Origin of the sequence: Prevotella multiformis DSM 16608 (genome assembly GCF_000191065.1) — a bacterium.
In the GTDB taxonomy this organism is placed as follows: Bacteria; Bacteroidota; Bacteroidia; order Bacteroidales; family Bacteroidaceae; genus Prevotella; species Prevotella multiformis.
This window is the reverse complement of the sequence record NZ_GL872283.1, coordinates 987055-1044725: the sequence shown is the minus strand read 5'-3', so window position 1 is coordinate 1044725 and position 57671 is coordinate 987055. Positions and strand designations below refer to the sequence as shown.

The following is a 57671-nucleotide window of genomic DNA, read 5'->3' as shown; positions in this document are numbered from 1 at the left end:
GGAGGTATGATAAATAAAACAAAAAAATAAGTTTAACATAGATTTAACATATATGTAAAATAGTGTTTATAAAAAATTTTCTGTCAGTTTTTGTGGTATAGGTCAAGTAGGGGACATCGCTGCCACCGTTAAAGCAGCGACACATCCGTGAAAACTGTTAGAATTCACATCAAAGAGCAGCACATTAGAAAGATTCCAAAGAGCAGCACATTAGAAAAATTCCAAAGAGCAGCATACAAAAAGTATTTAGCGGACGGCTCCCGGGGGTCGCCTTGCGCCTAACGGACTGAAGGGGTTGTTTCTGCCTCTCCTCACGTCGGGCAGCGGGGCAGTCGTGGGATAAGATGAAACAAAAAAGCCACTCCGAAGAGTGGCTAAATTAAATCAAAAGATAAGATTATAAACCAAAACACAAAATCCGATCAGCGCTGCCAAAAACCACATTATAAAAACATAAATTAAAAGACAACGCAAAATACGATATATAAACTTTAAACTAAACATACAATCAACATACAATCAGCGAATACCCTTAACAGGAGTAGAACGTCCAAAAGTTGAAATCGAAGAAGAACCAAGACCGGAAGCGAAAGGAACGAAACTTGAAATCCAACGAATCCAATTGTTAGCATTATAATGCTTATCGTCCTTACCAGCTTTAAGAGCATCAAAAAACGAAATACGAGCCTGATTAGCATCAATCTTTGCATTTGAATGATACGAATCTACAACGAAATTCGAAATCTTACGAGAAGTATCATTATCCAAACGAATACCAAAACGCTTCTCAACCTCAGTCTTAGCCTGCTCAAACATCAAATTACATTGTGCAGTAGTCAACTTTTCAGAATTATGAGCCGAAACATAATTAAGATACTGACGAGAGACGCTCTCCGAAATTTCCTGCAAAACCTGCTTTTCACCATACTTAGCTTTAATATGACTTTCAACCATAGCCAAGTCGGATTCAAAAAGAGCTTTACGTGTCTGTGCATCAACCAAATTGTTAGTCAAAGCAGCTTGCTGAACTGAAAGATCAGACAGAAGCTTGTAATTACCAAGAGTATCGGATTTAATTTGATAATCAAGACCAAGAAGCGAATTCTGATTATGAATGTTCAAAGTCTCTGCACCGAGCTTACCCATCTGAGCAGAGTTAAGACGATCAATCCAACTCGCTTCAGCATCAGTCTTCTTAGCCTGCGCCAAAGCCAGCTGATTCTGTGCAAACTGCGAAATGACATTACCGATCTGGGCAAAAGAATTCTGAACGGCATCACCCATGCCTGTTGCAGGCATGACCTGTGCAACATGCTGCTGCGGAGCAGGGGCAGACTGCAAAGCAGACTGCGCATTGCCTGTCTGAACATTACCAGCAGCGATATAAGGGTTAATACCAGCATCAGTGTAACGCTGCATCTGGGCTGCAGGCGAATTATACTGATTCATCTGATTCCACATGCGTTCATTAAATGCGTTCTGCTCCTGAAACATCTGATACTGATTCTGATTAGCCTCACGGGCTATCTGAAGGTTAGTCTCATTAGCACGATCTTGGGCGGTCTTGTTGGAATGACCGCCAAAGAGACCACCGAGCAGCGAAACACCGCCACTGATGGCAGAACCGATTATAGAAGGATCAATAGGCATATTAAAAATTTTTAAAGATAACGGAAATGTCCCTGCAATATTGCAGGGACAGAACAAAAAATCACTCCGAAGAAGGAGAAACAGAAGAAGGATCACCAGGACCAGGACCGAGACCTGAAGGCTCTGACGGCTCAACAGGATCTGAAGGCTCATTAGAAGCATCTCGAAGCTTGCGAAGTTCATCAACCAAGGCTTTGTAACGCTCCATCTCAACAGGATCAGACATATAACGTGAAGGAATCAACGACAAAATGTCATCATCAGAAAGACCTGCAGGAGAAGAAACACCTTTGACAACAGCCAGCTGCGAAAGGATCAACTGCTTTTCAGAATCTGAAACATCACCCGAAAAAAGACGAGATAACATAGAATCACGATGACCTGTAACAGGGTTCACAGGACAAACCGTATCAAAGATAGAACCGTCAACAACAGACAAACCGTTGTTGATACCGTTGACCTCGAGAGGGACGGAAGGAACAACGAAGCAGTCAGACGGCATACGGTTAAAATGAAAACCAGACATAAAAGAAATAATTTTAAAAAATCAAAGATCAAAGACCAGCAAGGCCACTAACCGACATAGGACGAACAGCCTTTACATCAAAGAAAGAATTCACAAGGAAGTGGTCTGCCTTGACAGCAGATACAAGAAAGATCGTATTGAGGATAGACGGATTGACGTAAAAATGCGCAGGAGACCAAGGAGAATTAACCAGCTTCTTATCACCGGCTTTACCATCAAAACCGAAATCATAACGAGGTGAACACCAATACGAAAGAGACAAACCGGACTCGAATTCACCGAAAACAAGATCACGAGAAGTCTTGTACTCATTGTAACGAACCTGCCAGCCAAGAAGTCGGTTGTTAGCTTCAATTGAAGACAACGGGTAACCGGCAGCCAAACGCTTCTGTTTCTCAGGACCATCTGGAACAGGATTATCCAAGTAAGTCGAAATCAAATCAGAAGTAACAACAGGCTGATAACCCAAATCTGCGAACTCGGGCTGAAAGAAATCCTCACGCCGTAACTTACGATTAAAAGGATCAAAGTAAGTACCATTGTACTCAGTCTGAGGAACAACGCTGTAAATACACATGATGATACCATGCTCCTTGACATCAAAATCAATTGAAGAGCTATTCAATGAACCAACGCCTTTACCACCAAGATCACCGAGACAAGGAGATTCGTCAGCACCACGGTCAAACTCAGACTGATTGACAACCTCTGAAATGACAACAGGATTATCAAAACCACCGATGAAACGTGCATCACCAGCACGGGATTCAGGAACACGGAAACCGAAATGTGCCTCGATCTGCGATGAATAGTCAAGACCATTCGCACGCCGAGTAGCTTCCAGCATCTTATCAAGAGCGAAAGCAGCACGCAAATCATTGACACTGAGGACAGAAACACCATTGATGAAAGTAGAGGCACCAGAAACACCGTTGGAAGAACGAGAAACAGCACCATTACCATGACCGACATAGTCAGGGAGATTGAAAATACCCTTATCATAAGACGGGGTAGGCTTCATAGACGTAATCCAATCCTTTGAGTACGGACGATAACGCATCTGACAGAACTTGGCAGCGACATCACCTTCAATCTTCAAATTGGAATCGCTGGCGTAGTCATCGATATTGAACGAACGAACATCAGCGGTTGACCAATCCTGCACACGATAGAAATCATTGAAGATCTTCTGATAGGCAAGGAGCCGGAAAGGAGAAGCTGAAGAGACCAAAGGAGAAGCCTTGGGCTTTACAGGCTTGAAAGGAGCTATCAAATCAATACCAATAGAAGTTTTCTTGGAATAACCACCCGAAAGAGAGGAATAAGGATAACGTCCACCGTTGGATGAAACGCCATAACCAAGAAGATTAAGCAGCTTCATTGCACCATCAAAATAGGAAAAACCCTGCGAATCATCGGAAAACTTAGATGCAGCATTAATAACACTGTCAACATCAAACGAAGGAACAGACTTCGGTACGAAAGAGTAATCAGGTTTGGAATTGTTCAAAACACCGATACCGTTAAGAGCACTGACAGGATTAGGAGTGCCGACGATAAACTGATCAAACCATTGCCACAAAGACCTGTAAGAAACGAAAAAAAAGTGATAATACTCCTTCATACGAGCAAAGGCTGCAGTATTGACGGTAGTTGTACGGACTAAGTCCTGAACCTGAAAACGAAAATGTTCACTGGGATTGACTTCCCAGCAGCCGACAGGCAGGAGCTGACCAGCCTTGGCACTGAAAACACGCCGAGAACTCAAATCAAAACCATTGCGAGCAAGCCTCGGCTTTGGAGACGGAACTTTAAATAATGACATAAAAAAAAATTAAGTGAATAAACTTGAATTTAACAGCTCATTAAGCTGCTTATTCTTCAAAGAATCATTGTGAATCTTAGTATAACGTGCAACATTATCTTTATAAAACTGAGAATGCTTCTGACCGATCATATTAATAAGTTCAGAATTCATGAATCCATCGACATCATAAAGCATGAAATCGTGAAGACCATACGTCAACATGACATCCTTCCAAGGCGACTGATTAAACAGCTTACGAGTACGGGGAAGATAGGAAAAAAGCTGCAAATCAAAGTCTACAAGATGATGCAAAGGCATATCAAACTGATTGATATAAGCTTCCTGATACTCATACTGAGTGCGAAGAAGATACATGTCCTTACGATAATAGTAATCCTCTAAAAGAGAAACGAAAATCTCGGGGGTCATCGAATATCGTTTACACCAATCAAGACAGACCAAAGTAGCATGAATGTCAACAGAAGGATAGCATGCGGACTTGAACTCAAAAGGAAGAAGACCACGGAAATCTATGCCACTCTGCTCAAAGTCATACGCAGCTGCATATACTCGAATTCTTTCAGAATGAGATAACGAGCGGTATCCTCGACACTTAGGCAGGAGCCGATTTTCAAGACTACGGGGAGTTGGAACAAATTCAAACTGCCCATTATCTCTGTTGAGGACACTCTGTCCGTAAGTTCCATCAAGGACATTCGAGCGCAGCGCTTCTTCATCAGCCTTGCAATACCCGATATAAGGGTGTTTACTTGCCAAGTGAAACGTAGAGGTAAATTCAGTGCGAAGAAACGGTGGTAAACGAGTATCGCCGTTAACATATTTCGCAACGTACTGGGAAGCGGAGTTATTGACGAGCGAGAAGACCGAATTACCGTTCTTCCAAGTTTCACGTATAAGCCGACCAATGTTCCGCTGCAGTTCTTCGCTGTCATACCACAATATGGCATGATAATGCGGACGGAACGTCCTAGGTCCATACTCTGAACAGATAAAGTATCTAATTCTGAACTCATTTGATTTATTTTTATTCAATTGATAATCAACGGCAGAACGAAGACGCTTGAACCAATCCTGCACATCTTTTTTACACGGATAAGCAAAGCAGACTTCATCCTCCATCTTCTGTGGAGGAAGAGAACGGCAGACAGAATCGGAAAGAAACTTGCCTGATTCTGAAAGCCTGTTAGAAAACCAGACAGGATGAGAACCATCATCCATGACCAAAGGCTGAAACAGAGGAATATGCTCGTTGTCATAGGTCAAAGTAACGAAAAGCGAAAAACGATGCTCCCTGCACTCGTTTTCAATACGACGAGACCAATCTGAAGCATAGGAATCACGGCAGCGGAAACACTTACGACACGGTACATACAAGGTTTCATCAATATATTTGTTATAAATGCGCTTAGGAGATAAGCAGCTATTGATATTACCAAGAACAGACATCAGCGAACCGAATCCTTTACAACAGAATTAGAACTACACTTGCCAGCAACACCGTGGAAGTGGAACTTATCGGCATCAAACGAAGTGACACAGCTCTGAAAGTAGAGAGTGACAGAAACAAGGATGAAACCACCAACGCTGAACTTAAAAAGGACAGGAGGAAGTTTCTTGAGGAAAAGGATAATCTTTTTCATAAGCAATACATTTTTTTTTATTTTCAGAATTCAAAAAAATTTGGTAAGTCTCACGAGGATCTGGGCAGTCAACACACATGAAATCAATGCATCCGATCAGATCACGGTAAGCGCAATGCGAAAAACGGAAAGCAGCACGCTCATACTTATCCATCAACCGTCAAAATTGGTACAGATGAAATCGACAGCGGAAGCGAAGGAACGGAACGCCACATAATAATCACCGAGAGTGTCGGGCTGGTTCTCCTCACGCCAGCGGACGATGTAGGTATGAACTCCGTTACGAGGATTGACATAGTGCTGAACGGTGACAGACATCATAAGAGTGTGCCTCGTTGTCTGAAACAGCATGGGTTTACGTTGATTGAACATGACATTAAGAATTTTTAAATTAACAATGCAAAGATATAACTTTTCAGATAATGGGAGTTATGATAAATAGACGTTTTGTCATGCAGCACTGCTGCCAGGATTCCTTCCAATGAATCAATCTGCTGTCTGTCTGCGATTTTCATGGTCCGCCCATGTAGTGTGTATGAGAAGTTATCGGGAAAGAAAAAAGGGATCCGTGGCATCACTGCTAAGATCCCTTCAAACAAATTAGAGAGTTATAAAAAATCAGGTTTTTCCTTTATTCTTAGAGCAACATGGAAAGGTCGCCCCTATCCGTTACTGCTGCTCAATGATCTTCATACCTTCTTCCACTGCCTGCATATTCAGCGGAATAAGATTATGATGCCGTTCAGGCAGACTCTTGAACAGAGCCTTCTTCAGCCCATCGGTACTGACTACCGGACATACTTTCAGCAGCCCGCCCAGCACTATCATGTTGAAGACCTTGGCATTCTTCATCTCTGCGGCCTTGTCCATCGCATCGACCCGATAGACGGAAATGTCCTTGCGGGTCGGAGGATTGAAGACACCATAGCCGTCGTAAATGAGAATCCCGCCCGGTTTCACTTTGGGCTCAAACTTATCCAGCGAAGGCTGGTTCAGAACGATCGCCACATCATACTTGCTGAGGATCGGGGAAGAGATGCGCTCGTCGCTTACGATGACCGTCACGTTGGCTGTACCGCCACGCTGCTCGGGACCGTAAGCCGGCATCCAGGTTATCTCCTTGTCTTCCATCAGACCGGAGTAAGCCAGAATCTTGCCCATTGAGAGCACACCCTGACCGCCAAAGCCGCTAATAATTATCTCTTTTTTCATTTTACACCTTATTTAATATGTAGGAGATTGCTGATGTTCACGAGGAAAACAACCTGACAGGATGCCCGTTCTCATGAATCAGCGGACAGGCAGCCGGCTGCCCTCCCGACGGATTTCTCCTGTTACTTGTCAGCGATACATTGCCATGGGCTCATCAAAGCCCTGTTGTATCTTTCAGGTCTCCTTTTTCGTATTCCGGGAACATATTCTCACGCATCCACTCATTCGCCTTTACCGGCGTGAGCTTCCAGCCGCTGTTACACGTTGACACGATCTCTACCAGGGAGCTTCCTTTTCCTTGCATGCTTGCTTCGAATGCCTTGCGGATAGCCCGTTTCGCCTTGTTGATGGAAGCCACGGAGTCGACGCTCTGACGAGTTACAAAACAAGTACCCTTCAGATGGCTTGCCAGTTCGGTAATGTTCAGGTTGTAGCCATGCAGCTCCGGATCACGCCCATAAGGACAGGTTGCGGTCTTCTGACCGATAAGAGTGGTCGGAGCCATCTGTCCGCCCGTCATGCCGTAGATGGCATTGTTGATGAAGATGATCGGAATATTCTCGCCGCGGTTCAGTGCATGGATGGTTTCGGCCGTACCGATGCAGGCAAGGTCACCGTCGCCCTGATAAGTGAAGACGAGGCGGTCCGGCCACAGCCGCTTGATGCCTGTCGCCACAGCCGGAGCACGCCCATGGGGAGCTTCCTGCCAGTCAATGTCAAGATAACGATAGGCAAAGACGGCACAGCCGACAGGGCAGACCCCGACGGCCTTGTCGCTCATTCCCATCTCTTCGATCACTTCTGCAACCAACTTATGAACCACACCATGCGAACAGCCGGGACAATAGTGCATTGTCGTATCGTTCATCAAGGCGGGTTTCTTATACACCAGATTCTCCGGTGAAATAATATTATTTGCCATAATACAGTCCTCCCCTCCTTACTTTACTAACGTTTCCTTGAGTGCTGCGACGATCTCTTCCGGGTCGGGAACAATACCGCCCAGACGGCCGAAATGCTCCACCGGCAAGGCTCCGTTGACAGCAAGACGGACATCCTGTACCATCTGCCCGGCATTGATTTCACTTACCAGCACACCCTTTTTCCCCTTGCAGAGTTCCGCAAGCTGTCTGCTCGGGAAAGGCCAGAGCGTGACAGGACGGAACAGGCCGGCCTTCAAACCGTCCTCCCGGGCCAGTTCGACAGCCTTCTCGCCGATGCGTGCGGCACTGCCGAAACTGACGATGATGTAATCGGCATCATCACACTGCTGTGTCTCGAAACGTACTTCATTCTCACGTATCTGACGATACTTTTCCTGTAAGTGGAGGTTTCTCTGCTCCATCACCTCCGGTTTCAGTTCCAGGGATGTGATGATGTTCGGCTTGCGGTCCGGTGTGCGCCCGATCGAAGCCCATGGACACTCTTTACGGATTTCCTCCTCCGTACGGCGAGGTTTTATCGGCGGAAGGACAACCTTCTCCATCATCTGTCCGATGACTCCATCAGACAGAATCATAGCAGGATTGCGGTATTTGAAAGCCAGCTCGAACGCCAGATCGACAAAATCGGCCATCTCCTGAACGGAACTCGGAGCCAATACAATCACATTGTAATCGCCATTGCCGCCGCCTCGCGTCGCCTGAAAATAATCACTCTGGCTCGGCTGGATGGTACCCAGACCGGGGCCGCCGCGCTGCACATTGACAAACACGCCCGGAAGTTCCGCGCCAGCCATATAACTGATACCTTCCTGCATCAAGGCAACGCCCGGCGACGACGAACTCGTCAGCACACGCTTGCCGGCTCCCGCACCGCCATAAATCATGTTGATAGAGGCCACCTCGCTTTCGGCCTGGAGAACGACCATGCCGGTCGTCTCCCATGGTTTCAGCGCGGCCAGTGTCTCGATTATCTCACTCTGAGGGGTAATAGGATAACCGAAGTAACCGTCCGTGCCACAGCGGATAGCGGCATGGGCGATCGCCTCGTTCCCCTTCATCAATTTTACTTCTTGTTCTGCCATAAATCATTCCTCCACTTTCTTGCGATAGACCGTAATACAGCCGTCGGGGCAGACCATTGCACAGGCTGCACAGCCAATGCAGGACTCCGGTACGGCAGACTCGACATACGGGTATCCGTGGACGTTCACCTTTTTCTGAGCCAAGGCAATCACATCTTTCGGGCACGCAACGATGCACAATTCGCATCCCTTGCAGCGGTCAGTGTTTACTACGATGGCACCTTTCATCTTGCTCATAGTTTTTGTATTTTAAGGATTATATGCATCCTTGTTATAGAAGTTGAGAATACTCTCCAGCATCTCTTTCGCAACGACAGCCGGAGACTCAGAGTCCAGCTCGATAGCCTCCATATAGTTTGCCAAGGCATTCTGCCAGTCTCCTTTCTTCCGGCATTCGTTCCCCAGCTGGAAATATTCTTCTGCTGTCATCTATTGATAATATTCTTTCTTGCCCGCAGCAAGCGTATTCTTCATCAGCGAGCAGATCGTCATCGGTCCCACTCCACCCGGTACCGGAGTAATGAAAGAACAGCGAGGAGCGACCTCGTCGAACTTCACATCTCCGTTCAGCCGGAATCCGCTCTTGCGCGAAGAGTCCGGCACACGGGTCGTACCGACATCTATGACGACGGCCCCCGGCTTTACCATGTCGGCCGTTACAAAGTCCGGTCTGCCGATTGCCGCGATGATGATGTCGGCCTCACGGCATTCCTTCTTCAGATCCCTCGAATGGGAATGGCAGACCGTCACGGTGGCATCGCCGTACTGTTTCTGCATCATCAGCTGTGCCATAGGCTTGCCGACGATGTTGCTTCTTCCCAGCACGACGCACTTCTTCCCGGACGTTTCAATCTTATAATGCTGCAGCAAGGTCAGGATACCCAGCGGTGTAGCGGATATGAAACATGGGAGCCCGATGGACATCCGTCCGACATTGATGGGATGGAATCCATCCACATCCTTGCGATAGTCGACCGCCATGATGATCTTCTGCTCATCGATATGTTTCGGCAGCGGCAGCTGGACGATAAAGCCGTCTACATCCGCATCTCTGTTCAGCTTCTCCACACAGGCCAGAAGCTCCTCTTCGGTAACATCAGCCTCGAAACGGATCAGCGTGGATTTGAAGCCACATTGTTCACAGGCAATCACCTTATTCTTCACATAGGTTTCACTTCCCCCGTCGTGCCCCACCAATATGGCGGCCAGATGAGGCTGCTTTCCACCTGCGGCTACAATAGCCTTCACTTCCTCGGCAATCTCCTGCTTGATGGCAGTGGCGGTTGCCTTTCCGTCGATTAACTGATATTCCATAGTAAAGTATTAATTGATAAATAAAAGTCTGTTACAGCTTGGGCATCTTCGGCATGCCGGGCATTCCTTTCATGCCCTTCATACGTCCCATCATGCCGGCCATCTTCGATCCGGTGACCATCTTCATCATCTTGCGGGTCTGGTCGAACTGTTTGATCAGGCGGTTAACCTCCTGCAGATTCGTACCCGACCCCTTGGCGATACGCTGCCGGCGGGAATTGTTCAGCACCTCCGGGTGCGATCGTTCCTTCGGCGTCATGCTCTGGATGATGGCCTCAATGCCCTTGAAGGCATTGTCATCGATGTCTACGTCGCGGATGGCCTTGCCCACTCCGGGAATCATCGAGGCCAGGTCCTTGAGATTGCCCATCTTCTTGATCTGCTGGATCTGGTTGTAGAAATCATTGAAGTCAAACTGGTTCTTCTGGATCTTCTTCTGCAGGCGTTTCGCCTCTTCTTCATCAAACTGTTCCTGCGCACGCTCGACAAGGGAAACGACATCACCCATGCCCAAAATGCGGTCGGCCATACGCCCCGGATGGAACACGTCGACCGCCTCCATCTTTTCGCCTGTACCGATGAATTTGATAGGCTTCGTCACGACGGTGCGGATCGACAGGGCTGCTCCGCCACGTGTGTCACCGTCGAGCTTTGTAAGGACTACACCGTTGAAGTCCAGCCGGTCATTAAACTCCTTGGCTGTATTTACCGCATCCTGCCCCGTCATGGAGTCGACGACGAACAGTGTCTCGTCAGGATTCACATGGTTCTTGAGACTTTCTATCTCGTCCATCATCTCCTCGTCCACCGCCAGGCGCCCGGCGGTATCGATGATCACCACGTCATTTCCCCGTGCCTTTGCCTCGGCGATGGCATGATCGGCTATCTCGTTCACATTCTTGTTCCCGGGTTCGCTGTACACAGGTGCACCGACCTGTCCGCCGACAACCTTCAACTGCTCGACAGCGGCAGGACGGTAAACGTCACAGGCGACCAGCAGAGGATTCTTATGCTCCTTCGTCTTCAGCATGTTCGCCAGCTTCCCGGAGAATGTAGTCTTACCGGAACCCTGCAGACCACTCATCAGAATGACCGCCGGACGTCCGGAAAGGTTCAACCCTACGGCCTCGCCGCCCATCAGCTCCGCCAGTTCGTCATGTACGATCTTCACCATGAGCTGACCGGGCTTGACGGCTGTCAACACGTTCATGCCCAATGCCTTCTGCTTGACGGTGTCAGTAAAGGATTTGGCGACTTTATAGTTGACATCGGCATCGAGCAGGGCTCTGCGCACGTCCTTCAGGGTTTCCGCTACATTTATTTCTGTTATCTTTCCTTCTCCTTTAAGAATCTTAAAAGAGCGTTCAAGACGGTCGCTTAAATTTTCAAACATTGCTTTTAAAAAGAGTACTTATTTTTGTTCTATCATACAAAGATAGTAAAAAGGGAAATAAAATGACAAGTATGCCGCTCCTATTTTAAAGTATTTTAAAACACTTACCTTATAATCATGCGCACATAAATAGGCTTTGTGCAAGAATAGAAGAAAAAACAACGGTGAAGGCAGCTGGTTGTGTCCGTCAGCAACCGTCTGTAATGATTGCCGACAGCCATAGCCAGCTGCCTCCATCTTATGCTGCTTCAGGGAATCCCCGCCGGCGCACTGCTTAGGGAGGCTCCGGCTTTCCCCGGCCCGTCCATGCGGGAGTCCTGTGCAGATTTTCCCGATGCCCTTTCTTCCTGCTGATGCCTCAGAAGGAGAACGGCAGGCCTATACCTGTGCGTTGTCCGGGTCTATCTCATCGGCGTCCACCTCATCTTTTCCGCGCTTGACATGACCTTCGAACGTGACAAAATAAAAACCCTTCCGGGGCGTCCATTCCATGCAGAACAGTTCCGAAGCCCCCTTGAACCCGTTCCGCTTGATGGCGCACAGTACCCATGCCTGCGACTTCCCGGCCTTGGCGAGGCTGCTCTCTACAATCTGACCGTTGTTCACCAACAGGACAGAATAGGAGGTGTCTCCCGGGGAAAGTACCGTGACGGCACCGTTTGCTTCAAAAAGAACATCCTCGACATCAAACATCGAGAAGATCCCCTTCTGCCTCAGCATCAGTCTGAACTGCTCCATTTCAAGGCTGTTCCGCTTGAAATTCTTGAAATTGATGATACCGTCTTTCACCAGGAAGACGCTTTCTCCTTTTATAAGATGGCGCAACATGGATGAGCGCATGGCAAAGCGGACGAGCATATTGAAGCCTGTCCAGACGGCAAGGGCAAAGATAAGATGCCATATCGTCATGTCCGGATTATAAAGCACACCGCCGACCAATGCGCCGATGACGAATGCACTTACCGTATCAAGCGGTGTCAGCTGTCCCATCTGGGTCTTGCCCGTGATTCTCAGAAAGGTCAGAATACCAATCATACCCGTGATGAGTTTCACGGCAATCGCCACGTATGGCTGTATCAGTTCGATCATTTTCCTTTGTTTTTTAGATACCTAATTGAGTTGTCTGAATATATGGCCGCAAAATTATGCTTTTCTCCTAAAACGTGCAAACAATACAACAAAAAAACGCTCCGCTTCCACCTTCGGGAAATCAAAACTGCAACGCAGAGGTAACAAAAGACCATCGCCCCCCACCCTGCCTTCAGCGCTCATGCGTTGCATTGACCCAAGAGACGGATGTACATGTCTGCCGGTGTGCCGGGCGGGTATTTCCTGCTTGCCGGCGGAAGTTTTACCACAACCGGGCATACCAGCAGCACCCTGCCATGCGGCATGCCTTCGAGGAGGCTGATGTGCAAGGGAGGAGGCTGTCTTTCCCGAATGTCCACCCATTCGGTCTTGTCCGGTTGACGGAGATATTGCAGCCGATGAATGTGAAACAATTTTACAAAACATCCTTCCGGGGCACTGATTTTACAGCCGAAAAACGCATACTTGAATCCTGCCGACATCTCCCTGTTTTGCAACCAAGCACCGTCTGACTTCCAAGTAACGCCCGATTGGACTTCAAGTAACGCCCGATTGGAGCCCGGGTAACGCCTGTTTGCAACGCAAGAAAGCACCTCTTCAGATCCGCATGACAATCCGCTGTCAATAAGGGATTTACAGAGCCGGCCGATTTATCCCTTCCTTTGCTTTCCATCCTGCGTTGTCAGACAGCCCGGGGAGAAGGAAGCGAGAGAGACAACAGCGGATGAGGCGAAGAAAATACCTTACAGAATAACCATTGCCTTCTATGTCTGTCTCCATACCAATATTGCCCTCAAGGACGGACGGGACAGGCGGGGCGACTTTTTCCCGTTTGGATAAGCGGCAAGGTCAGGAGGACATGAGTATCCGACGGATCGGACTGTTCTCATGTCAGAATATAGAAAAAGGGGAGAGTTTTTTGCCAGTTCAGGAAATAATGTTTATCTTCGCACCCTCAAAAACCGACTGGGGGGAAGTAAAGAGATACGGATGCTTTTCTTTTTCGCTCCCCGACTTTCAAAATCAAAGAAAATGGAGTATTATATCAGTGCTGACAATGAAAAAAGAGGTCCTTACAGCCTCCGGGAATTGGCCGGGCGAAAGCTGCAGGCAACGACCTTGGTGATGCCGGCTGACGGAACACAGTGGATTCCGGCCTGGCAGATAAAGGAGCTCCGCACGCTTTTAGAGGAAAGCGAACACTCTGACAGAAAACCAGATGTGGAAGGAGTCCCCTTTGTAGAAGCCTCCCCCGTCACCCCCTCCGCCGGGACGGCACCTGCCGGGCGGCCTTCAAAGAAGAGCCATGCGGGCTGTCTGGCGGGAGGCCTCGTCGTGCTTGCCGCTGTTTTATTCGTGCTGGTTCTTACCTGTCCCAAGCCGGAGCAGCACCGGGAAGTGCTCGCAGATGTGATAACGGCAACGGTGACGGATGCAGCCAACGACACCGCCAATACCACCGGCAATGAAGTCATCGACAATGCCTTCCGCACCATCAGCAATGTGTTTGCCGGCAAAGTGATCAGGTCGGCCATTGACGACCTCGTGACCGTCGACAATTACGTCGTCTGCTCTCTGGGGAAAGTCCACTATAACGGCAAGGACTACATCGTTTCTTTAGGTCTTTTGGGCCATATCTTCACGGTCGACGAAGACGATCTCCGGAAAGCCGCAGAGCAGTATTACAAGAAATCGGAGATAAACGTGAAAGAACAGCTCAAGCAGAAAGCTCAGAAAATGATACAGGAAAACGTGGTCGATCCTGCCGCGACAGCCATTAAAGGAATACTGGGAGGAGCGCTGGACGGACTGCTGGATGACATCGGTTTAGGCATGAGGCATCCGAAAGACGACAGAGGCAGACAGCCGTCGACAGACAGTATCTGATGCCCTGCCCTGTCCGTCAGCATGGGCAGGAGGGCTGAACCTGTTCCAGCAGAAAGCTCTCGTCTCCCGTATCCGCAGAGGGATTTCGACTATACAACCGAAAAAATTGTGGATAAATCTTTGTTGATCCACGATAAATACGTATATTTGCAACATAATTTTAAACAGACTTTAAATATGAAAAGATTATTATTGATGGGGATAATGATATTGTCAGTCCTTACCGGCTTTTCCCAGAACACCGCAATAGTCAACAACCTGAAAGAGCAGCAGAAAGTGCTCGATCTGACGGCAAAGCTGAACAAACTCCAGCTCGATTACGAGAAGGAAAAGGCCAATTACAATGCCATCAGCGAAAAGGCCGCCAGTGTCAATGCCGATGCCAACAGCGCCACAACCAATTTCACGGCATCAGACCCTTCAAGCACTGTAAAGCAGGCCAAAGACACCGTCAAGAAACTGGAGGAGACAAAGGCCGTCAACAAGAAGCTGGCGAAGAGTCAGAAGGACATGACCAAGATGGAGCAGAAAATGGCCAAGCTCCAGTCTAAGATTGACAAACTGAACAAGAAAGTCCAGATCATCGACAAGTAAGACTTTCAGGGAACGGTTCTGAAAACACCTTTAAGGGCAGACGCTGAAAGCTGCCTTTGAAGGTCGTCTGCCTTTTAGACTGGCAGCTTCTGCTTTCTTCTCCAAAAGCACGGCAGACCCATGCGAGCGAAAGAGAAAGCAGAAGATTGCTGTATAAAAGGGAAAAGACCCGAAGGTCTGGACGGTTTCATCGTATCCGGTCTGCCGACATGGGGTCAGGGGCTTCCTGCAAGGGAACCCCGTCTGCATATATGATAAGGTGCATCAAATTTGACCGTATCTGACCGGCGGCGGCCCCCCGCCGGTCCGCTATATAGGGGTGGTTCTGGAAAAATCCGGTGATGGATTCAGGACTATTAGGCGGACAGATTCTGTCTTCCTTCCTGAAGAGCATGACAGGCTGTACACCTTGAAAGAGAAAGCCGGAGGTGGCGCATGAAGGTAAAAGAGCCACAAGAATCCGGCAGATGTTCAACTGTATCAATACGCCGACGGGGATTTTCAGAACAGGCTTATCTTGAATTATCAGACAGGCGGACGTTTCCTTCACCATCAGGACCGACGGGTCTGACTGCTTTTTCCACAGCACAGTTTCAGGACAGACGGGTGTGTCTGTCCTTATATTTCAATGAACTTCATATTCTCTAAGAAAACAAAGAACAATGACAAAAAAAACACTCTTCTCTTTATTATCCGCACTCTTGTTTCATCTCCCCTCTTATTCGCAAATGCTTTTTTCGGAGAATCTGACGATGGATATAGACAGCACGAAGACCATACAGGGGTCTCTGCAGCCGGTACTCGACTTCAAGACCGAAAAGGAAAACGTACTAACACTCAAGAATACCGCCAATCTCAACCTGCTGATCAGGCGCAAGCGTGTCATCAACCTGATCAACAAACTGGAGTTCTCGACCTATGGCAAGAAGGCGACCGTCAGCGGCGGTTACGTACATGTTGAATACCGCTATCTGTTAAGCCGTGCCTTTGAAATCTATCCTTACGCAGAATCACAGTGGGCTGAGAGCCGGGGGATGGAGTATAAGATCTCTACCGGACTACAGTCGCGCTATCGGCTGGTGAATAAAGAGAAGTTCCTCATGTTTGCCGCAGTGGGACTGTTCTACGAGTTTGAGAAATGGGATGATCCCTCTCCGAATCCTGCCCGGCTGCACGCTTACAGCCGCAGCATCAAGAGCCACCTGTCAGTCAGCTGCAAGCATCATATCGGAGACCATTGGGAACTGACGACCACGGCCATCCATCAGGCAAAGCCAGACAGTTACTTCAAAGCAGCACGCTTTGGCGGGGCCGTCGACATGAAATACAATATTACACCCAAGATTGGAATCAACGGCGCCTACCGCTTGATCTACGACACGAATCCTATCGTACCGATCAGGAAAACCTACACCACGGTAGAGGCCGGACTTAACATTTCGTTTTAGGAAGTCGTAGCATTGTCATCGTACATGTGACGGTGAAGCGGCCGCCGTCGGGCTGTTTACAGCGATGCGGGCCGCCTGCTGTAAGAATCGCCGTCTGTCTCTCCATAAGCCGGACGGGGGAATCCGCAGGTCACAGGGCGATGCCATGTACGCTATCCGAGAATATCCGGTGAACCGGCCGTAAACTGATAATCCCCACGCAGATCTGTCCGTCTACGTGGGGATAAGCATGTAGTATGGATAAGTCCCGGTCGGATTCCGGCCGGGTTTTATTCGGCTTTCAGAAAGTGCAGCCTATCATTTTCGTTGTTTTTAATAGTTAGTTCAAATAAAAGCAGTATCTTTGTAGCTTGAAGGATTCACAAACTACAAGACAAAGGCAAACATTGCATATATGACAACGGACAAGACAACCACACGGAAGGTTACCCGCAAGCGCGGGGCAAAGGCCCAGAAAGCTCCTTTGAAAAGCCGTACCATCTCGAACGACCTGATCCCCATAGAAGAGGAGACCTGGCTTCTGCAGCCTATCGCCGTGACGATGATGCGCCACGACTACTCCCTGATCCAGGTGAGGATTCTGGTGTCTATCGTCGAGAGTCTGCAGTCTATCCTGCATGGAATCCTGAACAACAAGCGTAGTTTCCAACTGGATCTGTTCCAGACAGACGAGCTGGATGAGGACGGCCGCATGCCTATCAAGCTCCCTTTCAAGGAGCTGGGAGTCGACCCGAACCATTATCCCCAGCTGCGCAATTCACTGAAAATGCTGGCCTCTATCCCTGTCGAAATACCTTATAAAACGGCGGAGGGAAGAAAATACACAAAGGCGACCAACCTCTGTGATGTCTATATCCCGGAGGACAGATCCTATAACAAATACGCGATCCTGAAGCTCGACCATACTGTTGCAGAGCGTCTTGTCTCCCTGGACTTCGGCTATCACCGCTTAGGGAAGCAGATTGTCTTCGCCTGCAAGAACCGTTATACACAGCGTATTTACATGTTCATCGAGTCATGGATAGACAAGGGGCGTACGGTCATCAAGACTTTGGAGTTCCGCAAGATGCTTCGTCTAGAAAACAACTACAAGAAGTTTTCCGATTTCTGTCGACGTGTCCTCGACCCGGCCATGCAGGAGCTTAAAGAACTTTCAGAGAAGGGATTCTGCGATTGCTACTTTGAGTATGGGAAGAAGTATGACCGCGGGCAGCGTGGTGGTGAACCGGACGAGCTCGTCTTTGTCATTCATCGCACGAAAGACAAGATGAACCTGCAGCTCCAGGAGATGACCCAGAACCAGCGTCGACAGTTCCAGCAGTATCTTGTACAATACTTTGACTTCACTCCGACAAATGCGAAGTCGATGGCAGAACGCATCACCGCCGAGACCTATCAGGAAGCCGTACAGAAGCTCATGAGTCTGCGTGACCGTTTCTCAAAGACCTTCGTAAAGGACAAGGCCGCCTATACTTTCAAGAGTCTGGATGAGATGTTGAAATCAAAAGAAGTACCCAATACCGTTGTTGAAGAAGTAGAATAAGAGGAAGGAAACTTCCCTTTCTATTGATCCGCTGTTCAGCGATGGAAACCGTGTATGAAGTGGAAGAGAAGATGGGAAATTCCCCTTTATTAATCTGCTGTTCAGCGATGGAAAATGTGTACGAAGTGGAAGGAAAGAAAGAAACTTCCCCTTTTCAGGGTCAGTTGCTCTGTAATGGGTGTTGTGGAACAGATGGGTATGAAATGTAGGAACTTCCCCTTGCAGAATAGGAATTTACCTACATGAAATTTGAAGCCAAACGGCTATTTTTGCATCAGACAGACAACAGAAATAGTCACTTTAAAGGTTACAGATATGAAAAAGAAAGTTCTCTATACGTTGATCGGGGGCTTCACAGCCCTTTCGCTGACTTCCTGTGGCACATTCTTCTCTATAGGAGGAGGAATTGGCGGACCGATGGCTTCATCAGGTGCAGTTTATGATGACGGTTACAATGTGGAATATGGAAGCAGTTACGGCAGGCTGTCTTATGAGGATGCCCGCCGGGAGGCATTCTTCCTTTCGGACAAGATGGCTTATGAACTCGGACTGACCGACGCACAGTATGAAGCAGTCTATGAGATAAACCTCGACTACCTTCTGAACATGCAGGGGGAAAGTTCTCTTTACGGAAGCTACTGGTCGCGACGGAACAGCGACCTGTTCTATGTGCTCAATGCCCGGCAGTATAACCATTATATAGGTGAAGACTACTTCTACCGTCCGGTCTACTGGTACAACCAGAACTACGCATACCGGGTTTATAACCGTTATACCGGACGTGATCGCTTCTACCGCTCACGTCCGGCAGACTACTTCACTTACCGTGGAGGACGCAACCAATCTGCAGAAAGTTATTATGCAGGGAGATTTGGCGACCGGCAGGGGCGACCGCCCATGACCAGCCGTTCCAGAACCGGCCGGGAAGTCTATCAGAACGACAGGGCATGGGATGCGCCACGGCAAGACGACCGGCACTACAGCTTCGGCAATGCAAGCCGGAACAGCACGGACGTCGCCTCAGACAGACATTCCAACCAGAGTTTCGGCGGTTCAAGGCAGCAGACGACAAGCCCGGTCTACCAGCCCCGACAAAGCACGGTGCCGACCCGTCAGCAACCGGACAGCAACAATGGTGTGTCTTTCGGCAATGCCTCCCGTCCATCCGCGACAAGTTCTCCCATGCCTGCAGAACAGGCTCGATCCACTCAGACACGTCCCAACATGCCGAATAACTATGGCAGCTTTGGCGGTCATAGATAAACAACAGAAAATGAGGATAAAAGATATAAACCGCTCAAGGGTAGCTTCTGCAATGGTCAGAGGCTACTTTCATGCTTTCTTTTCGGGTCAGGCTGATGCCCTGTTCACCGGTAAAAAGAAGCTGGAAGCAAAAGAATACAAACAGCTGGTGATGGACAATTTAGACCGGCTCTCACACCATTTCGTTTCCGTTCTCTTCCCTATTCTCATCCGTCTGAACTATCAGAACGTCGAGGAAGTGACCGGCGACATGAGAAAACGACATTTCTCTGATTCGACCCCGACAAAGGTTCTCTTGCGTTATGCCTGCGCCAGCAAGCCGTTGTACGACCTGATAACTTCCGAATATCAAAGACACATGTACGCTCTGCTTGAGGGACACCTCCAGTCAGCCGAGGCCTATTTTTCAGACTGCCCACCCTTGACCGATGAAGACAGCGTACCTGTCTCTCTTGCCATCCGTTCCCTTGTCCGTGTCCAGATGCAGGCTTATGCGGCCGGAATAACCTTGGCGGCTGCTGAAAACGGAAGACTGCGTCAGACCACCGTCTATCGACTGATGCTGTCGGGAATGGTCTCTCTTCTGCACGAAACGCCACTTACCTTCGAAGAAGAAAATCTGGAACTGATGTTCAGGAAAGCGGCTTTGAATTCCGACAACTTCGAGACACTGATGAATGAGATGAACCAGGCTTATGAAGATCTGATATAGCTTCTCCATAAGTTTCATGATAAACTCCAGATTCCCAAAGTAGGCTTTACGCACAAGACGGCATCCATCTTCATGAGAAGCCAAAGCGCGCATAGAGGAATGATACAGCACAAAGAACGCACTCGATCTGCAAGATGGAGTGCGTTCTTTACTCAACAAGGAAGATATACAAATGCTCATGCAACTTCTCAGTTGTACCAAATTTCTCCACCGAGTAACTGACGTACATCGGTGCATTCTTGACTGTTCTGATTCTCGAATTCATACTCATCGAAGAATTCCAAGGTCTTAGTTTCTTTCATTATAATGCCCTCCTCTTAATTAGACTAATTAGTTGATCTTTTATGTTCTATGTTAAATGACTGATACAAAGATAGGAAAAAATAAAATAAAAAGTAAGGAATTTTCCCTTATTCCCAATTATTTAAATATTTTTTATCACATCTAACTGTTTTTTGTTGTGTTTTATGCATTTTTTATTGACCAAACACTAACCCCACTTACTTTATTGAGTAAATGGGGTTCTTAACCAAATCAACAAAAATCAATCACAGATTACCAATCTTACCCTTGGCCACCAAATACATCAGAGACAGATTGAATCCTTTAGAAGGAAGCGTCCTTTCCGCAATCCGACAGCCCGGATTATCCTGAACAATCAGTTACCTTCGATGGCGTAAAGATACAAAAGGATTGATGAAAAATGCGCAATAAAATACCTTTATCCAACAAAATCGTTGGGCAAACGATTGCACCAACATCCCAAAAAACAGATGCAATCGATTGCAGACACGCATTGACGGAATGTATCAGCGCCAGGCATACGTCAGCAGGAAAGCCTGGTTCTCTTCGCACCTGAACTGAAGTGTGACATTGCGGCGGATATTCGTCATCAGTCTTTCCGTCGGACTGACTCTCATCTCCTGATACCCTAAATGGTCAGAAGAGAAGAGCTTGTACATGGTTTCCTTGGCACACCATGCGGTAAGCAACTGCCTGCAGTCTGTAAAGTTTTCATCATTCCGGAGAAACCGTGCCGCAATCCGACCGACCCGTTCGGAAACGTATTCGATATCGATTCCCACTTCATAATCCCGCGAAAGAATCACAGCGACATAACCGACGGTGTGCGAGATACTGACATGGTAAGCATCAATCACCGGTTTCCCATCCGCATTATGAAGAACGACCGGTTCATACCCCAGCAAAGCTTCCAGAACCCGAAGCTCCCCTTCCTTTTCCGCCTTTCTGCCCTTGGCTATTTCGAGCAGTCCGATACGGACCTTTCCATCCGCATCACTCGTTATTCTCACCACAGACCGTCACCTTCACCTTACTGATTCTACGCTCTTCGATGGCCAGCACCTCAAATCTGTACCGCTTATAGACGAGGACCTCATGGACAGCCGGGAAATCCCCTTTGATTTCCAACAGCAGACCTGCCAGAGAATCAGCATCGCCTGCTATATCGTCAAACTCGTCATCAGAAAGTCCCAGAATCTTCACGAAGTCGTGCAGGAGCGTCTTTCCCTCAAAGATATAGCTGTTGGGACCCAGCCGTGAATAGTGGTGTTCTTCCTCGTCGTACTCATCATTGATTTCGCCGACGATCTCTTCCAGAATATCCTCCAGCGTCACGATACCGCTCGTTCCGCCGAACTCATCCACAACGACGGCAATATGCACTTTGTTCTCCTGGAACTCTCGCAGGAGGTCGTCAATCTTCTTTGTCTCAGGGACAAAATAAGGCGGACGAATCAGGCTCTGCCACCTGAAATTCATCGGTTTGGACAGATGCGGCAGCAGGTCTTTGATATAGAGGATTCCGCGGATATTATCCTGGTTGTCCTGATAGACCGGTATCCGTGAGTAATTGTTGTCGACAATACATTTCAGCACGCCTTCATACGAGCAGCGGATATCCAGATCCACGATGTCCTGCCGCGATGTCATCACCTCTTTGGCAGTCTCATCACCGAACCGGATAATGCCCTGAAGCATCCCCTGTTCATCTTTGATGTCACTTTTGTCTGTCAGTTCCAATGCCTGTTCCAGATCATCCACCGAAAGCTGACGGTTTTCCTTCTGGATCACTTTCTCCGCAAAGGCGCCGCTCTTCAGCAGAACCGTTTCAATCGGCCAGAACAGCCGGCGGAAGAAGACGATGCCCTTTACCCCCCTGCGGCAGAATGCCAGCGGATTGGCCCTGCTATATACTTTCGGGACAATTTCGCCGAACAGCAGGAGGATGAACGTCAGGAGAATCGTCACACAGAGAAACTGCAGCCACTCTACCTTGAAGTCAAACAGACTGTCAAAGATGTAATTGCACAGCATGATAATCGCCACGTTGACAAGATTGTTCGTGATGAGAATCGTCGCCAATGTGCGTTCGCTGTCCTCCCTGAGCTGCCGGATAAGCTGGTCGGAGGGACGCTTGTCCGGATCCAATGCGTCGACATCCGCAGGAGACAGACTGAAAAAAGCTATTTCAGAGGCGCTGGCAAAAGCAGAAAGCAAAAGAAGGAAAACCGCAAACAGGATTGCAACTACAACACTGAAATCAACAGGATTAACGCTGATATAAGAAGATATATCCACTAAAAAAGAATCCATCAGAAAGGTAATTTAGATTTCCCTGAAGTCTCGCTGGAGCTGTCGTCCACCGACTCTTCAGACTTGTTTCCGGCTTTACGGGGAGCAGACAGCCATTCAAGGCTCTCTCCATAGATTTCGGTGACATACCTGCGTTGTCCCTTCTTGTCGTCAGACGAGCAATACCGGATGCGCCCCTCTATATAAAGTTTGTCCCCTTTATGGATGTACTGTTCGGCATACTTTGCCAGCGACTTGAACAGTACGATGTTGTGCCAGTCTGTATGGTCGGGTACGGCGGTGCCGTCCGGCAGTGCAAAGCCACGTTCCGTCGTCGCCAGCGTAAACGAAGCCACGCACTGGTCGGCCTCGTAGTAGCGGATCTCCGGATCACGGCCGACATTGCCGATCAACATCACCTTATTCATAAGCAATCTATGACGAAAGGTATGTGGAATCTACTTCCACATACCTAAATATCTGAATCTGAAGTTCTTGCCTTTCGCCGACGGGAACTGGCTTCTGTTGTCGACCCGTCCTTTCAGGTACTCTACAATACGGTTGTAGCAGTCCCATCCCGACAGTGCCTTGCAGCGCGCTACAAAATGCGTGTCCCGGTATTCGTGCTTGCCCGATGCCGGAATCAGGACGACACGCTTGAAGTCGAGCTCGCCTTCATACCATCCCTCGCGTTCCTCATTGAGGTGCATGATTGCGGGACTGTCCTTGCGCGACATTCCTTCGGCGACAGGACGGAGCGCCTTCTTCTGCTTGAAATCCATCATATTGGCGGCCTCGGTCTTGATGACAATAAAATAGACGCGGGGACGGACCTTGTAGCGTTTCGGGTAGAAGACATCATTCGATGCATAGTTCCTGATGTCCTCTTCCAGTTCCGGCGTAAGCTGGATATCAGGAATTGAACTCAGAAAATCCAAGGCCTCTTCAACAGTATGCACTAATACTTCATTGTCGAAATATCGCAGATATAAATTCATAAAGAAAATGCTAAGTATGTTTCTCTTCAAAAAAGAGCGGCAAACGAGACTCGAACTCGCGACCCCGACCTTGGCAAGGTCGTGCTCTACCAACTGAGCTATTGCCGCATCAACCGTAAGTAACAACTTACCCTGAACGAATTATGTGAAGAGGAGGAGACTCGAACTCCCACGAAACAATTTTCACTACCCCCTCAAAGTAGCGCGTCTACCAATTCCGCCACCTCTCCAACATATTTCTGACATTCTGAAAACATTGTGCCCAGAACAGGACTCGAACCTGCACGTCGTAAAACACACGCACCTGAAACGTGCGCGTCTACCAATTCCGCCACCTGGGCATGATGCTAGAAGCAAAACTTCTATATGTATTCCAGAATGTCAATGAGCGGCAAACGAGACTCGAACTCGCGACCCCGACCTTGGCAAGGTCGTGCTCTACCAACTGAGCTATTGCCGCATTTTAACGCTTTCCCCTTCTCTAAAGGGCCAGATTGAGGTCGGGGCGACAGGATTCGAACCTGCGGCCGCCTGGTCCCAAACCAGGAGCGCTACCGGGCTGCGCTACACCCCGCTGCTTTTTTCCGGATGAGCAAGCTCATTTCCGAATTGCGAGTGCAAAGGTAGTACTTATTTCTGACACCGCCAAACTTTTCCTCTCTTTTTTTCAACAAATATCGTCACACTGCATTCTGCCAAGTGCTCCTTCCTGTCATGGGAATACGGACTCTGCGCTGATAAAACCTTGATTGTCAAAGAGGAGATCCCGACCGGCCTCCGTCTGATCTGCAGACCGGACATGGCCGGCACAGGCATCCTTGAAAGGCAGGACGGGACTTGATGCAACCGGATCCGTCCACGTCTGCTCCATGGCCGCTGCCGCAACAGCTTGTTCCCCGCTGCCGGGAATCGCATTCCCAACGGCCGGGAACAGGAGTCCCAACACCTGGGAACAGGATTCCCGACCGGTTGGGAACCGTCGTCCCAAACAGCCGGAAACAGAAAAGCGGAGAGTCTGCTCCTGCTGAAACAGTCCCTCCGCCTCTTTTGTATTGCGTTCTCTTATCTTTTTACCGGATGATGCCCTGTGCCCTGAATATCTTAGCCAGTGCCTGTACACCCCGTTCGACCTGCTCTTCGGTGTGGGTTGCCATCAGGGCGAAACGTACCAGCGTGTCCTGCGGCGCACAGGCCGGAGGGATGACCGGATTGATGAATACCCCTGCCTCGTAAGCCAGTTTGGTGACAAGGAAAGTCTTGTCTATGTCACGGACATAGAGCGGGATGATCGGGCTTTCCGTGTCCCCGATCTCAAAGCCCTCTTCCTTGAACCGTCTCAAGGCATAGCGGGTGACCTTCCACAGGTGTTCGATACGTTCCGGCTCCTGCTCTATGATGTGCAAGGCCTCCAATGCAGCCGCAGTGGCGGCAGGAGTATTGCTTGCAGAGAAGATATATGTACGGCAGGTATGGCGCAGATAATTGATCGTATCTTTGTCGCTGGCAATGAAACCGCCGATGGAAGCCAGGCTCTTCGAGAATGTCCCCATGATGAGGTCGACCTCATCCGTCAGCCCGAAATGGTCGCAGACCCCTCTTCCCTGGCGGCCGAAGACACCCAGTCCGTGTGCCTCGTCCACCATGACGGAGCAGTTGTACTTATGCTTCAGTTCGACGATTGCCGGCAGGTTTGCAAGGTCGCCCTCCATGGAGAACACGCCGTCCACGACAATCAGCTTGACAGCCTCGCGGGGAAGTTTCTGGAGCACGCGCTCCAGGTCTTCCATGTCATTATGCTTGTAATGCAGCTGGGTGGCGAAACTCAGCCGGCGGCCGTCTACGATACTTGCATGGTCGCGGTCGTCACAGATAATATAATCGCCCCGGCCGACGACTACGGCAAGGACACCGGCGTTCACAGAGAAGCCTGTGGAGAAGACAAGAGCCTCGTCTTTTCCCTCAAAGGCCGCCAGCTCCTTCTCCAGCTGCACGTGGAGGTCGAGCGTACCATTCAGGAAGCGGCTACCGGCACAGCCAGAGCCGTACTTGTCAAGGGCACGGTGTGCGGCGGCAATCACCCGCGGGTCGTTCGGCAGCCCCGTGTAGGCGTTCGACCCGAACATGAGAATCTCATTGCCGTCAATATCTGTGACTTCTGTTCCTTGCTTACTGGTAATCTCACGGAAGTAAGGGTAGACGCCTGCCTTCATGAACTTCTGCGGATCGCGGTAGCTTTTGTACTTGTCTTGTAACTGTCCCATTATATTCAATAAGGTGTAGCCAATGGCCACATAAAATTATTTTTCAGGCTGCAAAGTTACTAATTTAGAATGACAAAACGGATATTTTGATTGGAAAAGTGTTTTTTAAAGTTTTTTTCACCCATATCCACCAAGGATATAGCCGATAAATACGTATCTTTGTCCGGACAAACCATGCGCTGATGAATTTGGCACAATGAATAAGAAAAATCTCATTTTCATCCTCAATCCCATATCGGGGACCGTCAGCAAAGCCGGTATCCCCGGCCTGATAGAAGAACGGCTCGACAAGGAGAAATTTGACTACCGCATTGCTGAAACGAAATATGCCGGCCATGCCACGGAACTTGCACGGGAAGCGGCGCGGGAAGGCACCGACATCGTCGTCGCCGTGGGCGGAGACGGCACGGTCAACGAAGTCGGCAGAGCACTTGCCAGCACAGAGACCGCCATGGGAATACTGCCCTGCGGATCGGGGAATGGCCTCGCAAGGCACCTGAACCTGCCGATGAACCTGAAGAAGTGCATCGACATCCTCAACGCCTGCGAAGTGCATACACTCGACTACGGCGTCATCAACGGGCATCCTTTCTTCTGCACCTGCGGGATGGGCTTCGATGCCTTCATCTCCATGAAGTTTGCGGAGGCCGGCAAGCGGGGACCCATCACCTATATGCAGAAGATCCTCGAGGAAGGACTGACCTACAAGCCCGAGACCTACGAGATAGAGGACGAAGAGGGGACGCACAGCTACAAGGCTTTCCTCGTCTCGGCAGCTAATGCCTCGCAGTACGGCAACAATGCCTACATCGCCCCGCAGGCTTCCATGAGCGACGGACTGCTCGACATTATCGTCATGGAGCCTTTCGACCTCATTGACGCTCCCCAGGTAGCCATAGAACTCTTCAACAAGACGCTGGACAAGAATCTGAAGATAAAGACTTTCAGAGCCTCGCACATCCATATCCGCAGGAAAAAGGAAGGATACATCCATTATGACGGCGACCCGGTCATGACAGGTGCCGACGTGGACATCTCCATCGTCCCCAAGGGCATCAACATCGTGGTGAACCCCACGGGGAACAAAGACTACCGGCAGCCGAATATCGTGCAGACGGCCTTCTCCGAGCTTTTCTACAACATCGACCTGATGCGGCAGGATATTTCAAGACAGAGCCGGAAAGTGCAGGCCCTCAACAGGAACCTGCTGCGCAAGCTGAATATCTAAGGACTGCCCCGACGGGTCGCCGGCGCATGGCGTACCGCTCCCTCCCCTATCCGACCGGCCTGCCTCCGGGCGGCAACGGTCTGTACAACCCCTCCGGGGAAAGGTCGGGCGACGGAAATGCAAGGTCTGAAGCGACCGGAAAACAAAGAGAAAAGGCCGGGCGGAGACCTTGCCTGTATTCATTTCTGATAGACTTGCCAAGATGGGCTTCACATTCAAGAAATTTCATATTACCCAGCACCGGACGGCCATGAAGGTCGGGACGGACGGTGTCCTGCTGGGAGCATGGGCGGAAGGAGGCGCACACATCCTCGATATCGGAACAGGCACAGGACTTATCGCCCTGATGATGGCACAGCGGTTTCCTTCAGCACATATTGATGCCATAGAGATGGACGAGGGGGCTTTGGCTGATGCCCGGCTCAACATCATGCGGTCGCCGTTCAAGGACAGGATAAGCGTTATCGGCGTGACACTGCAACGCTACCGGGCACAGGCAGACAGGCCATACGATGCCATTGTGTGCAATCCTCCCTATTTCATCAATTCATTAAAGAATCCCTTACAGCAGAGAGCTGCTGCAAGGCATACGGATACGCTCTCGTACGGAGAGCTTGCCCGCCATGCGGCAGGACTTCTCAAAGAGGGCGGCACACTCTCGGTGATCATCCCTGCAGAGAATAAAGGGATACTTGAACCGGAGGCGTTATTCAACGGATTGTCAATGCAGAAGACCGTGAGGATAAGGACCAAAGGGTCGAAGCCGGTAAAACGTTGTCTGTTAGAATTTACAAAGGGGATGCCGGATCATTGCACCGTGAGCGAGGAGACGCTCTCCCGGCCTGACGGCACCCGGACAGAATGGTATAAACAGCTGACAGACACCTTCTATATCCGGTAGGGCGGACGGGAAACGATACGGCAAGGCGACAGGCCACAGGCAAGCCCCGGAAAACGCTACACCGGTCTGCCGGAACGATGCCGCCAGTCAGCCCTTCCGCCCATTAGGCCTCATGCCTCTCTTCGGCTTTCTCTTCCATCGCATAGCTTACAACCCGCTCTCCGGAAGACGGCAAAATCCGATCCCCCAGAAGGGAATTATCCGCCAAAAGTGGTTTTCAGGGGCTGCCTTACATAGTTAAAGCCGTTCTATTCTTTCAGTCTTTCGGTTTTATTTTGTAACTTTGCACGCTAAAATAGGAATAAAAGAACTTTATGAAACAAAACAGCTCTATACAGATGATCACGGATTACGAGGGTGATCTGCCCGACCTGAACATACAGGTCGACGGGGAAGTCCCCATCTTCGTCACCCGTAATCTCGTGATGTTCCCGGGCATCCTCTCCCCCATCCTCGTTGGCAGGAAACCGACCTTGGAGCTCGTCAAATACCTGGAGGAGAATCCGAATGCCGTCATTGCCATTGTCAGTCAGAAGGACAGCAATGTCAATGATCCACAGGCAGACGACATCTACATGACGGGAATCTATGCCCGCTTCGTCCGCGCCTTTGACATGCCAGGGAACTATGAGGGCAACAACCGCACGGTAATCCTGCAGGGACTTGGCAAATGCCGGATCAAAGAGGTTACGGCCGTCGAACCTTTCATGAAAGGCCTCACGGCCTCCTTGCCTGAAGAACCGGAACCGAAGAAAGACACGGAGTTCTCGACAGCGGTCGAAGACATGAAGATGGTGGCAAAGGAGTATATCCACGGCAGTGACGACATTCCGGACGATTCGCAGTTCGCTCTCGACAACATCAACAATCCTGTCGTTGCCGTGAATTACGTCTGTGCGACGATGCCTTTCCCCGTAACCGACAAGATCCGACTGCTGGAAGAAAATTCCATCAAGGATCGGCTGTTTACATTGATGAAGGTGCTCAACCGTGAAATACAGTTCCAGCATCTCCGTCAGGACATCCGTTCTAAGACCCGCGAAGACCTTGACGAGCAGCAGCGTGAATACTTCCTGCACCAGCAGATCAAGAACATCAAGGAGGAACTGGGCGACGGTGACGCCGCACCCGACAAGAAGGAACTGATCGACAAGGCAAGGGACAAGAAATGGCCGGACGAGGTCGCCAAGACTTTCCAGAGAGAACTGGACAAGCTGGATACGCTGAACCCGCAAAGCCCGGACTACAGTGTGCAGGTGAACTATCTGCAGACGATGGTCAACCTGCCCTGGAACGAATATACCAAGGACGACCTCGACCTGAAACGCGCAAGGCGCATCCTGGACAAGGACCACTATGGCATGGAGAAAGTGAAGGAACGTATCCTTGAATACATCGCCGTCCTCCAGCTGCGCGGCAGTCTGAAGTCACCCATCCTCTGCCTCTACGGCCCGCCGGGGGTGGGCAAGACCAGTCTGGGAAAGAGTATTGCGGAAGCCATGAAGCGCAGGTATGTACGCGTCTCTCTGGGCGGACTGCATGACGAGTCCGAAATCAGGGGGCATCGCAAGACCTATATCGGCGCCATGCCCGGACGCATCATCAAGAACATCCAGAAAGCGGGCTCTTCAAACCCCGTGTTCATCCTCGACGAGATAGACAAGGTCACTCAGAACACCATCAATGGTGATCCGTCGTCCGCCCTGCTGGAGGTGCTCGACCCCGAACAGAACTCTGCCTTCCATGACAACTACCTCGACATGGATTACGACCTGTCGAAGGTGCTGTTCATCGCAACGGCCAACGACCTCAACACCATTCCCCGCCCCCTGCTCGACCGCATGGAACTGATAGAGGTGTCAGGCTATATCACGGAAGAGAAGATAGAGATTGCCAAGCGTCATCTGATTCCCAAGGAACTTGAGAACACCGGTCTGGACCAGTTGGAAGAGAAACCGAAGTTCGCCAAGGCTACCTTGGAAAAGATCATTGAAAGCTATACCCGTGAGAGCGGTGTGCGCCAGCTGGAGAAGCAGATCAACAAAGCCATGCGCAAGCTGGCTTACAGACAGGCCTTGGACGGGCAGCTGCCTTATACGAAGATCACGCCGGACAAGCTGGAGGACCTGCTGGGCAAGCCGCCTTTCACACGCGACATCTACCAGGGGAACAAGTATGCCGGTGTCGTGACAGGACTTGCATGGACCAGTGTCGGTGGTGAGATTCTTTTCATCGAGACCTCGCTTTCAAAGGGAAAAGCCGGCAAGCTGACGCTGACAGGAAATCTCGGCGATGTGATGAAGGAGTCGGCCGTCATTGCACTGGAGTATGTCAAGGCGCATATTGATGCGCTCGGTGTCGACCACCGCATCTTTGAACAATGGAACATCCACATCCATGTGCCGGAAGGGGCCACCCCGAAGGACGGGCCGTCAGCGGGCATCACCATTGCGACAAGTATTGCCTCGGCACTCACACAGCGCAAGGTCCGCAAGAACACGGCCATGACGGGTGAGATAACCTTGCGTGGAAAAGTATTGCCGGTCGGCGGTATCAAGGAGAAGATTCTGGCTGCCAAGCGGGCCGGCATCACCGACATTGTCATGTGTTCAGAGAACAGGAAAGACATTGAGGAGATACCTGAAGTCTATCGCAAGGGACTGGAATTCCATTTCGTAGAGAACATCCAGCAGGTATGGGACTTTGCATTGACCGATGAGAAAGTCAATCACCCGGTAGAGTTCACCATTACTGAAGACAAGAAAGAGAGCATCAAAAAATGACATTTGAATTACAGCATACGGATACTGCCAGTGAGGCCCGGACAGGTGTCATTACGACCGACCACGGACAGATAAGGACGCCAGTCTTCATGCCTGTCGGTACTGTCGGCTCTGTAAAAGGGGTACACTTTGAGGAACTGCGCCGGCAGGTCAAGGCACAGATCATCCTCGGCAACACTTATCATCTTTATCTGCGGCCGGGACTGGATATACTCCGGGCGGCCGGAGGTCTGCATGGCTTCAATGGCTGGGAGCGTCCCATCCTGACCGACTCGGGCGGTTTTCAGGTGTTCTCGCTGACGGGTATTCGCAAACTGACGGAGGAAGGCTGTGAGTTCAGAAGCCATATCGACGGTTCCAGACATATCTTCACCCCAGAGAATGTCATGGATACCGAACGTGTCATCGGTGCTGACATCATGATGGCACTGGATGAATGCCCTCCCGGCAAGAGCGACTATGCCTATGCCAAGAAGAGCCTGGGACTGACGCAGCGCTGGCTGGACCGCTGTATCAGACGGTTCAATGAGACAGAGCCTCTCTATGGTTACAAGCAGAGTCTCTTTCCGATCGTGCAGGGGTGTACCTACAAGGATCTGCGGCGTGAGGCAGCCCGGTTCGTGGCAGACAAGGGGGCAGACGGCAATGCCATCGGCGGTCTGGCAGTCGGCGAACCGACGGAAGTGATGTACGAGATGATCGAGGTGGTCAATGAAATCCTGCCTAAAGACAAGCCCCGTTATCTGATGGGTGTCGGCACACCGCAGAACATCCTGGAGGCGATTGAGCGGGGAGTGGATATGTTCGACTGTGTCATGCCGACCCGTAACGGCCGTAATGCCATGCTCTTCACCTACGACGGCACGATGAACATGAAGAACAAGAAATGGGAAGATGACTTCTCGCCGATAGACCCCGGAGGCTGTGACGTGGATCTGGTGACAAGCAAGGCCTATCTCCACCACCTTTTCAAGGCCGGGGAACTGCTTGCCATGCAGATTGCCAGCATCCACAATCTGGCCTTCTACCTCCGTCTCGTGACGGATGCGCGGACGCATATCGAGCAAGGCGACTTCGTGCAGTGGAAGGCCTCCGTCATCGACCAGCTGGGAAGAAGAATCTAAGGAGAAGTGAAATGAGTAAGGTCAAAAAGATTGTTGACATAACAGGCCGGTTCGTCCGGCTCTCCGGACAACACGCTGCCGGACACCTGCCCTTTCTGAAGAAGATCGGACATGTGCTTCGTCTGCTCTCCCCTACTCGTTACATCGGTATTCTGGACTGGTACATCATCAGGAAGTTCATCGGTACATATATCTATGCCATCCTGCTGATCATCTCCATTGCGATTGTATTCGACTTCAACGAGAATCTATCGAAGTTCACACAGTACCATGCACCGTGGCGGGCGATAGTATTTGACTATTACGCCAACTTCATCCCTTATTACTCAAACCTCTTTTCACCGCTGTTCGTATTCATCGCCGTCATCTTCTTCACCTCCAAGCTGGCCGGAAATTCGGAGATAATAGCCATGCTGGCGGCCGGTGTGTCGATCAAGCGGCTGATGCGTCCCTACATGATTTCATGTGTCCTCATCGCCGGGCTGACGTTCTACCTGAACAGCTTTGTCATACCTCATGGCACGGTCATCCGCCAGAACTTCGAGTCGCTTTACCGCAATTCAAAGAAGAACACATCGGCGGAGAACGTCCAGTTGTATGTTTCAAAGAACACAACGGCCTACATCCAGCATTATGACAACCAATACAAAAGGGGGTACGGGTTTTCGCTGGTGAAGATCAAAGACAAGAAGATCGTCAGTCACATGACGGCAATGGAAATCCAGTATGACACGGTTGCCGACACGAAATTCCATTGGAGACTTAGCAACTGGAAGACAAGAACCCTCAAGGGACTGAAGGAACATATCCAGAGCGGTGCCTCAAAGGATACCGTTCTGCTTATGGAGCCTACCGACCTTGTCTATTCCAAGGGACAGCAGGAGACCTTCACTTCGCCGGAACTGCTGGATTATATCTCCAAGCAGACAAGCCGCGGGTCAGGCAATGTGGTGCAGTATGAGGTGGAGTTCCACAAGCGCATAGCCATGTCGTTCTCGTCCTTCATCCTCACCATCATCGGTCTGTCTCTCTCTTCCCGCAAGCGCAAGGGCGGCATGGGACTGTATCTGGGCATCGGCCTGGCATTGAGTTTCAGCTACATCATGCTTCAGACAGTATCTTCCACCTTTGCCATCCAGTCGGACACACCGCCGCTTCTGGCAGCATGGATACCGAACATTATCTTTGCCGTCATCGCCTACTTCTGCTACCGCCATGCGCCGAGCTGATCAGGCATATAGAACAAAACGAATTAAGAACAACCCTTTGTGAAGAAGGGAAAAACAGTAGAATATGTATTTTGAAGATTTAGATTTAAACGATAACGTACTCGACGCACTCTATGACATGCGTTTTGATGAATGCACACCGGTTCAGGAGAAGTGCATTCCGGAGATTCTGAAAGGGAAGGATGTATTGGGCGTTGCCCAGACAGGAACGGGCAAGACAGCGGCCTACCTTCTTCCGGTTCTTTCCAAACTGGCCGATGGCGGCTACCCGGAGTCGGCCATCAACTGCGTCATCATGTCGCCGACCCGGGAGCTGGCACAGCAGATCGATCAGGCCATGCAGGGTTTCGCCTACTATCTTGACGGTGTGTCATGCGTTGCTGTCTATGGCGGCAACGACGGCAACCGCTACGATCAGGAACTGAAGAGCCTGTCGCTCGGAGCCGATGTCGTCATCGCGACACCGGGACGCTTCATTTCCCACATCTCTCTTGGCAATGTCGATCTGTCCAAGGTGAGCTTCTTCATTCTCGACGAGGCCGACCGCATGCTCGACATGGGATTCTCCGAAGATATCATGACTATTGCCAAGAAGCTGCCGGCCTCCTGCCAGACGATCATGTTCTCGGCCACAATGCCGAAAAAGATTGAAGAACTGGCCAAGACACTGCTGAAGAATCCTGTAGAGATAAAACTGGCAGTCAGCAAACCGGCAGAGAAAATCCATCAGATGGCATACGTGTGCTACGAGACACAGAAGATCGGCATCATCAAGGACATCTTCAAGGCAGGCGACCTCAAGCGTGTCATCATCTTCTCTGGATCGAAGCAGAAAGTGAAGCAGATCGCAGCATCGTTGAGCCGCAAACACATCAACTGCGGAGAAATGCACTCCGATCTCGACCAGGAACAGCGCAACGACGTGATGTTCAAGTTCAAGAGCGGCCAGATAGATGTTCTGGTGGCTACGGACATCGTGGCACGTGGCATCGACATCGACGATATCACCATGGTCATCAACTATGATGTGCCGCACGATGCCGAGGATTATGTCCACCGCATCGGCCGTACGGCCCGTGCCGACCGTGACGGAAAGGCCATCACCTTCGTGAGTGTCGATGACATCTATTATTTCCAGCAGATAGAAGCCTTCCTGGAGAAAGAAATAGAGAAGATCCCGCTCCCTGAAGAACTTGGCGAAGGTCCGGAATACAAAAGCAACGGGAAGCCGAAGAGAGGAAGCTCTGCCAAGAGCCGTCGCAGAAAAGACCGTGACCAGCAGAGCCACAAGGACAAGAAACAAGGCGGCAACAAGCAGCGCAGCCGGCGCCCGACGGCACAGGACCAGAATGTTTCCGATGACCGCAATACTGACAAGCAGGAACGCGAGACATCCGACAGGCAGAACGGTAACAAACAGAAACAGCAGGAGAACAGACCGGAGGCAACTGAGGAGAAGTCCGGAGACAAAAAGAACGGCCGACAGTCAAAAGGCAGACAGCAGGATCGGCAGCCGAAGGCCGACAAGGAGAAGCGTACCGGCAGAAAGCCTGCCAGCAGCAGGGATGCTGCCGAAAAGAATACCGCCCAGCAGGCAAAGAAACCGAACAGCAGACACAAGAAGCGCAACAACCGGCAGCGGACACCAGAAGAGAAAGCCGTAAGACGGAGCACCAAGTATGACATCCGTGAAGAACTGCCGACAGCTTCCAAAAACGGCTCTGGGCTGAAGGCACTTATCAAGAAGCCTCTGAAGTGGCTTCGTGGATTCGGCAAGAGATAAGCATAAAGCGACAATCCGAGCATCATGCCCGTAACCACTTGAACCTTGGTTACGGGCTTTTTCATATCGTGAAACCTCCGCCGAACTCCCTTACACGAGATGCTCGAGAGGTGTAGGTTGTTGATGATCATATATATGGCTTTGAGACAAATAGAGCTTTGCAGAGGTCTTATCGTGAACAGGAACCGCCCGTGCAAGGAGAAGGTCTGAGCGCACATCGGCCGGTTTCCCACAGTACACCGGTCTGCCTGCTCTTCTCCCTCATCCGGTTCCTGTCTAAATGACAACCAGTCATTGTACATCCGTCTGATAAACCCAAATCAATCATTAGATTAAATCGATTTCATTTTTACCAAAAAACGTCGAGTACACGCAAATAGTCAGCTTACCATACACCTTTCAGACAGCAGAAGAATATCTTTGTAACTGTTTGCTTTTGAAAATCTCTAATGACCGATTTGGGGTAAGCAGACTTACAGATGCACAACAAAGAAGTCCGTTTCTTTTCTTACAGACTGGAATCCGTGAAGAAAGCCTCCACCCAGATACATTCCCCCTACATATAATCAATGATGTATAAGGAAAAATGGACATTCTTCCCTTTACGAAATTAGGCTGCAACCCCTTGTTTTAATAAGGAGTCACAGCCCAATACACTGTATTGTAAGAAATCACTACATTTCTTCCACTGCTGCCTGCGCCGCTGCAAGTCTTGCAATCGGCACACGGAATGGAGAGCAGCTCACGTAATTGAGTCCTACACGGTGACAGAACTTGACAGAACTGGGCTCACCGCCATGCTCACCGCAGATGCCACATTTAAGGTTCTTGCGCGTCTTACGTCCTTTCTCAACGGCCATCTTGATCAGCTGACCGACACCTTTCTGGTCAAGAACCTGGAACGGGTCGACATCAAGGATCTTCTTCTCAAGATAGCTTGGCAGGAAGCTGGCAATATCATCACGACTGTATCCGAAGGTCATCTGCGTCAGGTCGTTTGTACCGAAGCTGAAGTATTCCGCCTTCTCTGCAATGACATCAGCTGTCAGGGCTGCACGTGGGATCTCAATCATCGTACCCACCTTGAACGGAACTTCCACTCCTTCTTTTTTGAAGAGTTTGCTCGCGGTCTTGCGGATGATGTGCTCCTGGACATCAAGTTCGTTGACGATGCCTACCAGCGGGACCATGATTTCCGGTTTAGGATCAAATCCCTCTTTCTTCAACTGGATAGCAGCACCAAGGATTGCCTTTGTCTGCATGGCGGTAATCTCTGGGAAAGTATTTCCCAGACGGCAGCCACGGAGTCCCAGCATTGGGTTATGTTCGGAAAGCGAGCTTACCCGCTCCTGGATAAACTGAACACTTACGCCCATTTCCTCTGCCATGGTTTCCTGGCCCTTCAGGTCGTGAGGAACAAACTCGTGCAAAGGCGGGTCAAGCAGGCGGATATTCACCGGCATGCCGTCCATACACTTCAGAATACCATAGAAATCCTGTTTCTGATAAGGCAGGAGCTTGTCAAGTGCTTTCTCACGGTCTTCGGTACTGTCAGCAAGAATCATCTCGCGCATGGCCTTGATTTTCTCATTCTCGAAGAACATATGCTCCGTACGGCAGAGGCCGATACCTACAGCACCGAAGTTGCTTGCCACCTCAGCATCGTGTGGCGTATCAGCATTGGTACGGACAACCAGCTTCGTATATTTCTTGCAGAGATTCATCAGCTCGGCGAAATCACCAGTCACCTCGGCAGGACGAGTCTTGACCTCACCGGCATAGACTTCACCTGTAGAACCGTTCAGCGAAATATAATCGCCCTCACGGATTACAGTCCCGTCGATTTCTACGGTGCGTGCCTTATAGTCTACCATGATGGCTCCTGCACCGCTGACGCAACACTTGCCCATACCACGCGCAACCACTGCAGCGTGCGAGGTCATACCGCCACGTGCAGTCAGGATACCCTCTGCAGCAGACATACCTGCAAGATCCTCCGGAGAAGTCTCGATACGTACCATGATGACCTGATGTCCATCCTCATGCCACTTTGTCGCATCATCGGCAAAGAACACGACCTGGCCGCAGGCTGCACCCGGGGAAGCCGGCAGACCGCGTGTCAGGACATGGACCTGTGTCAGCGCCTCCTTGTCGAATACAGGATGAAGAAGTTCGTCGAGCTTGTTCGGCTCGCAACGCAGGAGAGCCGTCTTCTCGTCGATCTCCCCTTCGTGAAGCAGGTCCATGGCAATCTTTACCATTGCCGTACCCGTACGCTTTCCGTTGCGTGTCTGGAGGAACCACAGCTTGCCTTCCTGTACCGTAAACTCCATATCCTGCATGTCATGGTAGTGTTTCTCCAGCTTGTCCTGAAGAGCATACAGCTGGGCGTACAGTTCAGGCATGGCCTCTTCCATCGAGGGATATTTCGTACTGCGCGTCTCCTCGTCTATATTCTGCTGTGCAGCCCAGCGGAGAGAGCCTTCCTTGGTAATCTGCTGCGGTGTACGGATGCCGGCAACGACATCCTCGCCCTGTGCGTTGATAAGATACTCTCCGTTGAAACGGTTTTCGCCGGTTGCCGCATCGCGTGAGAAGCAGACACCTGTCGCCGAGGTGTCTCCCATGTTGCCGAATACCATGGCCATGACAGTAACGGCTGTACCCCACTCCTGCGGGATGCCTTCCATCTTTCGGTAGAGAATGGCACGTTCATTCATCCAGGAGTCGAACACGGCACAGACCGCCCCCCAGAGCTGCTCCATCGGGTCGGTCGGGAAGTCCTTTCCGGTCTGCTCCTTGATTGCCTGTTTGAAGAGAACAACCAGCTGCTTCAGCTCGTCAACGGTCATTTCATTGTCGAGTTTGATGCCACGCTGTGCCTTGACCTTCTGTATAATAGCCTCAAACGGGTCGATGTCTTCCTTGTTTACCGGCTTCATGCCCAGCACCACATCACCGTACATCTGTACAAAGCGGCGATAACTGTCAAAAGCGAAACGCTCATTGCCGGTCTTCTTGGCCAATCCCTCGACGACACTGTCGTTCAGACCAAGGTTAAGAATGGTATCCATCATTCCCGGCATGGAGGCACGCGCGCCCGAACGCACACTCACGAGGAGAGGGTTGGCCGGATCACCGAACTTTGAGTTCATCAAAGTCTCGATATGTTTTACGCTCTTCTCCACATCCGCTTTCAGCAGACCCACTACAGTCTCTTTACCCTTCTCAAAATACTCGTTACATACATCGGTAGTAATTGTAAAACCCGGAGGAACCGGCACGCCGATAAGATTCATCTCGGCCAGATTGGCACCCTTGCCACCAAGGAGATTCCGCATGTCAGCCTTACCTTCTGCCTTACCGTTACCGAAGGTATAAACTCTTTTTTCGCTCATAGTTATAAAATGATAATAAATTTTAGTTATTCATCTTTAGTGCAAATATACCAAAAAACAGGTAAAGCAGCAAACTTTTTAGTGAAAATTGCTATCTTCACCTTACATTTTTGTATTGTTTGCGTACACAGAACCGATTGGGAACTGCCAAGCAACGTGCAAATAGAAAAAAAGCCGTACCTTTGTCCCGAAATACAAAACAGATTATGAGTAGAAAGAGAAAGCCATTCCCCCTTCTGGAGAACATCACCATAGAAGCGGTGGCAGCCGAAGGAAAATGTGTCGCCCACGTAGACGACAAGGTCGTTTTCGTCCCATTCGTCGTTCCGGGAGACGTCGTAGACCTCCAGATACGCAAGAAGAAACGCACTTACTGCGAAGCTACGGTTGTCCGGTTTGTCAGCAAGAGTGCTGTACGCGAGACCCCCATGTGCGAACACTTCGGCATCTGCGGCGGGTGCAAATGGCAGAATCTGCCTTACAACGAACAGCTGAAAGCAAAGCAGCAGCAGGTCTATGACCAGCTGAGCCGTATAGGGAAGGTGGAGCTTCCGGAATTCCGTCCTATCATGGGATCCGTGCATACAAAGGAATATCGCAACAAGCTGGAGTTCGGGTGCGCCAACAAACGATGGTACACGGCAGAGGAATTGCAGGCTCTGCCGGAGGATGCCGGACTGTCAGAGGGAGCCATCGGCTTCCACATCACAGGAGCTTTCGACAAGGTCTACCCCATTGAGAAATGCTGGCTGATGGATGATCTCTGCAATCAGATCCGCAATGACATCCGCGACTATGCGCTCGGAACAGGCATGACATTCTACGACATCCGGGGACAGCATGGCCTGCTGCGTGACATTATGGTGCGCAACTCCAATACAGGCGAGTGGATGGTACTCATCCAATTCCACTACGACGAGGAGGGAGACGAGGAGCGTGCGAAGGCGCTGATGCAGCATGTCGCCGACCGTTTTCCGCAGATCACCTCCCTCTCCTATGTAGACAACCAGAAGGGGAATGACACTTTCAACGACCTCGACCTCATTACCTTCAAAGGCAACGACTACATCTTCGAGACAATGGAAGACCTGAAATTCAAGGTAGGTCCGAAGAGCTTTTACCAGACAAATACCGAACAGGCCTACCATCTCTATTCCGTAGCCAGGGAGTTCGCCTCCCTTACAGGCGACGAACTCGTTTACGACCTCTACACCGGAACAGGGACAATCGCCAACTTCGTCGCCGGTAAGGCACGGAAAGTCATCGGTATAGAGTATGTACCGGAAGCCATTGAAGACGCCAAGGTCAATTCTGAGATCAACAACATCAGCAACACGCTTTTCTATGCAGGAGACATGAAAGATATTCTGACAGAGGATTTCATCAGCCGTCAGGGTCGTCCTGATGTCATTATCACCGACCCCCCACGTGCCGGCATGCATCCTGACGTCATCAATGTCATCCTCGGAGCAAGTCCGGAACGTATCGTTTACGTCAGCTGCAACCCAGCCACCCAGGCACGCGACCTCGCCCTGCTCGATGCAGACTATCAGGTTGCGGCCGTCCAGCCGGTTGATATGTTTCCGCATACGCCGCACGTGGAGAACGTTGTCCTTTTAGAGAAGCGGTGACGTGTGCTACGAGATCTCCGCAAAACTCTTCCCATCCGGTTTCATAATTGTTTATCGGTCAGCAATGCCGGTTATCGGTATCTTGGCGTGCGTGCCTCAGAGATTTCGTTCCACTATTTCCACTTTGCAGGGCAGACAGGTGAAGTCCGGGAGCATGCTGCATAGACTTTCCCCGACAGGACAAGGTGATCAGAACCCATCCTGTACGAAAAAGTACTGCCCGGCAGACACCTCCCGCATAAGTCATCGTTTTCTTACGATACATCATCGTGACCGGGACGGCTCTGTCTATCCTTTTCCGGTAGATGTATCGGTGTCCGTCACATTATAGAGTTGGCAAACACCATTCGTGCTGAACGCTCCGCACCATTCGTGTCGTTGGCAAACACCATTCGTGTTGAACGCTCTGCACCATTCGTGTTGACGGTCTGCACCATGACGATCCATGGCCGGTACGGAAAGCGACTTGCAGTAGAAGGATAGCCGTACAGACAAGGGCTGATTGATCAGGGGAATACCTTTCTGTAAAAAGGAGATTATGGATTTTTGTTTCCCTGTCCGAGAAACGAAATCAGAAAACAATAAAGGCAGACATCTCATCCCGCCCACATTCTTATCTGTCAGAAGTGGGAGGAATGGCATGTCTGCCTTTATCTTGACATCCGTCCGTAACCGGACGCTGCTTGCATCCGAACCCGCCGGACGGCATTGTCATCTGCCATAACAGCGACCAGGGTTTGCCGGCTGTCTATGCGGGACTACAGTTCCCACCCGATAGCAGAAGCGCCGAGCACGGCCGCAGCCGCATCGTCAAGCGAACTTACCAGGAACTTCGGCTTGTCCTTGAATATTTCCAGGGCATGTTCCTTGTAGGAGCGGATAATAGGCTGCATCAGCAAGTCGCCGGCTTTTGTCAGACCGCCGAAGAAGATGAATGCCTCCGGCGAAGAGAATGTCGCAAAGTCGGCACAGGCCTCACCCAGCATGTTCCCGGTGAACTCATAGACGCGTTTGGCAAGTGCGTCGCCGCGGCCAGCAGCAATGGAAACGTCCAGAGAGGTGATCTTCGCAGGCTTCAACTCGCGCAGCAAAGAATCTTCATCGCTCTCCTTCAGGAACTCCCGGGCTGTGCGTGCCACGCCGGTGGCGGAACAGTAAGCCTCCAGACAGCCTGTGCGGCCACAGCCGCAGCTGCGTCCTTTCTCTCCACGCACCATTACCACGTGCCCCAGCTCACCGGCGAAGCCGTCTGATCCATACACCATCTGTCCATTGATGACAATGCCCGAACCGACTCCAGTACCGAGGGTGATCATGATGAAGTCCTTCATACCGCGTGCTACACCGTACTGCATCTCGCCGATGGCAGCAGCGTTCGCATCATTGGTAAGACCTACCGGAATTCCCAGTTTCTCTGAGAACATATCTCCCAAAGGCACGACACCATCGTGCCCCCACGACAGGTTCGGTGCGAACTCGATGGTTCCGCGATAGAAGTTGCCGTTAGGAGCCCCGATACCCATGGCACGGAACTGACTGATACCGCCGTATTTTAAAACAAGCGGCCTCAATGCCTCCACGCCGGCTTCCACGAAATCATCGACGGTCTTGTAAGCCTGGGTCTTGATAGAGTTAGTAGCGAGTACCTGTCCGCGCTGGTCAACAATCCCGAAGACAGCATTTGTTCCCCCCAAATCCAAGCCAATGACAAATGGCTTTTCCAAACCAGCCACAACTGGCTTCTGTTCTGTAATGTCCATGACTATATAAGTTTTTAGTTTGACTATAATATGCGCAAAGTTATGAAAAAAGTGCAATACCACAAAGTTTTGTCAGGTAAATTTGCTTATCTCGTATTATTTTTGCAATTTTGCACTCAAAATTACAAGCATGCAGTTTCCTATTCAATTAGATATTCTGGATTTCATTTTCAAAGGTCTGCTGATCGGCATAATCGCCTCGGCGCCGATGGGGCCGGTCGGAATATTGTGTATTCAACGCACGCTGAACAAGGGTCGTTGGTATGGCTTCATCACGGGAATCGGAGCAGCTGCCAGTGATACGATTTATGCGCTCATCGTAGCTTTGGGTATGGGATTTATTGTCAGCTTCCTGAAGAACCCCACCTACCAGCTTGTCCTTCAGATCTCAGGCAGCGTCATCCTCCTGCTCTTCGGTATCTACTGCTTCAAGTCCAACCCGATGAAGAAGATGCACAAAAGCGGAAACACCAAGGGGACTATCTTCCAGAATGGCCTGACAGCATTTCTTGTAACATTTTCCAATCCCCTGATCATCTTCCTCTTCATGGCGACCTTTGCCCAGTTCGCCCTGATACAGCCCCATCGTATGTTTGAGACCATCGTCGGCTTTTCCTGTATTCCGGTCGGTGCCCTGCTGTGGTGGTATGGGCTGACCTGGCTGGTCGACAAGATCAGAGGAAAGTTTGATGTCAACGGAATACTCATCATCAACAAGGTGATCGGAGCCGTTGTCATCATCTTCTCGATCATTATTCTATTGGGTACGATATTCAACCTCTATCACCTGCCATCCTATTATTAGATGGATTGACATGGACAGCAAGTTTGCCGGATTCTGAAAGAGAACGTTGTCTGTCAAATGACTGTCCATCAGACAGGGTACAAATCAGATACATAGTTACGCACCGTTCAAAGATGTTTGTTGCAAAGGAATTAAGAAAAAAGAGCATAGCAGAATACTTGCTTTATATGTGGCAGATAGAAGATACTATCCGTGCCTACGGCTGTTCACTGACACGAATCCGCAAAGAGTACATTGACCGTTTTCAATATACCGAGGAGCAAAAAGAAGAAGAGGAAGACTGGTTCGGCGATCTTGTACGCATGATGAACCGGGAAGGCTGCCGGGAGAACGGACACCTGCAGATCAACAAAGTACTCATGCAGGATCTGACAGAACTGCACGCACAGCTGCTGCAATCGTCAAAGTTCCCATTCTATTCCGCCGAATATTACCGTGTACTTCCTTTCATCGTCGAACTGAGAGGTAAGGCAAAACGCACGGCGGACAAGATGGCACGCACGAATGACAGACGGCTGAAGAGTGTCGCCTCCCAGTTAGCAGAGAGCGAGGTGGAGACCTGCTTCGACCTGCTGTACGGGGTGATGATGCTACGCCTGCAGAAGAAGGAGGTGACACCCGAGACGACCCGTGCGCTGAAAGAGGTGACGACATTCATCGGAATGTTGTCAGACTACTACATAAAGGACAAGACGGAAGGACTGGACTTCGGCAAAGAATAAAGAGGAAGACAATGAATATTTTAGTAACAGGAGCCAACGGACAGCTTGGCAATGAAATACAGCTTGTCGCGAGAAACAGTAAGGACAACTACATCTTTACAGATGTATGTGAGGGATATACGAAGCTCGACATCACCAATCTGGAAGACATCCGCCAAATGGTGCATGACCACAACATTACGTGCATCATCAACTGTGCGGCATGGACAAATGTGGACAAAGCCGAGACAGCAGGCGAGATCGTCGAAACGCTCAATGCCGTCGCACCCGGCAACCTTGCCAAGGCCATGAAGGAGGTGGATGGCCTGCTGGTCCACATCAGCACGGACTACGTCTTCGGCGGCGATCCTTACAACACTCCCTGCAAGGAGGAGATGAAGGGGACTCCCACCGGAGTCTATGGGCTGTCCAAACTGCATGGCGAAGAGAAAATACAGGCTACCGGCGTGAAACACATTATTCTCCGCACGGCATGGCTTTACAGTGAGTTCGGACACAACTTCGTCAAGACAATGATGAATCTTACGGCGACCAAGCCCCTGCTGAAGGTCGTCTTCGACCAATGCGGAACGCCCACCTATGCCGGCGATCTGGCAGAAACGATCTATGATATCATAGAGAATCGCAAGTATGAAGGCAGCAGCGGCATCTACCACTTCTCCAATGAAGGCGTATGCAGCTGGTACGATTTCACCATCAAGATTGCAGAACTTGCCGGCAATACGACCTGCGAGATCCTGCCTTGCCACAGCGACGAGTTCCCCTCTCCGGTCAGGCGTCCGGCATATTCCGTACTCGACAAGACAAAAATTAAAGAGACCTTCGGCATGAAGATTCCTTATTGGGTCGATTCTCTGAAGAAATGTGTGGAATCCTTGCAGAAACAAGGTTGACAAAAGAAAGGTAAAAGAAAACAGAAGGCAAGACATTGCCTGAAGTTCTGGAGAAAAGGAAGTCATCGCTCTCACTTCCAATACATTCCGGAAGAGAAACTGCCGGCTTGACTCTTCAACTCCATTAACTCCCCAAATAAAAGCAAATGAACGAAATAGAACGCAGGCGAACGTTCGCCATCATCTCCCACCCGGATGCCGGTAAGACGACACTGACCGAGAAATTCCTTCTCTTCGGCGGGCAGATCCAGGTTGCCGGTGCGGTCAAGAGCAACAAGATCCGCAAGACGGCCACATCCGACTGGATGGATATAGAGAAACAACGCGGCATCTCTGTATCAACTTCCGTAATGGAATTTGACTACGAAGGATACAAAGTGAATATCCTTGACACCCCCGGCCACCAGGACTTTGCCGAAGATACCTACCGTACACTGACAGCCGTAGACTCGGCCATCATCGTCGTCGACTCCGCCAAAGGTGTCGAGGCGCAGACACGTAAACTGATGGAGGTATGCCGTATGCGTAATACGCCGGTCATCATCTTCATCAACAAGATGGACCGCGAAGGACGCGACCCGTTCGATGTGCTGGACGAGCTGGAAGAAGAACTCCAGATCAGCGTGCGCCCCCTGTCCTGGCCTATCGGACAGGGACAGCGTTTCAAGGGTGTCTACAACATCTATGAACAGCAGCTCAATCTCTTCACGCCCAACAAACAGCGTGTGACGGAGAAAGTGGAGGTAGACATCAACTCAACGGAACTGGATGCACAGGTCGGTGCAGACTTTGCCGGACAGCTTCGCAACGACCTCGAACTGGTCAACGGTGTCTATTCCGACTTTGATGTAGAAGCCTATCGACGTGCAGAAGTCGCCCCCGTATTCTTCGGCTCTGCACTGAACAACTTCGGCGTACAGGAGCTGCTCAACTGTTTCGTAGAAATCGCTCCCAGCCCGCGTCCTACCAAGGCCGAGGAACGCATGGTAGAACCGACAGAGCCTAAGTTCACTGGCTTCATCTTCAAGATCACGGCCAATATCGACCCCAACCACCGCAGCTGCATCGCTTTCTGCAAGGTGTGCTCTGGAAAGTTCCAGCGCAACCAGCCTTACCTGCACGTCCGCAACGGAAAGACAATGCGTTTCTCCTCCCCTACCCAGTTCATGGCACAGCGCAAGAGCACGGTCGAGGAGGCTTACCCAGGCGACATCGTAGGTCTGCCGGACAATGGCGGTGTCTTCAAGATCGGTGACACGCTGACCGAGGGAGAACAGATTCATTTCCGCGGCCTGCCGAGTTTCTCCCCGGAACTGTTCAAGTACATTGAGAACGACGACCCCATGAAGTCCAAGCAGTTTCTCAAGGGTATTGAGCAGCTGATGAACGAGGGCGTGGCGCAGTCGTTTGTCAACCAGTTCAACAACCGCCGCATCGTCGGCACTGTCGGACAGCTTCAGTTCGAGGTTATCCAGTACCGGTTGGAACACGAGTACAATGCCAAATGCCGCTGGGAGCCGGTACATCTCTACAAGGCCTGCTGGATAGAAGCGGATGACGAAACGGAGCTTGAGAACTTCAAAAAACGCAAGTATCAGTATATGGCAAAGGACAATGAAGGTCGTGATGTCTTCCTTGCCGACTCCGGCTATGTGCTAAGTATGGCACAGCAGGACTTTGAACACATCCGCTTCCACTTCACAAGCGAGTTCTAAGATACTTTCAGGAAATACATAAAAGGAAACATAAAAATCGAAAAAGGGAAGACACCAATCCGATGTCTTCCCTTTTTATATGTCATGTCTGAAATGCCGATTACATCATGCCGCCCATACCCGGAGCAGCTGCCGGCATGGCCGGTGTCTCTTCAGGCTTGTCAACGATGAGGCACTCGGTTGTCAGGAACATTCCTGCAATTGAAGCCGCATTCTCAAGTGCGACACGGGAAACCTTTGCCGGATCGATGACGCCGGCAGCACGGAGATCTTCATAAACATCCTTGCGGGCATTGTAACCGTAGTCGCCCTTGCCTTCACGGACATTGTTGACAACGACAGCACCTTCACCGCCGGCATTGGCAACAATCTGGCGCAGCGGCTCCTCAATGGCACGGCAGACGATGTTGATACCGGTCTGCTCATCCTGATTGTCGCCCTTCAGATTCCTCAATGCTTCCTGAGCACGGATGTAAGTGGTACCGCCACCGACAACTACGCCCTCTTCCATCGCAGCACGTGTAGCGCAGAGTGCATCGTCAACACGGTCCTTCTTCTCCTTCATCTCCACCTCGGAGTTCGCACCGACGTAGAGGACTGCGACACCGCCGGAGAGTTTGGCCAGACGTTCCTGCAGCTTCTCCTTGTCGTAAGAACTTGTCGAAGCGGCAATCTCGTTCTTGATCTGTGCCACACGGTCTTTGATGGCATCCTTTGCACCGGCACCGTCAACAATCGTCGTGTTGTCCTTGGAGACAGTGACCTTCTTGGCCGTACCCAGCATCTCCAGTGTAGCCTTTTCCAGAGAAAGACCTTTCTCCTCGCTGATGACCACACCGCCGGTCAGTACAGCAATATCCTCGAGCATGGCCTTGCGACGGTCGCCGAAGCCCGGAGCTTTGACAGCACAGATCTTCAGACCGGCACGCAGACGGTTGACAACCAGTGTCGTCAGTGCCTCTGAGTCGACATCCTCTGCAATGACCAGCAACGGGCGACCGCTTTCGGCAGCCGGCTGGAGAATCGGCAGGAAGTCCTTTACGCTCGAAATCTTCTTGTCGTAGATGAGGATGTAAGGGTCTTCCATCACACACTCCATCTTGTCCGCATCGGTAACGAAGTAACCCGAAAGATAACCGCGGTCGAACTGCATGCCCTCAACGACACCGATACTTGTCTCGCGGGTCTTGCTCTCCTCAATGGTGATCACACCATCCTTGGACACCTTGCGCATGGCATCTGCCAGCAACTTGCCGATTTCCGGGTCGTTGTTCGCACTGACCGTAGCGACCTGCTCGATCTTGTCATAATTGTCACCGACAACCTCTGCGGTCTCTTTGATGTGCTCTACCACCTTGGCAACGGCCTTGTCGATACCCCGCTTGAGATCCATAGGATTGGCACCGGCAGCTACATTCTTCAGCCCCTCGTTTACGATGGCCTGTGTAAGGATCGTAGCAGTCGTCGTGCCGTCACCGGCATCGTCACCGGTCTTGCTGGCCACGCTCTTGACAAGCTGTGCACCTGCATTCTCGAAATTGTCTTCCAGCTCCACTTCCTTGGCAACGGTCACACCGTCCTTGGTAATCTGCGGAGCACCGAACTTCTTGCCAAGTACTACGTTACGGCCTTTAGGGCCAAGCGTTACTTTTACAGCATTTGCCAACTGGTCTACGCCGCTCTTCAGGAGTTCACGCGCATCTGTATCGAATTTTATTTCTTTTGCCATTTTCTTTTTCTTTAAGTTTGAAAATTGAACTTTGAATTTTATGTTTTACCGGCCGGACATTCCGGCTTCTTCTCCCCTTTCCCGCAGGATGTGACGTGGGGAAGACTTTTATTCTATGACAGCGAGAACATCGCTCTGGCGCATCATCAGGTATTTCTCTCCTTCATTCTCGATTTCCGTACCTGCATACTTGCCATAGAGTACTTCGTCGCCTGCCTTGAGGACCATTGCCTCATCCTTGGTGCCATTGCCTGCTGCGACGACCTTGCCACGCTGCGGCTTCTCTTTCGCCGTATCAGGAATTATGATACCGCCCACTTTTTCTTCTGCCTGTGCCGGAAGCACGAGGACTCTGTCTGCTAAAGGTTTAATTGTCATAATCAATCTATTTTTAGTTCTAATCTGTCTTTTTTCTCCTACTGATGAAGTAGTTTCGCTTTCCACTCTACGAAAAGCGTGCCAAAGCAGTGTACTGACAGTCTTCGGAAGCCATCTGTGCCAACCTGTCAGTCTGCACCGGCATTTGCAGGGCAGCATCTAAGAACACCTTGGAGGGATGACCGTCTTTTAAGCGGGCAGATTCCGCTCCCTTTCTGAAAGGGGACAGCGGGTCATGGCCATGCAACCGGAAGGGAGAGCCGGAGATGCCGTATGAAAACAAGGAGAGACAGAGGGGGACCATATCCCTGGCGGCAGACCCATCCGGGACTTTAAGAACGTACCGCAGGAAATCCGAGGGAAAACGCTGTCTTTCCTTTAAAGAAAATGGAACTTTCTTTATCCGGCAGGATTATAGTTTGGGAACTTTATCTAAATTTGCAACAGAAACAACAGAATCGAAAGGAAATATGATGTCTATTACAGAAAAGATTTCAACAGAACTTCAACACTTGTCCAATCCTGAAAAGCGGGAGATCTTCCCGAGATTCTTCAAGGCAGGAAAAGGAGAATATGGCGAAGGCGACCGCTTCTTAGGGGTGACAGTACCGGATATACGGTCCGTGGCAAGACGGCACAAGGACATTGCACTGGACGAAATCCGGGAACTGATGCAGTCGGAATGGCATGAGGTAAGACTGTGCGCCCTGCTGGTCATGGTGGAAAAAAGCAAAAAGAAAGACAACGGCTTACGCCGCCGGCTTTTCGACCTCTACCTCTCGCTGACCGAACGGATCAACAACTGGGACCTCGTCGACCTCTCCTGCCGCTTCCTCGTAGGGGAATACCTGCTCGACAAGTCACGTGACATTCTTTACCGGCTGTCCCAAAGTCCACTGCTATGGGACAACCGCATTGCCATCGTCTCCACGTACGCCTTCATACGCAAGGGCGAACTGGAAGACACGTATGCACTGAGCGACCTGATGATGCACCACCCGCACGACCTCATGCACAAAGCCATCGGCTGGATGCTCCGTGAGGCCGGCAAGCGCGATCCGGAACGTCTCTACGGATATGTTCTCGGGCACCGTGCGGACATGCCGCGCACCATGCTGCGCTATGCCATCGAAAAGTTCAGCCCTGAAGAGCGCGCCGTGCTCATGCAGCGCGTGTAAGACCCGGCTGATGCCAGCACAGCGGTACGGCGGTTCCCAAGGCCTGGTACTGCTGTTCCCAACCGGTCGGGAACAGGATTCCCGGCCGTCGGGAACAGGATTCCCAGCGGCCGGGACAAAAAAAGCAGAGACACATCTTTCATGTATCCCTGCCGGTCTATGTTGTTTCCTGGAAATGCACGTTGCCGTTCCGGCACTATGCGCACCTGCCGGATCTATTTTCCTCTTTTGTTTTCAGGCAGCCGCCGCAGCCTCCTCCCCGGCTGCACGGATCCGCCGCGTCCTTTCAAGCAAGAAGCCGGGGCCGCCCGCCTGAAAGGCAGAAAAGCATCCGTGGCAATCACATCCGCCGTCCGTTTCCGGGCGCCTCCCTACTCCACCATGAAGCTGTGCAGGTCGACGAACTTGCCACGCTGGCGGCGTTCTTCGATCAGACGTGCCAGCTTGGCTCTGCGGTGGGGGGCAATCCATTTGCGCCCGAAGATGTTCGGAATGGCTACGCCGAGGGCAATGCAAAGCAATACCAGCGAGCCGTTGATGGCATTGAGTACGGCAAATGTCACTTCACCGATGACACCCTGCATCTCGATGAGCCCGTAAAGAGCACGATACATCAACACACCCGGGACAATCGGGATGACAGCCGGTATCGTGATGCACTGATGCGGTGTATGGAGGAAGTGTACGGCCTTGATGTTGATCAGCGAAATCAGGGCCGATCCGCAAAGTGAGCCTACGATCAGACCCAGCCCCAGACCGATATTGCCTGTCTCCGGTCCGAGATTGATGAAGTTGCGGGAGCAGACGCAGATCATTCCCCCGATGGCTATCCACGGCATCAGCCGGTAGGGAATGTTGTAAATGGTCGCAAAGCCCATAGCCGATATGGCTGCCGCAACGGCATACTCTATGAAATTATGGTGAGGCGTCATCGACAAGTCCTTGACAAAGTTGTCAATGCTGCCGCACTTGATGGCGATCGCAATGCCGAAAGCCATGGAGACCACGATGAGCAGCGTGTTCATCGCCCGGACGAGACCTGTATTGATGTAGTTGTCCAGCAAGTCGTTGACGGCATTGATCAAAGGAACTCCCGGGACAATGTAAAGCGCACAGGCAAGCAGCGGATGCCAAGGGGTGGAACTGTACAGAATCGGGCGCAGGAACGCAGGTAATGCCGCCTGGGCAGATGGGGACGACAGATAAGACGACAGCCATGCCAGAATCGTGCTGACGAAAGCGGCGATTGCAAAATTGGCATAGACGTTGGAACCGGAATGGTTCAGGTACATGCGCAGACGGTTGCCCAAGATGGCAGCAAGGGAGGCATAGAAGAACGCCGTCCAGTCGCAGCCGAACTGGATGCAGAAGCCGCCGCAGGCAAAGCCGGCGCCGACGGCGATCATCCAGTCTGTATAATAATGTCTGCCGTGCGCAATCTTCTCAAGTTCTTCTTCATATCTGTCCAGAGAATAATCTTCCTGTATGGCGCGCCACGAAAGTTTCGAGATTTCCTGAATGGCAAGCATGTTGATGACGTGCTTGTCACAGCGTTGCATCTTCGAGAAGCTGTGTGTCTCGTCACTCACATTCACCTGAAGGATGTAATAACCGACATCCATGTGCAGATTCTCCTTGGGCAGCCCAAGGTAAGCCGCCGTACGTTCCATATTACGTTTCACACGGCTCGTGTCTGCCGAACTCTCCATAAGAATCTGACCTGTTCTTAGGAGTAGATCAAGTTTCCTGCGAAGGATCTTCTTGGAAGATACCATCTGATTCTCGTCCATAAAATAACAATCTTTAGCTTAATAAACGTCTGCAAAGTTACGATTAATTACCCACATGGGAAAATTACCCTGCAACAAATCAGTGCCTTGCTCCAACTTTTCACGTGACGAAGGGATGCGGACTCGCAAGTTTTCCTGTTACGGAGACACCGGGATCAGCATCCCGTGTGGAAAAAGCGACTTGTCCCTCCCGTCCCGTTCATGCAGTTCTATACCGACAGACTAAAGTCACATTCCGCCAATGTCCTGCGGATATTCGCTTTTGCGAGTACCGGATCCATCGCATCGGCAAGCGGCATATCCGGCGGGGTGATACACAGCACCTGCGCGAAACCGGCCCCGACCAGAGCTGCTGCGTCCGTCACCCTCCCGGCTATCAGCACGACGGGAATACCCTTGCGGATGCCGTATTGCAGCACGCAGGCGGGGATCTTCCCCATCAAGGTCTGGGCATCCGCACTTCCCTCCCCTGTCACGATGAGATCTGCCCCGTCTATCAGCATACCGAAGCCGGCGGTCTCCAGCAGGAGGCCGGCACCTGACCTGATCTTTGCATTCATGAACTGCAGGAAGGCATAGCCCAGTCCGCCGGCAGCACCGGCTCCCCGCTCCGTGGACCGGTCGAAGCCCTGACGGGCCGCCGCCATGCGGGCGAATGTGCGTGCACGACGATCCAGGCAGGCTATCATTTCCGGAGTTGCCCCTTTCTGCGGACCGAACACTGCGGCCGCCCCCTGCTCCCCGAAGAGCGGATTGTCTACATCGGAAGCCAATGTCACATCAAGGTGCTGCGGAAGTGCGGCAGGCCAGTCTTCCCCGAGCGCATCCTTCAGCGCCGCCAGCATCCCCAGCCCGCAGTCGCTTGTCGCCGACCCGCCCAGTCCGATGATGAACCGGCTGTACCCCTTCCGAAGAGCATGGGAGAGCAGTTCACCTACTCCATAAGAGGTCGCACGCAACGGGTTCAGCTCCTGCGGTTTGAGAAGTCCGATGCCACAGGCTGCAGCCGTCTCGAGGATGACGGTGTCATCCGTACTCACAGCATAAGAGGCACGGACAGGACGCATGAGTGCATCGTGGCAGTCGACAGCGATGGTCCTGCAGTCTAAAAGACGGGAGAAGACTTCCGTCATCCCGTCCCCTCCATCCGTAACCGGCACCTTGACCACCTCGGTCTCCCGCCATCGCTCTCTGATCCCGGACTCGGCAGCGGTCTCCGCCTCGGCAGAGGAGAGACAGCCTTTGAAACTATCAATTGCTAAAACGACACGTCTCATAACGGCCGCAAAGTTATTAAGAAATCTTGAATTATTTGGATTTTACATCTATTATATATATCTTTGCACGAAAAACATAATTAGATGCCTATATGAAACAGTTTTTCAAGTTTGTTTTCGCTTCATTCGTGGGAACGCTCCTCTTCGGTATCGTCGCAGGCTTCTTTGCACTTATCACCATCGCAGGCATGATTGCAATGCAGGATTCCACAGAGAAAATAGAGGACAACTCCGTGCTTGTCCTGAACCTGTCGGGACAGCTGGCAGAGCGAGGCGAAGACAACTTCTTCGGTCAGCTGCAAGGCAATGCTACAAGCAGCATCGGGCTTGACAACCTGCTCGAAGGCATCCACAAAGCCAAAGACAACAACAACGTCAAAGGAATCTATATCGAAGCCGGCGCCTTCGCCGCCGATTCGTACGCTTCGATGCAGGCACTGCGGAATGCCCTGCTCGACTTCAAGAAGAGCGGGAAATGGATTGTCGCATACGGAGACACCTACACACAGGGCACCTATTATCTGGCTTCTGCCGCCGACAAGGTCTACCTGAATCCGCAGGGGCAGATCGACTGGCATGGACTGTCGTCCCAGCCGGTCTTCGTAAAGGATCTTCTGGCAAAGGTCGGCGTGAAGATGCAGGTGGTGAAGGTCGGTGCGTACAAGAGTGCCACCGAGATGTTTACAGGCGACAGAATGAGTGCAGCAAACCGTGAACAGACATCCGCCTACCTGAACAGTATATGGGGAAACATAACGAAGGAAGTGGGAGCAAGCAGGCGGCTGTCCACAGCGCAGCTGAATGCGTATGCCGACAGCATGATTACCTTTGCCGCACCGGAAACATACGTGAAGCTGAAACTCGTAGACGGACTGGTTTACACGGACCAGATGAAAGGGATCGTGAAAAAGCGGCTGGGACTTAAGTCCGATGATGCTATCGAGCAGGTCACCGTCGCCGACCTGCAGAATGCAGAAGACGAAACACTGGACGACGGGGACAGCCAGATCGCCGTTTACTATGCCTACGGTGACATTGTCGACGGTGCCGTAGGCGGCATGTTCGCACAGAACCACAAGATTGATGCACAGAAGGTATGCAAAGATCTGGAGGAACTGGCGGAAGACAAAGAGATAAAAGCCGTCGTACTGCGGGTCAATTCTGGAGGCGGCTCCGCTTATGCTTCAGAGCAGATATGGCACCAGATCATGGAACTGAAGAAAAAGAAGCCGGTAGTCGTCAGCATGGGAGGCATGGCGGCATCAGGAGCCTATTACATGTCGGCTCCGGCAGACTGGATTGTCGCCGAGCCTACTACCCTCACCGGCTCGATCGGAATCTTCGGAATGTTCCCTGATGCAAGCAGCCTGTTTGCAGAGAAATTAGGCGTAAGATTCGATGAGGTGAAAACCAACAAGTACGCCGGCTTCGGCACGCAGGCACGTCCCTTCACGGAAGATGAGATGGCATATCTCACTCAGTATGTCAACCGTGGATACAGACTCTTCCGCCATCGCGTGGCGGAAGGACGAAAGATGACCGACAGTCAGGTCGAGAAGATCGCCCAGGGGCATGTCTATACAGGACAGGATGCGCAGAAAATCGGCCTCGTGGACCAGCTCGGCGGTCTGGACACCGCAATTGCCAAGGCGGTACGGCTTGCCAAGCTGACCGGCTACAGCACCTGCGTTTATCCGGAGGAGCCGGGGTTCCTCGAGCAGCTGCTGGAACAGACAAAACCGGACAATTACCTCAGCGAACAGCTGCGGGCGAATCTGGGCGACTATTACGAACCATTCTCCTTGCTGAAGACGCTCAACCACCAGAGCACCATCCAGGCACGCCTGCCCTATTTCCCAAACATCCACTAACCGAATATGGAAGGAGACCCTATCAAGATACACAGATGGCTGCTGCCGCTCAGCTGGCTTTACGGGTTTGCCGTCATCATCCGCAACGAGCTGTTCGAGCTGAACATCCTCAAGACCAGACGGTTTGACATCCCGGTCATTTCCGTCGGCAACATCACCGTGGGAGGATCCGGAAAGACCCCCCATGTGGAATATCTGATCCGGCTGCTGAAAGACAAGATGAAGGTAGCGGTGCTCTCACGTGGATACAAACGGAAAAGCCATGGCTATGTGCTGGCGGACAAAGAGACCCCTATGCGTGAAATAGGGGACGAGCCTTATCAGATGAAGATGAAATTCCCCGACATACGTGTGGCCGTAGACAAGAACCGATGCGAGGGAATCGACCGGCTTACATCTGACGAAACGACAAAGGACACGGATGTCATTCTTCTGGATGATGCTTTCCAGCATCGCTATGTACAGCCCGGCATCAATATCCTGCTGGTAGACTATCACCGGCTGATTATCTACGACAAGCTCCTCCCGGCAGGGAGGCTGCGTGAACCGTTGTCCGGCAAACACCGCGCCGACATCGTCATCATCACCAAATGTCCCAGAAGCCTCAATCCGATAGACTACCGGGTGCTGAGCAAGGCAATGGAGCTTTATCCTTTCCAGCAGCTGTACTTCACCACCCTGGAGTATTGCGCACTTGAGCCGATCTTCGTCCAAGGGCAGCATGTCCCGCTGACCGAGATCAGGGGGAAGAATGTTCTCCTGCTTACGGGAATAGCCTCACCGGGGCAGCTGGAGACGGATATTAACACCTATGCCGGAAACAATGCACTGACTACGCTTTCGTTCCCCGACCACCATGCCTTTACGGCAAAAGACATCAGACGCATCAACGAGACCTTCGCCGGCATGGCAGAACCCAAGATGGTCATCACCACCGAGAAGGACCAGGCACGGCTTGTTGACGTGGAGACACTGTCTGACAGCGTAAGAGAAAACATTTATGCCCTCCCGATCAAAGTAAGTTTCATGCTTGACAAGGAGGAGACATTCAACCAAAAAATAATATCCTATGTACGCAAAAATTCAAGAAACAGCATCTTGGCTAAAAGAGAGGATGACCACAAGTCCAAAGACGGCAATCATTCTGGGCACAGGCCTCGGACAATTAGCTTCAGAGATAACTGACAGTCATGAGTTTCCCTATCAAGACATACCCAACTTTCCTGTCTCGACCGTAGAGGGACATGCCGGCAAGCTGATCTTCGGAAAGCTCGGTGACAAGGACATCATGGCCATGGAAGGACGCTTCCATTTCTATGAAGGATATGGCATGAAAGAGGTCACTTTCCCGATCCGGGTAATGTATGAGTTAGGCATCACGACCCTCTTCGTCTCCAACGCTTCAGGGGGCATGAATCCGGAGTTCAGAATCGGCGACCTGATGATCATCACCGACCATATCAATATGTTCCCGGAACATCCGCTGCGAGGACACAACTTCCCGACAGGCCCCCGATTCCCGGACATGCACGAGGCATACGATCATAAACTGGTGGCACTGGCCGATGAAATTGCAAAGGAAAAGAATATCCGGGTGATGCACGGCGTCTACATGGGCGTACAAGGCCCGACCTTCGAGACCCCGGCCGAATACCGTATGTATCACAAGATGGGAGCGGATGCTGTCGGGATGAGTACCGTGCCTGAAGTCATCGTAGCCCGGCACAGCGGCATCAAGGTGTTCGGTGTCAGTGTCATCACCGATCTCGGCGGATTCGACGTACCTGTCAAAGTCAGCCACGAAGAGGTACAGGAGGCTGCCAACGCCGCACAGCCCCGCATGACAGAGATAATGCGCGAGATGATCAAACGCTCCTGACAAAGAGACAGTCCCATACAGGCACTGGCAGACGTACATCTTGACTCCCGCCTCCTATGTCTAAGAAGACAGGACTGCGGAGACAGAATCCGCCCGGACCTCCTTCCATGTCGTGGAAGAGGGATTGCGGAAACGGAAAAGCCGGTAAGATGTATGTCTTCCGCCAGAAAAATTCACAAAGCTATTTGCATTCAATGGAAATAAAAGAACTCGGTGAATTTGATTTCATCGACCACCTCACAAAGGATATAAAGCCTGTCAACAGCTCAACGGTGATGGGAGTCGGCGACGATGCCGCCGTTCTCCACTATACAGACACTGAGACCCTCGTCTCTTCACAGATGTTCATGGAGGGGGTGCAGTTCGACCTGACCTACATTGACATGGAGCACCTCGCCTATAAGGCAGCTATGATAACGATGAGCAATATCTTTGCCATGAACGGCCATCCACGTCAGCTGGTCGTGTCTTTAGGCCTTGGCAAACGCTTCAAAGTCGAAGACATCGACCGGTTTTACAGCGGGCTGAAGAAAGCCTGCGGCAAATGGGAGGTAGATATTGCAGGCGGTGATACGACCTCATCCTATACGGGACTCGCCATCAGCCTCACCTGTATCGGAGAAGCAGCCAAGGCGGACATCGTCTATCGAAGCGGAGCGCATGAGACCGACCTTATCTGCGTGACAGGCGACCTTGGGTCGGCTTATATGGGTCTGCAGATCCTCGAGCGTGAGAAGACCGTATATTACCAGCAGGTGGAGGAATTCAACAGAAAGGTAAAGGAGGCACAACGCAACAAAGAGCAGAAGCAGCTCGAGGCACTGCAAAAGGAACGTGCTGCCATCGAAGATTTCCAACCTGACTTTGCGGGGAAAGAGTATCTCATAGACCGGCAGCTGAAGCCCGAGGCACGCGGCGACATTCTCAACCAGCTCCGTGAGGCCGGGATACACCCGACGGCTATGATAGACATCTCGGATGGGCTGGCAAGCGAGTTGAAACATATCTGCAAACAAAGCCACTGCGGGTGCAGAATCTATGAAAAGAACATTCCCATTGACTACCAGACAGCAGCCACCTGCGAGGAGTTCAATATGAATCTCACAACGGCAGCCCTGAACGGCGGCGAGGATTATGAACTTCTATTCACCGTACCCATAGGGGATCATGAGAAGATAGAAAAGATGGAGAATATCAGACAGATAGGCTACATCACCAAGGAGAATCTGGGTACATTCCTCATCACTCGTGACGGCAATGAATTTGAATTGAAAGCACAGGGATGGCGGCTAAAGGAAAATTAAGAAACATGTTAATGAGTGCAAATGATGTGAAAAATCTTACAGATAATTTGGCAGGGTTAAATTAATATACTACCTTTGCATCGCAATTCAGAAATGGTGCTGAAAACACGATGATGATTGCAAAAAAATGATGGTGCCATAGCTCAGTTGGTAGAGCAAAGGACTGAAAATCCTTGTGTCCCCGGTTCGATTCCTGGTGGTACCACTCCTCCTTTCATCAGGGCGGTTCTCGAAAGAGGCCGCTCTTTTTGTTTTCAGGGAGCCTCGATGGGACGAGGTGTCCGTCGTTGAAGATGCGGGGAAGAAAGGGGTCA

General features: G+C 50.9%; 47 protein-coding genes and 6 tRNA genes. 23 read left to right on the top strand and 30 right to left on the bottom strand.

What is annotated here, in order from left to right:
- Positions 1-519: 519 nt before the first annotated feature.
- The 14 genes from HMPREF9141_RS09570 to HMPREF9141_RS09500 form a co-directional block, all read right to left on the bottom strand.
- A complete protein-coding gene (locus HMPREF9141_RS09570) occupies positions 520-1650 on the bottom strand; it encodes a hypothetical protein (protein WP_156792452.1) in 1131 nt (376 codons plus the stop codon).
- Between the two features lie 61 nt (positions 1651-1711).
- Entirely contained in the window at positions 1712-2176 is a 465-nt protein-coding gene (locus tag HMPREF9141_RS13445) for a hypothetical protein (protein ID WP_156792451.1), read from the bottom strand.
- 28 nt (positions 2177-2204) lie between these two features.
- Positions 2205-4001: a major capsid protein gene (locus HMPREF9141_RS09565; protein ID WP_083809447.1), complete on the bottom strand. Its 1797-nt coding sequence runs from the start codon at positions 3999-4001 to the stop codon at positions 2205-2207.
- 9 nt (positions 4002-4010) lie between these two features.
- On the bottom strand, positions 4011-5450 hold the full coding sequence (locus HMPREF9141_RS13440; RefSeq protein WP_007368516.1) for a rolling circle replication-associated protein: 1440 nt from the start codon (positions 5448-5450) through the stop codon (positions 4011-4013).
- Positions 5450-5644 (bottom strand): hypothetical protein, encoded by a 195-nt coding sequence (locus HMPREF9141_RS13435; protein ID WP_156792450.1) that lies wholly within the window; start codon positions 5642-5644, stop codon positions 5450-5452. Before HMPREF9141_RS13435 ends, HMPREF9141_RS13440 begins: the two co-directional genes overlap by 1 nt.
- A gap of 153 nt (positions 5645-5797) precedes the next feature.
- Positions 5798-5965 carry a hypothetical protein gene (locus tag HMPREF9141_RS09545; protein WP_156792449.1) on the bottom strand — a complete coding sequence of 56 codons (168 nt, stop codon included), beginning with the start codon at positions 5963-5965 and terminating at the stop codon, positions 5798-5800.
- Between the two features lie 348 nt (positions 5966-6313).
- A complete protein-coding gene (locus tag HMPREF9141_RS09535; RefSeq protein ID WP_007368512.1) occupies positions 6314-6856 on the bottom strand; it encodes a 2-oxoacid:ferredoxin oxidoreductase subunit gamma family protein in 543 nt (180 codons plus the stop codon).
- Positions 6857-7010: 154 nt separating this feature from the next.
- Positions 7011-7778, bottom strand: a complete 768-nt coding sequence (locus HMPREF9141_RS09530; protein ID WP_007368511.1) for a thiamine pyrophosphate-dependent enzyme — start codon at positions 7776-7778, stop codon at positions 7011-7013.
- A gap of 18 nt (positions 7779-7796) precedes the next feature.
- Positions 7797-8882, bottom strand: a complete 1086-nt coding sequence (locus tag HMPREF9141_RS09525; RefSeq protein WP_007368510.1) for a 3-methyl-2-oxobutanoate dehydrogenase subunit VorB — start codon at positions 8880-8882, stop codon at positions 7797-7799.
- A 3-nt stretch (positions 8883-8885) separates the two neighbouring features.
- Complete coding sequence (locus HMPREF9141_RS09520; protein ID WP_007368509.1) at positions 8886-9119, bottom strand: 4Fe-4S binding protein; 234 nt, start codon at positions 9117-9119, stop codon at positions 8886-8888.
- A gap of 12 nt (positions 9120-9131) precedes the next feature.
- Positions 9132-9311 carry a tetratricopeptide repeat protein gene (locus HMPREF9141_RS09515; RefSeq protein ID WP_007368508.1) on the bottom strand — a complete coding sequence of 60 codons (180 nt, stop codon included), beginning with the start codon at positions 9309-9311 and terminating at the stop codon, positions 9132-9134.
- Positions 9312-10196, bottom strand: coding sequence for a bifunctional methylenetetrahydrofolate dehydrogenase/methenyltetrahydrofolate cyclohydrolase FolD (gene folD, locus HMPREF9141_RS09510; protein ID WP_007368507.1), 885 nt, complete (start codon positions 10194-10196; stop codon positions 9312-9314). It lies immediately after the preceding gene.
- Between the two features lie 31 nt (positions 10197-10227).
- A complete protein-coding gene (gene ffh / locus HMPREF9141_RS09505) occupies positions 10228-11589 on the bottom strand; it encodes a signal recognition particle protein (protein WP_007368506.1) in 1362 nt (453 codons plus the stop codon).
- 378 nt (positions 11590-11967) lie between these two features.
- On the bottom strand, positions 11968-12678 hold the full coding sequence (locus HMPREF9141_RS09500; protein WP_007368504.1) for a DUF421 domain-containing protein: 711 nt from the start codon (positions 12676-12678) through the stop codon (positions 11968-11970).
- 1032 nt (positions 12679-13710) lie between these two features.
- On the opposite strand from HMPREF9141_RS09500, the gene HMPREF9141_RS09490 reads away from it, so the two are divergent.
- The 6 genes from HMPREF9141_RS09490 (at position 13711) to HMPREF9141_RS09460 (ending at position 20125) form a co-directional block, all read left to right on the top strand.
- Entirely contained in the window at positions 13711-14565 is an 855-nt protein-coding gene (locus tag HMPREF9141_RS09490) for a GYF domain-containing protein (protein WP_040554778.1), read from the top strand.
- A gap of 177 nt (positions 14566-14742) precedes the next feature.
- Positions 14743-15159 carry a hypothetical protein gene (locus tag HMPREF9141_RS09485; RefSeq protein ID WP_040554776.1) on the top strand — a complete coding sequence of 139 codons (417 nt, stop codon included), beginning with the start codon at positions 14743-14745 and terminating at the stop codon, positions 15157-15159.
- 662 nt (positions 15160-15821) lie between these two features.
- Positions 15822-16607 (top strand): DUF481 domain-containing protein, encoded by a 786-nt coding sequence (locus HMPREF9141_RS09475; RefSeq protein WP_007368498.1) that lies wholly within the window; start codon positions 15822-15824, stop codon positions 16605-16607.
- A gap of 394 nt (positions 16608-17001) precedes the next feature.
- Complete coding sequence (locus tag HMPREF9141_RS09470) at positions 17002-18150, top strand: replication initiation protein (protein WP_007368496.1); 1149 nt, start codon at positions 17002-17004, stop codon at positions 18148-18150.
- A 315-nt stretch (positions 18151-18465) separates the two neighbouring features.
- Positions 18466-19413: a hypothetical protein gene (locus tag HMPREF9141_RS09465; RefSeq protein WP_007368494.1), complete on the top strand. Its 948-nt coding sequence runs from the start codon at positions 18466-18468 to the stop codon at positions 19411-19413.
- Positions 19414-19423: 10 nt separating this feature from the next.
- Entirely contained in the window at positions 19424-20125 is a 702-nt protein-coding gene (locus tag HMPREF9141_RS09460) for a hypothetical protein (protein WP_174256071.1), read from the top strand.
- 809 nt (positions 20126-20934) lie between these two features.
- On the opposite strand, the gene HMPREF9141_RS09455 is transcribed toward HMPREF9141_RS09460, so the two are convergent.
- From HMPREF9141_RS09455 to spt, 10 genes are all read right to left on the bottom strand, one after another.
- On the bottom strand, positions 20935-21438 hold the full coding sequence (locus HMPREF9141_RS09455) for a 4'-phosphopantetheinyl transferase family protein (protein ID WP_007368491.1): 504 nt from the start codon (positions 21436-21438) through the stop codon (positions 20935-20937).
- Positions 21422-22741, bottom strand: coding sequence for a gliding motility-associated protein GldE (gene gldE / locus HMPREF9141_RS09450; protein ID WP_007368490.1), 1320 nt, complete (start codon positions 22739-22741; stop codon positions 21422-21424). Before gldE ends, HMPREF9141_RS09455 begins: the two co-directional genes overlap by 17 nt.
- A complete protein-coding gene (locus HMPREF9141_RS09445) occupies positions 22741-23148 on the bottom strand; it encodes a single-stranded DNA-binding protein (RefSeq protein WP_007368489.1) in 408 nt (135 codons plus the stop codon). Before HMPREF9141_RS09445 ends, gldE begins: the two co-directional genes overlap by 1 nt.
- 30 nt (positions 23149-23178) lie before the next feature.
- Positions 23179-23718, bottom strand: coding sequence for a hypothetical protein (locus HMPREF9141_RS09440; RefSeq protein ID WP_007368488.1), 540 nt, complete (start codon positions 23716-23718; stop codon positions 23179-23181).
- Positions 23719-23753: 35 nt separating this feature from the next.
- Positions 23754-23826, bottom strand: a tRNA-Gly gene (locus HMPREF9141_RS09435).
- Between the two features lie 38 nt (positions 23827-23864).
- Positions 23865-23948 (bottom strand) — tRNA-Leu (locus HMPREF9141_RS09430).
- 29 nt (positions 23949-23977) lie between these two features.
- Positions 23978-24059: transfer RNA gene (locus HMPREF9141_RS09425), tRNA-Leu, on the bottom strand.
- 46 nt (positions 24060-24105) lie between these two features.
- Positions 24106-24178: transfer RNA gene (locus HMPREF9141_RS09420), tRNA-Gly, on the bottom strand.
- Between the two features lie 40 nt (positions 24179-24218).
- Positions 24219-24292 (bottom strand) — tRNA-Pro (locus HMPREF9141_RS09415).
- Between the two features lie 496 nt (positions 24293-24788).
- Positions 24789-25979 carry a serine palmitoyltransferase gene (gene spt, locus HMPREF9141_RS09405; RefSeq protein WP_007368485.1) on the bottom strand — a complete coding sequence of 397 codons (1191 nt, stop codon included), beginning with the start codon at positions 25977-25979 and terminating at the stop codon, positions 24789-24791.
- A gap of 196 nt (positions 25980-26175) precedes the next feature.
- Here spt and HMPREF9141_RS09400 point away from each other — a divergent pair, with 196 nt between their 5' ends.
- The 6 genes from HMPREF9141_RS09400 to HMPREF9141_RS09375 all read left to right on the top strand — a co-directional run bounded on the left by HMPREF9141_RS09400 (position 26176) and on the right by HMPREF9141_RS09375 (position 35027).
- Positions 26176-27207, top strand: a complete 1032-nt coding sequence (locus HMPREF9141_RS09400; protein ID WP_007368484.1) for a diacylglycerol/lipid kinase family protein — start codon at positions 26176-26178, stop codon at positions 27205-27207.
- A gap of 202 nt (positions 27208-27409) precedes the next feature.
- Positions 27410-28108 (top strand): tRNA1(Val) (adenine(37)-N6)-methyltransferase, encoded by a 699-nt coding sequence (locus HMPREF9141_RS09395; protein ID WP_040554771.1) that lies wholly within the window; start codon positions 27410-27412, stop codon positions 28106-28108.
- Between the two features lie 314 nt (positions 28109-28422).
- A complete protein-coding gene (lon, locus tag HMPREF9141_RS09390) occupies positions 28423-30891 on the top strand; it encodes an endopeptidase La (protein WP_007368482.1) in 2469 nt (822 codons plus the stop codon).
- On the top strand, positions 30888-32015 hold the full coding sequence (gene tgt / locus HMPREF9141_RS09385; RefSeq protein WP_007368481.1) for a tRNA guanosine(34) transglycosylase Tgt: 1128 nt from the start codon (positions 30888-30890) through the stop codon (positions 32013-32015). The genes lon and tgt overlap by 4 nt, the downstream gene beginning before the upstream one ends.
- A gap of 11 nt (positions 32016-32026) precedes the next feature.
- Positions 32027-33244, top strand: a complete 1218-nt coding sequence (locus HMPREF9141_RS09380; protein WP_007368480.1) for an LptF/LptG family permease — start codon at positions 32027-32029, stop codon at positions 33242-33244.
- Between the two features lie 64 nt (positions 33245-33308).
- A complete protein-coding gene (locus HMPREF9141_RS09375) occupies positions 33309-35027 on the top strand; it encodes a DEAD/DEAH box helicase (RefSeq protein ID WP_007368479.1) in 1719 nt (572 codons plus the stop codon).
- A 674-nt stretch (positions 35028-35701) separates the two neighbouring features.
- Here HMPREF9141_RS09375 and ppdK read toward each other — a convergent pair.
- A complete protein-coding gene (ppdK, locus tag HMPREF9141_RS09370; RefSeq protein WP_007368478.1) occupies positions 35702-38425 on the bottom strand; it encodes a pyruvate, phosphate dikinase in 2724 nt (907 codons plus the stop codon).
- Between the two features lie 206 nt (positions 38426-38631).
- On the opposite strand from ppdK, the gene rlmD reads away from it, so the two are divergent.
- Positions 38632-40056, top strand: coding sequence for a 23S rRNA (uracil(1939)-C(5))-methyltransferase RlmD (gene rlmD / locus HMPREF9141_RS09365; RefSeq protein WP_007368477.1), 1425 nt, complete (start codon positions 38632-38634; stop codon positions 40054-40056).
- Positions 40057-40814: 758 nt separating this feature from the next.
- On the opposite strand, the gene HMPREF9141_RS09360 is transcribed toward rlmD, so the two are convergent.
- Complete coding sequence (locus HMPREF9141_RS09360) at positions 40815-41816, bottom strand: ROK family protein (RefSeq protein ID WP_040554769.1); 1002 nt, start codon at positions 41814-41816, stop codon at positions 40815-40817.
- Between the two features lie 130 nt (positions 41817-41946).
- Here HMPREF9141_RS09360 and HMPREF9141_RS09355 point away from each other — a divergent pair, with 130 nt between their 5' ends.
- From HMPREF9141_RS09355 to HMPREF9141_RS09340, 4 genes are all read left to right on the top strand, one after another.
- Positions 41947-42621 (top strand): LysE family translocator, encoded by a 675-nt coding sequence (locus HMPREF9141_RS09355; RefSeq protein WP_007368475.1) that lies wholly within the window; start codon positions 41947-41949, stop codon positions 42619-42621.
- A gap of 113 nt (positions 42622-42734) precedes the next feature.
- Entirely contained in the window at positions 42735-43343 is a 609-nt protein-coding gene (locus HMPREF9141_RS09350) for a DUF4924 family protein (protein WP_007368474.1), read from the top strand.
- Between the two features lie 11 nt (positions 43344-43354).
- Positions 43355-44236 (top strand): dTDP-4-dehydrorhamnose reductase, encoded by an 882-nt coding sequence (gene rfbD / locus HMPREF9141_RS09345; RefSeq protein ID WP_007368473.1) that lies wholly within the window; start codon positions 43355-43357, stop codon positions 44234-44236.
- 146 nt (positions 44237-44382) lie between these two features.
- Positions 44383-45951 (top strand): peptide chain release factor 3, encoded by a 1569-nt coding sequence (locus tag HMPREF9141_RS09340; protein WP_007368472.1) that lies wholly within the window; start codon positions 44383-44385, stop codon positions 45949-45951.
- 100 nt (positions 45952-46051) lie between these two features.
- Here HMPREF9141_RS09340 and groL read toward each other — a convergent pair whose 3' ends face one another.
- Together groL and HMPREF9141_RS09330 are read right to left on the bottom strand one after the other, a co-directional pair.
- Entirely contained in the window at positions 46052-47680 is a 1629-nt protein-coding gene (groL, locus tag HMPREF9141_RS09335) for a chaperonin GroEL (RefSeq protein WP_007368471.1), read from the bottom strand.
- A 108-nt stretch (positions 47681-47788) separates the two neighbouring features.
- A complete protein-coding gene (locus HMPREF9141_RS09330) occupies positions 47789-48058 on the bottom strand; it encodes a co-chaperone GroES (protein ID WP_007368470.1) in 270 nt (89 codons plus the stop codon).
- Positions 48059-48528: 470 nt separating this feature from the next.
- On the opposite strand from HMPREF9141_RS09330, the gene HMPREF9141_RS09320 reads away from it, so the two are divergent.
- Positions 48529-49236, top strand: coding sequence for a DNA alkylation repair protein (locus HMPREF9141_RS09320; protein WP_040554766.1), 708 nt, complete (start codon positions 48529-48531; stop codon positions 49234-49236).
- 371 nt (positions 49237-49607) lie between these two features.
- On the opposite strand, the gene HMPREF9141_RS09315 is transcribed toward HMPREF9141_RS09320, so the two are convergent.
- Positions 49608-51026 carry a threonine/serine exporter family protein gene (locus HMPREF9141_RS09315; protein WP_007368467.1) on the bottom strand — a complete coding sequence of 473 codons (1419 nt, stop codon included), beginning with the start codon at positions 51024-51026 and terminating at the stop codon, positions 49608-49610.
- A 209-nt stretch (positions 51027-51235) separates the two neighbouring features.
- A complete protein-coding gene (locus tag HMPREF9141_RS09310) occupies positions 51236-52303 on the bottom strand; it encodes a glycerate kinase (protein ID WP_007368466.1) in 1068 nt (355 codons plus the stop codon).
- A 92-nt stretch (positions 52304-52395) separates the two neighbouring features.
- Here HMPREF9141_RS09310 and sppA point away from each other — a divergent pair, with 92 nt between their 5' ends.
- From sppA to HMPREF9141_RS09285, 5 genes are all read left to right on the top strand, one after another.
- Complete coding sequence (sppA, locus tag HMPREF9141_RS09305; protein ID WP_007368465.1) at positions 52396-54174, top strand: signal peptide peptidase SppA; 1779 nt, start codon at positions 52396-52398, stop codon at positions 54172-54174.
- A 6-nt stretch (positions 54175-54180) separates the two neighbouring features.
- The gene (gene lpxK, locus HMPREF9141_RS09300; RefSeq protein WP_007368464.1) at positions 54181-55359 is read left to right on the top strand and encodes a tetraacyldisaccharide 4'-kinase; all 1179 of its coding nucleotides are present in this window, start codon (positions 54181-54183) and stop codon (positions 55357-55359) included.
- Positions 55244-56053: a purine-nucleoside phosphorylase gene (locus tag HMPREF9141_RS09295; protein WP_083809446.1), complete on the top strand. Its 810-nt coding sequence runs from the start codon at positions 55244-55246 to the stop codon at positions 56051-56053. Before lpxK ends, HMPREF9141_RS09295 begins: the two co-directional genes overlap by 116 nt.
- Before the next feature lie 194 nt (positions 56054-56247).
- A complete protein-coding gene (thiL, locus tag HMPREF9141_RS09290; RefSeq protein WP_040555039.1) occupies positions 56248-57357 on the top strand; it encodes a thiamine-phosphate kinase in 1110 nt (369 codons plus the stop codon).
- Between the two features lie 132 nt (positions 57358-57489).
- Positions 57490-57562 (top strand) — tRNA-Phe (locus tag HMPREF9141_RS09285).
- Positions 57563-57671: the final 109 nt, after the last annotated feature.

Coding starts and splice junctions, on each gene's coding strand:
- HMPREF9141_RS09570 (WP_156792452.1), bottom strand. CDS start 1,650: ATGCCTATTGATCCTTCTATAATCGGTTCTGCCATCAGTGGCGGTGTT.
- HMPREF9141_RS13445 (WP_156792451.1), bottom strand. CDS start 2,176: ATGTCTGGTTTTCATTTTAACCGTATGCCGTCTGACTGCTTCGTTGTT.
- HMPREF9141_RS09565 (WP_083809447.1), bottom strand. CDS start 4,001: ATGTCATTATTTAAAGTTCCGTCTCCAAAGCCGAGGCTTGCTCGCAAT.
- HMPREF9141_RS13440 (WP_007368516.1), bottom strand. CDS start 5,450: ATGTCTGTTCTTGGTAATATCAATAGCTGCTTATCTCCTAAGCGCATT.
- HMPREF9141_RS13435 (WP_156792450.1), bottom strand. CDS start 5,644: ATGAAAAAGATTATCCTTTTCCTCAAGAAACTTCCTCCTGTCCTTTTT.
- HMPREF9141_RS09545 (WP_156792449.1), bottom strand. CDS start 5,965: ATGATGTCTGTCACCGTTCAGCACTATGTCAATCCTCGTAACGGAGTT.
- HMPREF9141_RS09535 (WP_007368512.1), bottom strand. CDS start 6,856: ATGAAAAAAGAGATAATTATTAGCGGCTTTGGCGGTCAGGGTGTGCTC.
- HMPREF9141_RS09530 (WP_007368511.1), bottom strand. CDS start 7,778: ATGGCAAATAATATTATTTCACCGGAGAATCTGGTGTATAAGAAACCC.
- HMPREF9141_RS09525 (WP_007368510.1), bottom strand. CDS start 8,882: ATGGCAGAACAAGAAGTAAAATTGATGAAGGGGAACGAGGCGATCGCC.
- HMPREF9141_RS09520 (WP_007368509.1), bottom strand. CDS start 9,119: ATGAGCAAGATGAAAGGTGCCATCGTAGTAAACACTGACCGCTGCAAG.
- HMPREF9141_RS09515 (WP_007368508.1), bottom strand. CDS start 9,311: ATGACAGCAGAAGAATATTTCCAGCTGGGGAACGAATGCCGGAAGAAA.
- folD (WP_007368507.1), bottom strand. CDS start 10,196: ATGGAATATCAGTTAATCGACGGAAAGGCAACCGCCACTGCCATCAAG.
- ffh (WP_007368506.1), bottom strand. CDS start 11,589: ATGTTTGAAAATTTAAGCGACCGTCTTGAACGCTCTTTTAAGATTCTT.
- HMPREF9141_RS09500 (WP_007368504.1), bottom strand. CDS start 12,678: ATGATCGAACTGATACAGCCATACGTGGCGATTGCCGTGAAACTCATC.
- HMPREF9141_RS09490 (WP_040554778.1), top strand. CDS start 13,711: ATGGAGTATTATATCAGTGCTGACAATGAAAAAAGAGGTCCTTACAGC.
- HMPREF9141_RS09485 (WP_040554776.1), top strand. CDS start 14,743: ATGAAAAGATTATTATTGATGGGGATAATGATATTGTCAGTCCTTACC.
- HMPREF9141_RS09475 (WP_007368498.1), top strand. CDS start 15,822: ATGACAAAAAAAACACTCTTCTCTTTATTATCCGCACTCTTGTTTCAT.
- HMPREF9141_RS09470 (WP_007368496.1), top strand. CDS start 17,002: ATGACAACGGACAAGACAACCACACGGAAGGTTACCCGCAAGCGCGGG.
- HMPREF9141_RS09465 (WP_007368494.1), top strand. CDS start 18,466: ATGAAAAAGAAAGTTCTCTATACGTTGATCGGGGGCTTCACAGCCCTT.
- HMPREF9141_RS09460 (WP_174256071.1), top strand. CDS start 19,424: ATGAGGATAAAAGATATAAACCGCTCAAGGGTAGCTTCTGCAATGGTC.
- gldE (WP_007368490.1), bottom strand. CDS start 22,741: ATGGATTCTTTTTTAGTGGATATATCTTCTTATATCAGCGTTAATCCT.
- HMPREF9141_RS09445 (WP_007368489.1), bottom strand. CDS start 23,148: ATGAATAAGGTGATGTTGATCGGCAATGTCGGCCGTGATCCGGAGATC.
- HMPREF9141_RS09440 (WP_007368488.1), bottom strand. CDS start 23,718: ATGAATTTATATCTGCGATATTTCGACAATGAAGTATTAGTGCATACT.
- spt (WP_007368485.1), bottom strand. CDS start 25,979: ATGGGACAGTTACAAGACAAGTACAAAAGCTACCGCGATCCGCAGAAG.
- HMPREF9141_RS09400 (WP_007368484.1), top strand. CDS start 26,176: ATGAATAAGAAAAATCTCATTTTCATCCTCAATCCCATATCGGGGACC.
- HMPREF9141_RS09395 (WP_040554771.1), top strand. CDS start 27,410: ATGGGCTTCACATTCAAGAAATTTCATATTACCCAGCACCGGACGGCC.
- lon (WP_007368482.1), top strand. CDS start 28,423: ATGAAACAAAACAGCTCTATACAGATGATCACGGATTACGAGGGTGAT.
- tgt (WP_007368481.1), top strand. CDS start 30,888: ATGACATTTGAATTACAGCATACGGATACTGCCAGTGAGGCCCGGACA.
- HMPREF9141_RS09380 (WP_007368480.1), top strand. CDS start 32,027: ATGAGTAAGGTCAAAAAGATTGTTGACATAACAGGCCGGTTCGTCCGG.
- HMPREF9141_RS09375 (WP_007368479.1), top strand. CDS start 33,309: ATGTATTTTGAAGATTTAGATTTAAACGATAACGTACTCGACGCACTC.
- ppdK (WP_007368478.1), bottom strand. CDS start 38,425: ATGAGCGAAAAAAGAGTTTATACCTTCGGTAACGGTAAGGCAGAAGGT.
- rlmD (WP_007368477.1), top strand. CDS start 38,632: ATGAGTAGAAAGAGAAAGCCATTCCCCCTTCTGGAGAACATCACCATA.
- HMPREF9141_RS09360 (WP_040554769.1), bottom strand. CDS start 41,816: ATGGACATTACAGAACAGAAGCCAGTTGTGGCTGGTTTGGAAAAGCCA.
- HMPREF9141_RS09355 (WP_007368475.1), top strand. CDS start 41,947: ATGCAGTTTCCTATTCAATTAGATATTCTGGATTTCATTTTCAAAGGT.
- HMPREF9141_RS09350 (WP_007368474.1), top strand. CDS start 42,735: ATGTTTGTTGCAAAGGAATTAAGAAAAAAGAGCATAGCAGAATACTTG.
- rfbD (WP_007368473.1), top strand. CDS start 43,355: ATGAATATTTTAGTAACAGGAGCCAACGGACAGCTTGGCAATGAAATA.
- HMPREF9141_RS09340 (WP_007368472.1), top strand. CDS start 44,383: ATGAACGAAATAGAACGCAGGCGAACGTTCGCCATCATCTCCCACCCG.
- groL (WP_007368471.1), bottom strand. CDS start 47,680: ATGGCAAAAGAAATAAAATTCGATACAGATGCGCGTGAACTCCTGAAG.
- HMPREF9141_RS09330 (WP_007368470.1), bottom strand. CDS start 48,058: ATGACAATTAAACCTTTAGCAGACAGAGTCCTCGTGCTTCCGGCACAG.
- HMPREF9141_RS09320 (WP_040554766.1), top strand. CDS start 48,529: ATGATGTCTATTACAGAAAAGATTTCAACAGAACTTCAACACTTGTCC.
- HMPREF9141_RS09315 (WP_007368467.1), bottom strand. CDS start 51,026: ATGGACGAGAATCAGATGGTATCTTCCAAGAAGATCCTTCGCAGGAAA.
- HMPREF9141_RS09310 (WP_007368466.1), bottom strand. CDS start 52,303: ATGAGACGTGTCGTTTTAGCAATTGATAGTTTCAAAGGCTGTCTCTCC.
- sppA (WP_007368465.1), top strand. CDS start 52,396: ATGAAACAGTTTTTCAAGTTTGTTTTCGCTTCATTCGTGGGAACGCTC.
- lpxK (WP_007368464.1), top strand. CDS start 54,181: ATGGAAGGAGACCCTATCAAGATACACAGATGGCTGCTGCCGCTCAGC.
- HMPREF9141_RS09295 (WP_083809446.1), top strand. CDS start 55,244: ATGTACGCAAAAATTCAAGAAACAGCATCTTGGCTAAAAGAGAGGATG.
- thiL (WP_040555039.1), top strand. CDS start 56,248: ATGGAAATAAAAGAACTCGGTGAATTTGATTTCATCGACCACCTCACA.